The sequence below is a fragment of the Specibacter sp. RAF43 genome, from assembly GCF_052114065.1.
In the GTDB taxonomy this organism is placed as follows: domain Bacteria; phylum Actinomycetota; class Actinomycetes; order Actinomycetales; family Micrococcaceae; genus Specibacter.
This window is the reverse complement of sequence record NZ_JBFREA010000001.1, coordinates 228,517-284,228: the sequence shown is the minus strand read 5'-3', so window position 1 is coordinate 284,228 and position 55,712 is coordinate 228,517. Positions and strand designations below refer to the sequence as shown.

Genomic DNA, 55,712 nt, shown 5'->3' with positions numbered 1-55,712 from the left:
CCCTGATGTCGGTGGTGAAGAAGGCCAGGACCCCCGAACAGGCGCCGCCGATCCCCAGGAGGGCGGCACCGGCGCTCCTGCGCCGCGAGGCGGGTCCGGTGCGGGCCACCGCCTGCACCAGGCACAAGGTCGTGGCCGCCCGCCCGAGGAAATTCAGTTTCATGACCCAGCCGAACGGGCCCACGGCCAGGTTGCTCTCGGCCTCGCGGACGGGGCTGTAGTGCGGGGGCAGCGCTTGGAGCACGACGTCGACCCCGGCGTAGACGACGACGCCGGCCATGGCGGCCCCGCCGTAGCGCCGCCGGGCGCGCGGGGACGACTCCGGCCGCTTCGCATGCGGACCATGCTCGGGCATTTTCACTGGGCACCTCGTCTCGAAGCCACGGCCTGGGGAAGGCGCTCCCCGTTGCAAGACTAGCTGCCGTTACTGGGACGTTACCGGCCCGCCGCAGCCCTTGCCGCCGGCAGGGATGAGGCGCATCATAAGGGAACCTACTGGAGGAGGTCCGCCATGGTGGCCCCACGATTAATTGAAGTCCGCCAGCCCCGGGCGAATGATTTGATCGGGAAGAAATTTGTGATCGCCGGCTACGGCACCGGATTTGAGGCAGTGGTCCTCTGGCGGGTCCTGGACGGCAACGGCCATCCGCTGGGCAGCGGCAACATCCAGGGCGCCGGGTCCATGGGCATCATCAAGGACTTTGGCAACTCGGTCACGCTGGGAAACGCCACGGCCCGCGGCAGCCACGTGACCCTGCAGGTTTTCGGCGATGACCCCTCCGGCATCCACCCGCCGGGACCGGATCTGAACATCGTCCATGTCACCTTGTTCACCGCGCTGGCGGGCTTCAAACTGTATGAAGTCAAGAGCGGGGACAACCTGACCAAGATCGCCGCGCAGCAGGGGCAGAACACCACCGCCAATGACATCTTCGAGGCGAACCGGGACCGCATCGCCAACCCGAACCTGATCTTCCCCGGCCAGGTTTTCCGCATCCCGCTGCTCGCCTGAGACGGCCTACCCGGTCCCGGAGAACCCGCGCACCATCCCTGCCACGACTCGAGGAAGGCGAACACCATGAACGCTCACCAGCGCAGCACCTGCTGCAGCATTGCGCCACCGGACCTGCTGGGGCGGCTGGCGGTCACGGGGAACGCCAAGGAGCGGGAGGCCGCGGTGCGCGCCTTGGCCACCTCCGCGGCGATCCGCTCCCAGCGGGCCGTGATGGGCCGGCTCAACCGGCAGTTGAACCTGAACATCGGCCAGCTGGTGGGGTTCGCGGTCACCCCGGAACGCCGGCTGACGATCTATGACAACCAGACAAACGGCCGGACGTTTCTCCCGGGCGTCCGGGCCCGGGATTGGGGGCAGCCGGCGGTCGCGGATGACGCGGTCAACCAAGCCTACGACGGCAGCTCGGCCACCTACGAGTTTTACCGGGACGTCATGCAGCGCAATTCCCTGGACGGGGCCGGGCTGGAGCTCGTCTCCAGCGTCCACTACGGTGTCGCCTTCGACAACGCGTTCTGGGACGGTTCCCAAATGGTTTACGGGGACGGCAGCGGCCGCATTTTCCAGGTCGGCGGCCTGACCCGGTCCCTGGACGTGATCGCCCACGAGCTCACCCACGGCGTCACCGAACTCACGGCCGGGCTCGTGTACAGCAAGCAATCCGGTGCCCTGAATGAGTCGTTCTCCGATGTCTTTGGCTCGCTCGTGAAGCAGTACAGCCTCAAGCAGGGCGCGGCCGACGCCGACTGGCTCATCGGGGCCGGGATCCTGGTCCCCCAGCTCGGTACGGCCCTGCGGTCGATGAGCAAGCCGGGCACGGCCTACTCCGGGGACCGGCAACCCGGGCACATGGACGACTACGTGGACCTGCCCGACAACAATGACCCGCGCAACGACAACGGCGGCGTGCACATCAATTCCGGCATCCCCAACCGCGCGTTCTACCTCGCGGCCACCGCTCTCGGCGGTTTCGCCTGGGAGAAGGCGGGAAGGATCTGGTACACGGTGCTGACCACCCGGCTGCGCCCCAACACCCAGTTCGACGAGGCCGCCCAGGCCACGGTCGACGTCGCCGGCCGTCTTTTCTCCGCCACGGAGCAGGCCGCCGTCGAAGGCGCCTGGAAGGAGGTCGGGGTCCTTTCATGAAGTTGACCATCCGCAGGGGCGGCGGCATCGCGGGCGTGGTGGCCCGGACCGAACTCGACGCGGCCGCGCTGCCGGAGCCCGACGCGGCGGCGTTTGCCGGGGCGGTGGACCGGGCCGCGCTGCGGGAGCCGCACGAGCCCGCGGCCGCCAGCCGCTGGCCGGATTCCCAACTCTATGAAATCTCGTTGGAGGAGGCCGGGCCCCCCGTGAGCGTCCACTTCACCGACGAGACCCTGCCCGAGGACGTCCGCCGGCTCCTGGCCTGGGTTGACGGGCGCCCCGAACGGGTGGAGTCGATCGAGCCCTGACGCCCGCCGCGGGCCTCAATTCCCCAGCTCCACCCGGATCGAGTCGTCGTCGGGCAGCACCACCACGGTGCCCGAACGCAACGTCCAGCCGTTGTGCAGGAAGAAGAACTTTCCGCCGCTGACCACCAGCAGCCGCAGCCCCCGATACGTGTACAGGGGCGCCGTGCCGGTGCCCAGGCTCTTCTCCGTGACGTTGGCGGCCCCGATGGCCAACCGGGTCTTGCTGAAAAGGGTGGCCCGCGGCATCGAGCCGACCCCTTGTTCCACCTGCACGGCCAGTCCGCGGCCCACGGCCTGGGCAAAGTCCGCCGTGCCCCAGAACAGCAGCAAGGTCACCAGGGTGAACACCAGGGCCGATTCCAGGGCCCGGTACCGCCCCGGCCCCCCGGCCGCCGCGACCGGGCGCTCCGCGCCGCCGTCCCCCGGCTGCCCCTGCCGGCGAATATGGACACCCCAGACCGCAAGCTCCACGGCGGCCGCCATGAGGTAGGGCAGAAAGAGGGCCCCGCTGCCCGGGCGCAGGATGGCTGCCGCCAGGCACACACCGGCGGCCACGACCCCGGCATAGACGGCCCCCAATGCCACGCGGCGCACCCGCTCCCGGTGCGGTCCGGTGAGGGCGTGCCGGGTCAGCCACCTGTCGGCCGCGAGCCAGCCGATGGCCAGGATGGCGATCAGCACCAGCGGCAAAAACAGCGAACGGATGCTCCGGAGCACATAGTCCTGGGGCGTGTAGCCGAACAGGCTGACGTCCACGCCCATGGCCCGGGATTGCGCGTCCGAACGCGACCAGCCGAAATAGATCAGCAGGGCCGTCACCACGGCGATCGGCGGCCCAAAGGACGCGACCAGGGCCACGGCCCTGGCCACCGGTGAAGTCTCCGCCTCGGAGCTCGACTCGGCCATGGGCCCGCCTAGGGGCTGCCGGCCTCGGTGGAGGCACTGCTCGACGGCGGCTGTTCCGCCTGCGTCGTCGTGTCCGGTCCCTCGGGGGGCGCCGGCTGCTCGGAGGGGTCGTAGGTAAACGTCGCGGTGCCCGGCACGGGCGAGCCGTCCGGGCCGATGGCCTGGACCGTCACCGGGCCGGGCGTCGCCACTTGGGGCGCGGTGAAGGTGAAGTTGTTCTCCGCCTGCCGTGTGACCTCAACCCGTTGCCCGTTGAGCAGGACATGGGAAACCTCGAGCAGGCGTCCTGCGAGCCGCAATTCGGTGCCGCCGTCGACGGAAACATGCGGCTGGAGGTTGGAGGAGTCATTGGCGGCGTCGATCACGCCATGGATTTCCAGCGGACAGGCGGTGCCGGCGCCGGGGACGGTGGTGACGGCCGCCCCGGGATTGGCCCGGTGATATCCCAGCAAGGCGGTCAGGACCCGGTGGGCCGCCGTTTCGATGCAGCCCTGCGGTGCGGGCAGGGCCGCGTAGTCGACCTCGAGAAGATCCCAGGCGGCCGGATCCCCGGTGGTCACGGCCGTGCAGAGATCGCGCGCGGCGGACACCAGCGGATCGGAACCGGCCATGTTCTCACAGGTCTTCTGCTCCAGGTTCCCGTACCAGCCATCCGGCGGCGGATCGGTGGGGTCGGCCGGCCCGGGCGGCACCCAGGCCAACGGATTGGCGGCATTTCCGCCGCCGGGGTCCACGGGGCCCGGCACAATGATGGTTGGCTGGCCGTTGCCCGGATCCATGGAGGCGGAAGTGCCATCATCCGACGCCGACGACGCTGCGGCCGAGGCAGTGGCGGTTTCGGCGGTCCCGGCGGACTCGCTTCCCGGCTGCTCCCGCGGGAGACCGGAACAGGAGGTCAGCAGGAGCAGCCCCACCGTGGCACACACGATGGAGGCGGGTCTCCGCCCGCGCGCCCACAGCGGCGTTCGCTTCACCGTTGCCTCCCATCGCAACCGCGCCGCCGCCATCGCCATGCCGACGGTCAATTTCAGTATGCGCCCGCCCTCCAGGCATGGCAACGCCTTAGAATGGCCCTCATTGGTACTCTGCCCCACCGCACGCAAGGGAAGGCCTTCTGTTGACCACGTCGGAAAACGATGTCCGGATCGAACGTGGCACGCTGGTGAGTGAATCCGCCAACCCCGCGCGCCTGAAGTCCGGCACCGCCCACAAACTGGTGTTGAACATGATCAGCACCATCACCATGGTCCGGCTCGGCAAGAGCTACCAGAACTTCATGGTCGATCTGCGGGCCACCCATGCCAAGCTCCGGGCCCGCAGCGAACGCACACTGATGCGCGCCGCCGCACTGCTGGCCGAGCACCGCGGCTTCCTCCCCGCCGCTTTCGCCGGCCACTGATTCTCGACGCCGGAACCCGCCCATGCGACCCTCCCCCCAACACCTGGTCCAAGATCTGAAGGAACTCCTCGACGCCGCCGTCGCCGCCGGGACCGCGCCGTCGGCCGCCTGCGCGGTCGCCCGGGACGGCGCGGCGCTGCCCGTCGTCACGGCCGGGGCCGCCTCCACCGGAACCTACTTTGACCTGGCCTCCGTGACCAAGCTCTTCACCACCGTCACCGCCCTGTCCCTGGTCGATGACGGCGTGCTGGAGCTTGACGCGCCCATCGGCGCACACCTTCGCGCGTATCGGGAGGGGCCCAAGGCGGCCGTCACCCTGCGCCACCTGCTCACGCACACCTCGGGACTGCCGTCCGAGTGGCGGGGCTGGCGGCGGGCGCACGACCACGGGCAGCCGTTCCACCGGCCGGCGCTGATCGGGGACCTCCTCGACACCCCGCTTGAGGCGGCTCCGGGCACGCGTTTTGAGTATTCCTGCGCCGGTTTCAACACCGTGATGGCGTTGGCCGAGCACAGCACCGGGGCATCGTGGGCGGACCTGGTGCATGAGCGGGTGCTGGCACGGCTGACCACCGGGGAGATCACCGGAGCTCCGCCGCCGCAGCGGTGCGCGCCCACCGAATACCAGCCGGAGCTGGGGCGCGGCCTGGTCCGGGGCATCGTGCACGACGAGGCGGCGTGGTCGCTGGGCGGGCTGAGCGGCAACGCCGGCATGTTCGCCACCGCCGGCGGGTTGCTGGCCTTCGGCGAGGCGCTGCGGACCGGTCTGCCGGGCATCCTCTCCCCCGGCCTGGCCGCCGAGATGTGGCGCAGCCAGCTGCCCGAACTGCTGGGCGAGCATTTCAACCCGGCGGATCCCGGCTTTGGGCACGGGCTGGGGCTGCGCATCAACCAGCAGCCCTGGATGGGCGTCAAGGGCGCGGCGGCCCGCGGCCACGGCGGATTTACCGGGACGTCGCTGCTGGTGGACGCGTCCCGGTCGCTGACTCTCGTCCTGCTGACCAACCGGGTCAGCCCCAGCCGGGACGGGGATGACGCAACGGGGCTGCGCGCGGCGGTGTCCGACGTCGTCTAATCTGGAGCCGAAGGCTTCGCACCATCGGAAGGCACCATGAGCACCAATACGGCACTAATCACCGGAGACCGCGTGGTCCAGGAGCTGCCGTGGCGATGGCGCGTCCAAGGCAGGATCTTCTTGATCGGCGGGCTCGGCTTCATGTTCGACGCCTGGGATGTGACCCTCAACGGCTTCCTCATCCCGCTCTTGTCCAAGGAATGGGGCCTGGTGCCCGGGCAGGCGGCGTGGATCGGCACGGCGAACCTGATCGGCATGGCCGTGGGCGCCTTTGCGTGGGGGTCCATCGCGGACATCATCGGGCGGAAGAAGGCGTTCACGCTGACGCTGCTGATCTTCTCCATCTTCACCGTGCTGGGCGCCGTCTCCAGCGACATCGTGCTGTTTTGCGTGTTCCGCTTCATTGCCGGCTTTGGCCTGGGCGGGTGCATCCCGGTGGACTATGCGCTGGTGGGCGAGTTCACCCCGCGCAAGCACCGGGGCAAGGTGCTCACGGCGATGGACGCCTGGTGGCCGATCGGGGCGTCCCTGTGCGGTGTGGTCTCGGCGGTGCTCATGGCCAGCTTCGGCAACTGGCGGTACCTGATGCTGGTCATGGTGCTGCCGGCGCTGCTGGTGTTCTGGGTGCGCACGCAGGTCCCGGAGTCCCCGCTGTACCTGGTCCGGGCGGGCCGGACCGGGGAGGCGCGGGCCGTCATCGACGGGCTCATCCGCAGGACGGGCGCCGTCGTGGGGCCGTGGGCCCTGCCCAATCCCGCCGACGCGCCGCGTCTCTCACTGGGGAAGGTGACCGATCAGCTGGCCGGGCTGTGGCGCTTCAATTGGCGCATCACCGGCATCGCCTGGTCCTTGTTCCTGAGCATCCTGCTGGTGTACTACGGGGCGCTGACCTGGATGCCCTCCATCCTGGTCTCCACCGGCTACGGGCAAAACAAGGCCTTCATGGCCACGGCCGCCATGACCGCGATCGGCTTCCTGGGCGTTGTCGCGGCCGCGTTGCTCGTGGAGCGGGTGGGCCGGAAGTGGATCCTGGCCATCACGGGCCCCGGCGCCGCGTTGTCGCTGGTCATCTTTGCCCTGGTCCTGGATGCGCCGGCGGCCGCCCAGCTGTGGCTGCTCGTCTTTGGGTTCGTGGTCCAGGTGGCGATCCCCGTGCTCTACACCTACGTCTCGGAGCTCTATCCCACCCACCTGCGCGCCACGGGGTTCGGCTGGGCCTCCACCATGTCCCGGGTGGGTGCCGGGCTGGTGCCGTTGATCTTTGGCTCGCTGCTGTGGCCGGTGCTGGGACTGCCGCTGACCTTTGCCCTGACCGGGGCGTTGGTGCTGCTGGCCGTTGTGTGGATGGCGTTTTCCGCCCCGGAGACCAAGGGCGCCGCGCTGGACTGACCCTCCTGCGTACGACGCCGGCCGGCGGCCTTCGCTTCCCAGCCGGCATTCATTTTGGCTGGCTAGGCTGGCTCCGACCATCCAACCCGACTCGCCAGGAGTTGCCATGAGTGCCCTGCTTCCCACCCTTTTCAGCACCGCCGGTTTGATCGGCGGCTTCCAGACGGCCCGGGCCACGAAGAACCGTCCGCTCGGCGGCGCCGTGCTGGGCCTGGCCGGGTTGGCCGCGTTTGCCGGTTGGAGGAAGCGGGCCGGCACCGGCACCGCGGTGGCCCTGGCGGCCACCTACCTGGGCGCGTTTGGGGCCTCCCACCCGCTGGCCAAGAAGTTGGGCGCCTGGCCGGCTGTCTACACGGTCACCGGGGCCACCGCACTGGCCTCCCTGCTGTTGGGCCGCACCCGGAAATAACGTCCAGGGGCCTATAAATTTCGCTGTGCAAGGTCCGTCACCCAGGCGTCCGTTTCCTGGCCGAGGCGGCGGTGGACCGTGGCCCGCACGCGTGCCGCGCGCACCCGCACCCGGTCCTCCGCGGACAGCCGCCCGGTCGCCGGCACGGCGTGCGGCGCAACGCCGGCGGCGATCCCCCCGACTCGGGCGCCGCCGTCGGAATCCAGGCCCAGCGCGCGTGCGGCCGCCACCGTGATGATCCGCAACTCCTCGGGACCGGCCAGGACGCTGGTGGCCAGCACGTTCAACACGCCCAGGCCGATCTCGCGGGCCTGTGGGTCGGCCGCCAGGGAATGATCCAGCGCCCATTGTGCCCGCACCCACCATTCCTCGCGGCGTGCCGAGAGCTGCTGCGCCCGGTAGGTCACCCAGGCGACGGCGCCGGCGATCCCCGCGGCCAGCAGGACGGCCAGGGGGCCCAGAGCGGACAGCACATTCCACCAGTGCACGGTGTCGGAGACGGTGTCCATGCCTGCAGTCTAGACGCGCCGACCCGGGACCGGCAGCCGCCCGGCGGGCTCAGGCGCGGGCCAGGTCCCCCAGGACCTTGATGAGCAGTTCGCGCTCGGCGACCTTGATGCGCTCATGCAAGGTGGCCTCGGTGTCCTCGTCCAGGACCGCCACAGGGGCCTGGGCGATGATAGGTCCGGTGTCCACGCCGGCGTCGGCAAAGTGCACGGTGCAGCCGGTGACCTTGACGCCGTAGGCCAGGGCGTCACGCACACCGTGGGCGCCGGGGAAGGAGGGCAGCAGGGCGGGGTGCGTGTTGACGTAGCGGCCGGGGAAGGCGTTGATGAAATCGGCGGCGACGATGCGCATGAACCCGCTGGAGACCACATAGTCGGGCTCATAGGCGGCGACCGCGGACAGCAGGGCGGCGTCCCAGTCGGCCCGCGCGGGGAAATCCTTGAAGTCCACCACAAATGTTTCCAACCCGGCCGCGGCGGAGCGCTCGATGCCCGGCGTGCCCGGCCGGTCGGCCCCGACCGCGGCGATCTCCACGGGCAGGTCCCCCGCGGCGACGGCGTCGATGACGGCCTGCAAATTGGATCCGGTTCCGGACACTAAGACAACAATGCGCATTGTTTAATTTTACCGGCGGCGGCGGGCTTGCCCTATTCGCCGCGGCGCAGCAGCTGCGCCCGTTCGCGCTCGTGCTCCAGCCAGGGCCCGGCCAGTGAGCCAACCACGACGCCGGCGGCCACCTCCGCACCCACCCACAGCGCCGTCGTGAAGGGGTTCGGGCCGAGTTCGCTCAGCCGTCCCAGCCCCAGGGATCCCCCGGAAAGCCACGCCATGGTTGCGGTCAGGACGGCGGCCACGGCGCCGACGGCCAGGCCCAGGACCAGCGTGGAAACCGGCAGTGAGAACCAGCGCCGGCGCACCTTGAGCGACAGCCATTCGTCGAAGTGGTTTTCCCCGGCCCGCACAAACCACCAACCGGCCAGGACCCCGCCGATCACGGGGACGATCAGGGCCGCGAAGCCCCAGTCCAGCGTCCCGGTGGGAAGGGCGGCCAGCAGCGGAATGGGCGGCACCGGCGCCACGGCGGTTGTCAGCGGAGACACGGAGGATCCCACGCCCAGGGAGAATCCGGGCCCGCTGGACCAGGCGAGCGCCCAGACGGCGAGGTTGGGCATGAATCCAAGCTGGGCCAGGGTCAGCCCGGATCCGCCGACAGCGCCCGGCTTGAGGCCTTCGTACACGGCGATGATGTCCGTCCACCGGGCCGCGATGTTCACGGTGAGCAGGAGCGCCGAGAGGGACAGGGCCGCCAGGGTCGCCACGAAGCCGGAGCGGGCCGCGGCCCACACATAGGAGCCGGCCCAGCGCTGGTCCTGGCTGGTCTTGGCGATCCAGTCGGCCGCGTTGACGCCAATCAGCCGGCCCCACGATCCGGCCTCGCGGCGGGCGCCGATGACCAGGCCCAGGCCGAAGGGCAGGATCGGCAGGAGCGTGCTGGCCCACAGGGAGGCGGCGACGCCGGGGGTGCTGCAAACGAATCCGGTGGCCAGCCCCGCGGCCGCGTACACCAGGATGGCCCCCAACAGGGGCTGCCACAGCTGGTCGGTGTAGGAGGCGCGGGCCAGGCGCCGTCCGGCGCGCCAGGCCAGGAAGAAGGGGATCAGGACCAGGCCAAGGGGCAGCAGCGCCAGCGTGCCGGCCTGCACGGAGTCCGAACTGGGGCCGGTGGCCAGGGTCAGCTCCAGCGGCACGCCGTGGACCACCAGCCAGATTTGCCCGGACAAGCGGGCCATGGCCGACGGGTTTTTCTCCGTGAAGCCGCCGGCCAGCCAGACGGCGGCCACCGGCACGATGATGACCAGGGCCGAAATGACAAAGACCTGGGCAGCCTCAAAGGCTCCCTGCAGCCCCAGCGGCATGGGCAGTCCGTCTCGTTGGCCCCGGGCCGCTTGAGTAGTCATCGTCTTCCATGGTGCCATATGGAGCGGTCCGCGGCGGTGAGCAGCGCCGCCGGGCCGGCCGGTTAAGCACAAGTAGGGCCGGGAAAACCCGGCCCTACTTGTTCAAGCCCCAATGACTAAAGATCGTGCACGGTTACCCGCGCGGTGTCTTTAGAAAATTAGATAGCCTGGATGTTGACTGCCTGGGGACCCTTGGGACCCTGCTCAACATCGAAGGAAACCTTCTGGTTCTCTTCGAGGGAGCGGTAGCCGGAGGAGTTGATCGCGGAGTAGTGCGCGAAGACATCCTGGCTCTGGTCATCGGGAGAGATGAAGCCGAAGCCCTTTTCAGCGTTGAACCACTTGACGGTACCTGTTGCCATTATTTCAATTTCCTTCTGAAGTGGGAGATTCCGCCCGACCTTCGGGCCTCCTTTTTTACGGTGTAAGTCCGCTTCTCCAGAAAAGCGACGTCGTCCTCAAGAGGATGGCGCCGCTTCAACTACAAAAAACGCAACACTACAACTACGTCCAAGTATACATACCAATTCGACGAATGCCAGTGAAAAGTGAGATCTGTGTCACTCTTTTGCTGACATGAGGGCCTGCGGGGGAAGAAAACGGCTACATCTAGCGGTTTTGGGAGGATCCCGCCGTGACGGGTCACTCAGTGTGTCGCAAACGTTCACCCCCTGTTAAGGACGACGCCGGTGCGCGGGGCACGCTTGGGCCGCTTGCGGGGATCGCTTGCGGGGCTCGCTTGCGGGGGCACTGCCGCGCCGGGTCCGGCACGGTGCAAACAACACGGCCGCTTGGTGTCGCGATACCGAAAGTAAAGGGCAACATTCGCGAGACGTATATAGGGTCGGGTTTCATCCCGTGATGATTGGCGTCCCGTGCGAACAATTGGCGTCATGTCCAATGCGAAGAATTGGCGAAGATTCTCCTACCAATGGCGACACCGTCGATCATTTGAAATTTTAGGAGGGAGTGCCGCCGCACCAGCCTCATCGTCCGCGACGCCGGGTGGCCGTGGAAGTCTCCACCACCAGGCCCCGCCGGACCGCGTGCGCCATCAAGCTGGCCAGTCACACCGCGGGCAGGCGCGGCCCGCCAAGGAGCGACTGCCGGCCTCCGATGCGGTGCGCATGATACTTTGTCTGCATTATTTCAAGCCATTAAGGAATTTGAATGGAAAGCATTCCTTAGAGTTGGGTTCAGCCTGCTAGAGTCCGTCTTTATGCTGGTCGTTTTACGGAGACCATTGGAATACAAGTCGTCCGCCGGCTCAGGGAGCGGAATCGCTCGCTTCACTTAGCCTCAAAGGGTATCCATGTCTCGACCATTACTTCCTAAATCCCCCCTGTCCTTTCCAATGCGGTTCCGGGGCCGCACCGTCCAGGTGTTGGGGGTTGCCCTGCTGGTGGGGATCGCCGGCACGGGCTGCACATCGGGCGAGGACGCCGCGGCCAAGTCCTTCGCTGCCTGCTTGGACGCATCAGGAACAATCTCGCACGTGACGCTCGACCAGTCGCCGCCGGTCTGCTCGGCAGGCGCCGTGCCGGTTTCCTGGGGCGGCGACGTCAAAATCGGGGTTGCCGGGAAAACGGGTGACACCGGAGCCACCGGAACCCAGGGAGCGACGGGTGAAACCGGTAAGGTGGGGGCCGCCGGGGCGCAAGGGGAGCCCGGGGCCGCCGGGGTCAAGGGTGAGACCGGCGCAGCCGGCGATGCCGGAGCAGCAGGCGCCAAAGGCGACACCGGAGATGCAGGCATTCAGGGCGCCAAGGGCGACACCGGGTCCGCGGGCCCCCAGGGAATTCAAGGCATCAAGGGCGATACCGGGACAGCCGGCGTCAAGGGTGACACCGGGGCCGCCGGCGCAAAGGGTGACACGGGCGCCGCAGGCGCAAAGGGTGATCCCGGTGCCGCCGGCCCCCAGGGAAGTCAAGGTATCAAGGGCGATACCGGGACAGCCGGCGTCAAGGGCGATCCAGGCGCCGCAGGCGCAAAGGGTGATCCCGGTGCCGCCGGCCCCCAGGGAAGTCAAGGTATCAAGGGCGATACCGGGACAGCCGGCGTCAAGGGTGATCCCGGTGCCGCGGGCCCCCAGGGAAGTCAAGGTATCAAGGGCGATACCGGGACGGCCGGCGTCAAGGGTGATCCAGGCGCCGCAGGCGCAAAGGGTGATCCCGGTGCCGCCGGCCCCCAGGGAAGTCAAGGTATCAAGGGCGATACCGGGACAGCGGGCGTCAAGGGCGACACCGGCGATGCGGGCACCAAAGGCGATACCGGAGCCGCCGGTATTAACGGCACGAACGGCAACTCCGTCCTCCATGGTTCGGGTCTTCCGAACGACTCCATGGGCATAAATGGCGATTTCTACCTGGATCGGACCAGCTTCCAGATGTACGGGCCCAAGACGCTCGGCGCATGGCCTTCAACCGGCCAATCCTTGATCGGTCCCGAGGGTCCCATTGGGCCCCAGGGAATTCAGGGAATCCAGGGCGAGATCGGCTTGACTGGCGAGGACGGACCCACCGGTACGCAAGGCGCAACCGGCGACACCGGCGACACCGGCCCGGCCGGCGCCCAGGGCGCTGATGGTGCCATGGGTCTGCAGGGTGCCACGGGGCCGCAGGGTCCGGCCGCGGCCCCGCCGGTCTTTACGGGCGCAGTCAAGTTCATCGATGCGGCCGACGTCACAGGACATCTCCCCCTATCCGGAAGCTCGTCTGTCACGGCATTGGCCGGTGACGCGGGTGTGACAATGCCGCGGGGCGGCACCCTGAGCGGACTCACCGTGGACGTCGCCGCCGGCAATTCGGTGACCGTCTCCGTCGTAGTCAACGGCGTCGCCACCGGACTAAGTTGCCTCATTACAGCTCCGGCCAACTTCTGCGGCGACGTCGAAACCTTGGTTGACGTGATGGCCGGCCACAAAGTCGGAATCCAGGTGACCCACGGCATCGGCCAGTCGGTGAAAAACTTGCGTTTTGCCTTGGGTTTCAGTGAGGGCCAGCCGTGACCACGTGGCATGAAGTGAGTCGCCGATCGCTGCTGGCCGGCGGCGCCGGCGCGTTGACGCTGGCGGTTGTGCGCATACCCGCATCTTTTGCGACGACGCCAGACCCTTTCTCTTTCAAGGCGTGGACCCCCTTGGTGGGGAAAACCATGAAAACGGACACCGGAACCGAGTTGCGGTTGGACCGGGTCGTCGATCTGCGAAAGCCGCCAGTCAAGGGCGAGGTGGCCAGCAACGCCGACCGGTATCGGCTGCATTTTCAGGTGACGGCCGGGACGCTCGGGCCCGGATTGATCACCATCATCCATCCCGCCGCGGAACCTGTCATCCTTTTCATGACCCGCGGGCCCGGCACCGCCGTGGCCTCCATCGACCGTCGGGGCGCGAATATGCTGCCCACGAAACACTAAGGACATTCCCCACCATGTCAGAACCATTTATAGGCGAGATTCGCATGTTTGGCGGCGACTATGCGCCGGAGGGCTGGGCGTTGTGCGATGGCCAACTGCTGAGCATCCAACAGAACATGGCCCTCTACTCGGTCATCCAACTGAGGTTTGGCGGGAACGGCGTGGTGAACTTCGCCCTGCCGGACTTGCGCGGCCGCGTCCCGGTGCACGCCGGCCAAGGCCTCGGCCTGTCGTATCGGGACATAGGCGAGTATCTGGGAGAGGAGGCGGTGACTCTGACGACCAACGAGTTGCCCGCCCATCTACATGGCGGGACGACCGCTGCCGCCGTCCAGACCTCCGACCGGCCGGGAGCGGGATTGGCGCCGGCCCCGGGCGGGTCCTACGGCGTCCCCAGCAGCGGGGTAATGGCCTCGACACAGTTCAGTGGCGGCAACGTTGGGCACGAGAACATGCAGCCTAGTCTTGTGGTGAACTTCATCATTGCCCTCGATGGCATTTTCCCCTCACGCGGGTAGCAGTGGCCGCTCACATCGGCTATCGTCTGCCCGGGGCGGCCGATCAGGAAGTAGTGACACGGCTCTTCGCTGCGGCGTCCCCGGGGCGCGAATTCCTGCCGCCGGCATTGTTGGCATTCCAGGAAGGTCTGCAACGCCGCCAGTGGACCGTGCAGTGGGGTGTACACGGGGAGACCCTGGTGGAGCTTGACGGCCTGACGGCGGCAAGGATCTGGGTCGTCTGGACCGCGGAGGGAGTCCGTCTGGTGGACCTGACCATCTTGCCCGAATTCCGGCGGCGTGGTCTGGCCCGCCGGTTGGTTTCAGGACTCTGTGACGCCGCCGATGCCGCCGGCGCCCCCTTCGCACTGTCCATGCACACCGACAACCCGGTAGCCCACCGGCTCTATGAGAGTCTCGGCTTCACGCCGGGCGGCGATCCAGGACGGGGCAGTCCGGGCTATGTTGCCATGGCGCGGGCGCCGCGCGGCTATGCCCGTGCCAGTACCCCCGCGACGTCGCACGACGCCGGGAGGTTGCCGTAGTTGAAGCACCGGTCCGGCCCCAGCCGGGAGACGAGGAACGCGTCGGACACGGCCGCCGGCGCGAACCGGATCAGCAGCGACGCCTGCAAGGCCAAGGCCATCTTCTCCACCAGGGTCCGGGCCGAGCCGGCAAAGTCCAGCGGCGCCGCCCGGACCGGGGCCAGGTGTTCCTTGAGCCCGGCCACAAAGCCGTCGAACAGGGCACTGGAACCCGCGGCAATCCGCAGCTCGTCAAATAAGGCTTCCACGGACTCCGGGTCGGTGGCCATGGCCCGCAGCACGTCCAGCGCAATCACATTGCCGGCACCCTCCCAAATAGCCATGACCGGCTGTTCCCGGTACCGCATGGCCAGCGGAAAGTCCTCAATGTAGCCGTTGCCGCCGAGGCATTCCATCGCCTCATAGGCGTGGTTCGGCCCGCGCTTGCACACCCAGTACTTGGCGACCGCGGTGGCCAGGCGACGGAAGGCGGCTCCGCCGTCGTCGTCAAAGGCGCGCGCCAGGCGCAGGCCGACGGCGGTCGCGGCCTCGGCCTCCAGGGCCAGGTCCGCCACGACGTTGGTCATGGCGGGCTGGTCGATGAGCCGTGCACCAAACGCGCTGCGGTGGCGCGCATGCCAGAGCGCTTCGGCCACGGATTGGCGCATGCCGGCGGCGGTGCCCAGGACGCAGTCGAGCCGGGTTTGGGCCACCATGCCCATGATGGCGCGCACGCCGCGGCCCGGCTCCCCGATTCGCCAGCCAGCCGTATTGAGGAATTCCACCTCGCAGGAGGCGTTGGAGCGGTTCCCCAGCTTGTCCTTGAGGCGCTGGATCAGGAACGGGTTCCGCCCCGATTCAACCACCGAGGTCCCGGGGAGCACGCGCGGGACGAGGAAGCAGCCCAGCCCGGCGCCGTCCTGGGCGAGGACCAGGAAGGCGTCGGACATGGGCGCCGAGCAGAACCACTTGTGCCCGGTGAGCAGGAAATGCCCGCCCTCCTGGACGGCGACGGTGGTATTGGCCCGCACGTCGGAGCCGCCCTGCTTCTCGGTCATGGCCATGCCGATCAGGGCGCCCGGCTTGCCCGCGGCCAGCTCCGGCGCGTAGTCGCGCGAGTACAGCCGCGGCAGCCACTCCCCCGCCAGCTTGGCGTTCAGGCGGATGGACTCAACGGCCGCGTGGGACATGGAAAGGGGGCAGGCGTGGCCGGGCTCCACCTGGGCGAACAGCATGAACGCCGCGGCCCGCCGGGCATTTGCCCCCGGTCCCGGCGCCGCCCAGGCGGAGGTGTGCGCGCCCGCCGCCACCGCCTGCCCCAGGATCCGGTGGTACGACGGGTGGTATTCCACCTCGTCGATCCGCTGCCCGTACTTGCTGTGTGTATGGAGGACGGGCGGGTGCACCTGGGCCAGCCGGGCGTCCTCCTGAAACCCCGCCGAACCGACGACGGCGCCGATCGCCTCGAGCTCCGGCGCGGCGGTTTCGTCCGCCTCACCGATGCTGCGCACGTACTCCGTCAGCGGGATGTTCGCCAGGTACTCGTTGACGGCCACCCGTGCCGGCGGCTGGTTGAGCACCTGACGGGTGGCTCCGGCGTCGGTCATGAGGCGGCAAAGACGGGCGCCTCGGCTCGTTCCAGCCGGACGACGACGGACTTGGACACCGGGGTGTTACTGCCTTCGGCCGTCGCATCCAGGGCGACGAGGACGTTGGCCTCGGGGAAGTAGGCGGCGACGCAGCCGCGGGCGGTGGGGTAGCCGATGATGCGCTGCTGGCGCAGCACGCGGTCCACGCCGTCGGCGGATTCGCTGTGCACGTCGACGTAGGCGCCGTCGGCCAGGCCGAGGTCGGCAAGGTCCGCCGGATTCACAAAGAGCACGTGCCGGCCCTTCTTCACCCCGCGGTAACGGTCGTTGAGGCTGTACACGGTGGTGTTGAACTGGTCGTGGGAGCGCATGGTCTGCAGCAGCAGCCGGCCGGCCGGGACCTGGACCGTTTCCAGCTCGTTGACGGTGAGCATGGCCTTGCCGGTGGCCGTGGGAAAGGTCCTGCTGTCCCGCGGCGGGTGCGGCAGCACAAAGCCGGCGGGCCGGCGAACCTTTTCGTTGTAGTCCTCGCAGCCCTTGACGACGTGGCCGATGTGCTCGCGGATAGTGTCGTAGTTGGCCTCAAATCCGGCCCAGTTGACGGGGTGGTTTTCGCCGAGGACGGCCCGGGCCAGCCGGCTGACAATGGCCACCTCGGAGAGCACGGTCTCGGAGATCGGTTCGATCTTCCCGTGTGAGGCGTGGACCGCGCACACGGTGTCCTCGACCGTGACGAACTGTTCGCCGCCGGCCTGCCGGTCGATCTCCGTCCGGCCCATGGTCGGCAGGATCAGCGCCTGGTCCCCCACAAACGCATGGGACCTGTTCAGTTTGGTGGAGACCTGCACGGACAGCGTCACCTTTTGCATGGCCGCCTCCGCGACGGCCGTGTCGGAGATGGCGCCCACCAGGTTTCCGCCGACGGCGAAGAGCACCTTGACCTGGCCGTCCCGCATGGCGCGGATGCTCTGGACGGCGTCGATCCCCGGTTCCCGCGGCGGGTTGAAGCCAAACTCCTTTTCCAGGGCGTCCAGGAAGGCCGGCGGCATCTGCTCCCAGATGCCCATGGTCCGGTCGCCCTGGACGTTGCTGTGGCCGCGGATGGGCGAGGGGCCGGCGCCGGGCTTGCCGATGTTCCCGCGCAGCAGGAGCAGGTTGATGATTTCCTTGATGGTGGGCACGGCCTTCTTGTGTTGGGTCAGCCCCATGGCCCAGGTGATGATGACCTTGTCCGCCTTGAGGTAGCGGTCCGCAAGCTCGTCGATCTCCGCGGCACGCAGCCCGGTGGCGGCCAGGACTTCCGTTTCATCCAGATTCTCCATGTGGGCTTGGAATTCCGCCAAGCCCTGGCAGTGCTCCCGGAGAAAGGTGTGGTCCAGCACGGCGCCCGGCGCCTTGGCCTCCGCGGCGAAGACCCGCTGGGAGACGGCCTGCATCAGGGCCATGTCGCCGGCCAGCCGGATTTGCAGGAATTGATCGGCCAGGTCGGTGCCCTTGCCCACCAGTCCGCGCGGCCGCTGCGGGTTTTTGAAGTTGATCAGGCCGGCCTCGGGCAGCGGGTTGATGGCCACGATGGACGCCCCGGCGTCCTTGGCCTCTTCCAGGGCGGTGAGCATGCGGGGGTGGCACGTGCCGGGGTTCTGGCCCATGATGATGATCAGGTCCGACTTGGCAAAGTCGGTGTAGGAGATGGCGCTCTTGCCGACACCGATGGTCTCGCCCATGGCCAGGCCGGTGGACTCGTGGCACATGTTGGAGCAGTCCGGCAGGTTGTTGGTGCCAAAGGCGCGGGCGAAGAGCTGGTACTCAAAGGCGGCCTCGTTGCTGGTGCGCCCGCTGGTGTAGAACGTGGCCTGGTTCGGGGAGTCCAGGGCATTCAGTTCCCGGGCCACGATGCCGAAGGCGTTGTCCCAGCTGATCGGCTGGTAGTGGTCCGCCCCGGCCGGCTTGTACATGGGCTCCACCAGCCGGCCCTGCTGGCCGAGCCAGTATTCACTGCGCTCGCGCAGGGAGGACACCGTGTTTTGTGCCCAAAATTCGCGCGGGACCTTCAGCAGGCCGGCCTCCCAGGCCACGGCCTTGGCGCCGTTCTCGCAAAATTCCGCCGTCTTGCGATCCGGCGGGTCCGGCCAGGCACAGCTCATGCAGTCAAAGCCGTCCTTCTGGTTCATGGCCAGCAGGGTTTTCAGGGTGCGCCCCACCCCCATGGCGGCAACGGCCTGGGGAATTGATTCCTGCAGGCCCGGCAGCCCGGCCGCCCACTTCTTTGGTTTGCTGACGCGTAAGTCAACGTCCGAATCATTCGTCACCGGCGGTTTGCTGCTCATGGCGCCTCTTCCCAATGTGGTCTCCGGGGAGAAGGGTCGCTGCCGGTCAGTCCGGAACCAATCGCCACTTCCAAATGAATTCCGCGGCTGGTCCGACGAGTGGCGCGCGGGACGGGCGGGTTCCTCCTGTATAGCAGCGACGGTTTGGAAAGGCAACGAAATCCACAGTGACGTGGGTAACACCGCCCGGGCGTGATGCCCCGCCCGTCACGCGCCTGTCACCCGCCGATGTAGGACATTTCAATCTTCTTCCGGGGCGGGGTGCTCGCGCTGCGCAGCTCCGAGTACCGGTCCGTGCGCGCACCCCACAGGGCGGCGAGGGCGTCGGCGAGCTCGGCGTCCGTGGCACCGCCGCGCAGCAGGGCCCGCAGGTCCTGGCCCGTGGTGGCGAAGAGGCAGGTGAAGAGTTTTCCGTCGGCGGAGAGGCGGGCGCGGGTGCAGCCGCTGCAGAACGCGCGGGTGACGCTGGAGATCACCCCGATCTCCCCGGAGCCGTCGGCATACTTCCAGCGCTGGGAGGTTTCGCCCCGATAGTTTGGCTCCAGCGGCTCCACGGGGAACACGTCGTTGATGCGCGAGAGGACCTCTTCCGAGGGCACCACCTGGTCCATCTTCCACCCGTTCGAGGAGCCCACGTCCATGAATTCAATGAACCGCAAGATGAAGGGGGTGCCGCGGAAATGCCGGGCCATGGCGAGGATGTCGTGGTCGTTGAGCCCGCGCTTGACCACCATGTTAACCTTGACCGGCCCCAGTCCGGCCTCCTCGGCGGCGTCGAGGGCGTGCAGGACCTTGGCCACGGGGTAGGCAACGTCGTTCATGGCCTGGAAGATGGTGTCATCGAGGGAGTCCAGCGAGACCGTCACCCGGTCAAGGCCGGCCGCCTTGAGGGCCCGGGCCTTTTGCGCGAGCACGGTGCCGTTGGTGGTCAGGGCCAAATCCGGCCGCTCCCCCTCCGGGGTGCGCAGGGCGGCAAGCATCTGGATCAGGGACTCGATGTCCTTGCGCAGGAGCGGCTCCCCGCCGGTGAGCCTGATCTTCCGCACCCCGTGGGCCATGGCAATCGAGGCCAGCCGGGTGATTTCCTCAAACGTGAGCAGCTGGTCTTTGGGCATAAACACGAAGTCGCGGCCAAAAACTTCCTTCGGCATGCAATACACGCAACGGAAGTTGCACCGATCGGTGACCGAGATCCGCAGGTCGCGCAGCGGGCGCCCGAGGGTGTCGGTTACAGGATAGGCCGCCATCATCGTTCCTTCCGACACGAGCCCGGGGCGGACTCTTGCTTTCCACCATAGGCCGCTGCGACGGCGGCGTCGAGGGTCGGGCGGTCGGGGCCTTTTGTCCGGGTCACCGTGCGGGTCCACGCCAAGCACGGGCCCGTTTGGTCCACTCCGCGCGCCTTGGTCAGGACGCGAATGGTTTTGCGTAGGACACGGCTTGTCTCGTACGCATAAGGAAAAGTTTCTTCGCTTGTGCGTGGGACTCGGGTGGAGTCGTACGCAAAAGGAAGAACTCCTTCCCTTGTGCGGAGGACCGGCCGCCAGTTTGGCGCCACTGGGCAACAGGCGCAAAACCTGGCCCGAGTCCAGCGCATGAAGGAAGGAATCGGGTCTGTTGCTGGCGGCGCGTGGGGTCCGCACACCGTGGTGCGGCCGATATGGACATTCGCCCCTGAAATATCACCGGCGAATGTCCATTTCGCTCTGCCGGCCAGCGCGGCGTCAGCGAAGCCGGTAGCTTGGAGCCATGCTGATCGAGAAGCTGCACGCGGACGAGGTGGACATCGACACGGACCAGGTGGCCCAAATGATCGCGGACCAGTTCCCGCGCTGGTCGGGCCTGCCACTTGCGCCCGTCGATCCGGCCGGCACGGACAACGTGATGCTGAAGTTGGGTGGCAGCCTTGTGATCAGGCTGCCCCGGACGCCGTCCGCCACCAAGTCGCTGGAGAAGGAGCTCATCCACCCGCCGACGCTGCGGGCCTTTCTGCCCACGGCCATCCCCTGCGTCATCGAAACCGGCGCACCCACGGCGGGCTACCCGTTCAAGTGGTCGGTGTCGCGGTGGCTGAAGGGCCGGAATCCGCGACCCGGCCGAGCGTCAAACGACCTGGCGGTTGACTTGGCGCGATTCGTCACGGCCCTGCATGGCATCGTTGCGCCGGTGGCCTCCCGGGATCTGCTCTCCTATCGCGGCGGTCCGCTGGCGGCCCGTGATCCGGAGACCCGAGCCGCGATCGCCCGCTGCGAGGGCCACTTTGACACAAACGCGCTGTCCCGTGCGTGGGACATCGCCCTGGGTGCGCCGGTGGGCAATGACCCACACACTTGGATCCATACGGACCTGCAACCCGGCAACCTCCTCATTGAGCGGGAGGCGCTTTCCGGTGTCCTTGACTGGGGCGGCCTGGCCATTGGCGATCCGGCCGTGGATCTGATTGTTGCGTGGAACTTGCTCGATCCGGACTCGCGGCAACAGTTCCGCCAGTCACTGACCGTCAGTGATGCCATGTGGCAGCGCGGCCGCGCCTGGGCCCTGACCATTGGTTTGGTGGCATACCCGTACTACATCGACTCAAATCCTGCGCTGGCGGCGGTCTCGAAGTACCAGATCCAGCAGGTGCTTCAAGAGCTCACCTCCGGCGCATGGTGACCGTGAACACGACCGCTGCCAAGGCGCTTGACCGCTGTTGCCCAGCGGCGTTCATGCGGGGCAGCAGCGTTTGCGGCGGGAGTTTCCCGCAACATCAAGAAACCTCGCTCACAGGCCGATGAGGAATCGGCGAAAGTCCCCCTGAACTAACAGTCGATGAGACCCCGGGCAGGAAAATGGCGGGCCGGTCCCCCAGTCGTCGTCGTCATTACGGTGTTTCGGTCCGGGAGCTTGGGTTTGACCACAACTGCCTGGTCATCTTGGCCGCGGCCTTGCGTATTCTCGCTCGCCCTCGGCTGGCTCCTCCTGGGGCAGGTTCCGACGGCGGCCTCCGTCATCGGCGGCTGCATCGCCGTCGGCGGAGTGCTCCTGCTGAGCCGGGCCCAAAACGTCCCCCACCACCCAGACAAGGAAGAAGAAGTCATGACCACTCCGCCCGTCACTGAAGACGTCATCGCGCTATACATCCAGCAGGACCAGGCGGACGCCCTCCGCCAGGCTGTCGAGGACGCCGTGGACCAGATTGGCGCCCGGTTGGCCACGATCTCGCTCTGGCGACCCGCCACCGGTGACCTGGTCCGGGTGTTCTCGACGCTGCCGGATATCTATCGCACGGGCGGCATTTCAGCCGAGCTAGGAAATGAATGGACCCAGCAGTGCGTGGTCCGTCTGGAGTCCTTCATCGCCGAGTCCCCTGCCGATCTTCAAACGGACGCCTTCGAGCACTACGAAACCCTTGCCGCGTTGCGCCTGGGCGCGGGGATCAACGCCGTCATCCAGCTCAATGGCCGCTTCCTTGGCTGCCTGAATTTGATGGACTCCCCCGGAAGCTACACCCACGACCATCTGCTGGCCGCCCAAGCGGTTGCCGACGGACTGGGATCGGTCCTCGATGCCATTGCCTCAGAGCTGGGCTTTGTCAACACCTAAGACTCCCGCGACGCGTTTGAAACGTTCCCTACTCCCGCAGCACATCCTTCGTGGCGTGGTCGTAGTGGAACGTGACCGGCCCGCCGTCGTGCGTGAACTCGTGGTTGGCGCCGTCCAGCACTCCGAAGGCGCCGTAATTCTCATCCCAGCTGCCGTTCACCACGGCCTTGTAGCTGTACCGGCCGGCCGGCAGATCGACGGTAAGCTTCCACGTGCCCGACGCGGCGTCCAGGCGCATCTGCACGCCGTCGTGGCCGGGGTCCCAGTTCACGAGGGCGCCAAGAATCGTGCCGAAGTCTCCCGCCAGCGCCACGGACTTGGGCTGATCCCCGAGTACGACGGCGGCTTCCCCGGCAGGTGCCTCGGCGGCGGGCTGCGTTGAGGTTTCCGTTGCGGACGCCGTGGTGGCTTTTGTTACGGTCCTAGCTGTCGGCTTCTTGGCGGGCTTGCGCTTGGCCGACGGCTTGCTGGGCAGCGGGGTGTCTGCCGGCACGGGCGTTCCGTTGGCCAGCGCGTCAACAAATGACGCCACGTCCTTGAACGCAACCGTCGCCTTCAAGCCGTCCTCGGTGATTTCCCACCCGCTGCGGCCCTTGGTCATCCAGCCGGCCCTGACAAGTTCGGCCGTGGCCTTGGTCAGGTTCTTGTGACCGCGGGGAATGCCGCCGCTAAGCAGCTCGGATTCTTCGCTGGTGAACGGGATGCGGGCAACGGCCTCGGCCAGGACTTCGCCGCCGTTGGGCTTCTCCTCCGCCCATTGTCCGGCCGCCATGATGTCCAGGACTTCCTTGAGGCGGCGGTTGGTGGTGTCTCGAACGCTCACAGTGTTCCTCCTAGAAAAAGCGGATACGCAACCACTGTGACAGGCATGCAGCCTACTGCCTAGTATGTGACTTTGAAGTGTTGGCACGATTGCAACCTGGATGCCTGACCAGGGGCATCGCACGGATCTCCTGTTTATTAGTGCGGAGAATGACCCCCCTCTGTGGCGGCCCTGCCATCACCCGGCCCCATATCGGGCACATTAATGGCTCGCAAGGTTTCGTATCCCTCATCAAAGTTTTGGCTATTGAGCGACAGCGGCAGCATTTGCGAAAACGTCGGCCGGCATGGGCCGCTGCAGCTTCCACGTGATCGCGATCGGCTTCTCACCCCGGTGCTGGACATAGTCAAGCTGACCCAGGCAGGTGTACGGCATTGTCAAACCGGTTTCGTCGTCTGCCGTGTCGCGAGTGAAAAGGAGGATTTGCGAACCGTGGGCTTTACGGTTGAGATACCGTCGGCCAGCAGAACTCGTCGGCGAGGTGTTATTCTGCGATTCCCAATGGAATAGCTCCGGACTGAGCGCATAGTCCTTGTACATCGTGGTTTCAGAGTGGTTCGCTTCGTCCTTGTTCAGCGTCACGAAAAACGCATCCGTCATCGTTGGCGGACACCAAGCAACACCCTCGCGATGCTTAACGTTCTTTCCAAGTTCCAGGGATCCATATTCCAAGGCGGCCAGAATCTCTTCACGACGGTAAGTGGCATGCGAGAACAAGGGGATACCGGCAAACTCCATCCCAAGGCTCTTGCCCGCCCGCTTGGACGAAGCCGCGCCCAGTCTGACGATCTGCCGAATCTCGCTGCACACGTGTGGGTGACTACGCAGGTGTTCAAAGCCCGCGTCATATGAAGCGAAGCCACCGGCGTCGTCCCACAGCGTGAAGAACAGCATCCGGGCAAGAACTTGTTCACGCGGCCCCAAATCCCCATACTTTGGCGCATCAGTGGAAACCAACATCGAATACGCGTCGGCACGTTCCTGATCGTCAACATGAATCAGCGCGGCCATACGGCCCAACAGTTTCTTTTCCGCTGCGAAGAACAACTGTTCAAGCTCGCCTTTCACGAGTGCCTCGGCCGGGGACAACGTCTCAATCAGACCAGCTTGGCACAAAAACCATGTCCAGGAATCCCGTGTCGTCTTATAAATAGTTTTCACGTCATTCCCAGATTTTTCCAGGTAGGCCGCCAAGAATATCTCTCCATAGGACTTGACGTCTGCGACGAGTTTCGGACGATTTAGATTCAGTTGGGCCCTCAAGTTTGTCAGCACGACGTCTTTGGCAACACGGTCCAATATGATCTGCGAACCCGAGGGCAGGAATGGGAACTCATCCTCAACAGCCCTCTGAAGCTGCTTCCGCCCGTAGCCCGTCATCGCGCGGAAACGAACGTCGAACCGGAACTCGCGGTGCTGCTGACCAATGAAGTCGAGCACCGTAAGAACAGCCTTATCGGGAGCCCGCCGGAGTCCGCGTCCTAACTGCTGAATGAAGATCGTGGCACTTTGGGTTGGCCGCAGTAGCAGAATCGTGTCTACCTGTGGCAGGTCGAGGCCCTCGTTAAAGAGGTCTACGGCGAAAATACAGTTGATTTCCCTCTTACTCAATTTTCTAATGGCCTCAGCTCGTTCCCCGTCGTCGGTCTGGCCGGACACCGCAACCGACGCAATGCCAGCCCGGTTGAACACCTGCGCCATGTACTCCGCGTGCTGCACCGAAACGCAGAAGCCGATTGCATGCATCGCCAGCGTGCTCGTGACCTTGTCCTGCAACTCCCTGATCACCTTCGCGGCGCGTGCGTCGTTGCCCGTGTACAGCGCGCTTAGCTGCTGGAGATCGTAGGAGCCGCGCTTCCACTCAAGGTGACTCAGGTCGACGTCGTCCGAAACCCCGAAATAGTGGAACGGGACTAGGAGATCAGCGTCCAGTGCGTCCCAGAGCCTGAGCTCACTGGCAGTACGGCCCTCAAAAAATAGATCCGCAACGTGAATACCGTCGCCCCGCTCGGGCGTGGCCGTCAAACCAAGAAGCTCCAGCGGCCGCAAATGCTCAATGAGCTTGAAGTATGTGGGAGCGGCGGAGTGGTGAAACTCGTCAATTACGACGACGTCGAACCGGTCCGCCGGCAGCTCACGGATGTGTTTTGCCGAGAGCGACTGGATGCTGGCAAAGACGTGCTTCCACTGCTCCGGTTTGTGGTCTCCGACGAACAGTTCACCAAATGCCCCATCCTGCAAGATATTGCGATATGTGGTCAGCGACTGCTGCAGGATTTCCTTGCGATGCGCGACGAACAGAAGCGTCAGATCACGGCCGGCTGCTTCGCAAAGTTGCTTGTAGTCGAGCGCGGCGATGACCGTCTTGCCGGTCCCCGTGGCTGCGACGATAAGGTTCCGGTGGATTCCCTTGCTGCGTTCGGCGTCAAGGTCTTCCAGTATTTCCACTTGGTGCAGATAGGGTTCGACCTCCAGCCCGGTGTAGCCCGTGGGCGCAGATGTTAGTTTGCCGCCGTTGCGCTTCAATGCGGCATCGAGTTTTTCTCGATCGACGGCGGGGTCGTAACTTTGGAAGGCCCGCTGCTCCCAGTAGCTGTCAAAAGTGATGGCGAATTTCTGCAGGAGTGCCGGAGTTCCGATGTTGGATAGCCGGACGTTCCATTCCAAACCGTCCAACATGGCCGCCTGACTTAGATTGGAGCTGCCCACGTAGGCAGTGCTGAAACCTGTCCTGCGGTGCAAAAGCCAGGCCTTCGCGTGGAGCCTGGTCGACTGGGTTTCATAGCTGATCTTGACCTCGGCGCCATACCTATTAACGAGGTGGTCAATGGCGCGGCGCTCGGTGGCGCCCATGTACGTGGTGGTGATGACGCGAAGTTTGCCGCCGCGTTCCTGGAGGCGTTCCAGGGCCGGCTCAAGGAGACGGATACCGGTCCATCGGATGAAGGCACAGAGTAAGTCCACTGAATCGGCGGACTCGATCTCGGCGCGGATCTCAGCAGCGAGGTTCGGATCGTCCTTCCCGTTAGTGAGGAGCGCGCTGTCACTGAGGTTCGTGGTGGGGCGGCGAAGTTGGCGGCGCTTCAGCGCATCAGGGCGGTGAAGGGACCGAAGCTGCGTGGGACCCGGAGTGACCTGATTCCCAGGGTTGATGATGGTCAGGAGTTGGTTGGTCTTTGCAACCCGATCCTCTTCCTTGGTATTCGTGAGCATGCGTTTGACCGCATCGGCGACATGGCGGGCCAGGACCTCAGGCGAAGCAGCCTTGCCTAGATCGTCAATCTTGGCTTCCAGGTCCGGAACAGCTGCGAGGCGTTTGCTCAATTCTTGAGTATGTAGGAGCTCATAGAGACCTTCGGCCAACAGTTCCGGTAGTTCGTCCCCATCAAAAGAGTTCACTTGGCCAGGTTATGTGGTGTGTGCGACAAAGACGAAAAGCCCTGGAGAACGTTCTCTCATTGAGAGATTACTTACGACAACTAAACTTGAGCACCCTGCTTCGTGCTTGACCTAAGTGCGCCCGTATGGTGATTTGAGGCGGTGTTTAGGAGAATCTGTTTCATGTCGAGTCGTCGCTTTCGCCAACCACATGGCGGCCAGAACCACCGTGATGGAGTACATCTAGTCCTGGTACAACCGGCGCCGGCCCCACGCCAACAACCAGGGACTGCCACCAGGACAGGCCCTGGCCGAGTACCAGAAAACAATCACAACTAGCAGCAGCGTAAGAAGAAAAATCAATCAAACCGTCTCAGAAACTTGACGGGCGCACAGCGCGAACACTTCGGCACAGTGGAAACCGACACCCACCCAGCGACAGCAGGCCCACCAAACATGACCGAAACAGGAAGACCGGCCCAACAGGGAATTAAGCCCCTGCCGCACCAACAACCGGAGCGTCATGCAAAATTCGAGTTAAAGCCCAGGGATGGGTCCATTGTGGTTGCCGTGTTGGACGGGGAATTGATCATCAAGGCTTGCGGATCATGGCCGGGAGAGTAGTGCTCCAGCAGGTTCTCGCCTCTTACCTCACGGCACGCCGTTCACAACCTCCAGAAGAGTTACACCTGCATCCGATCATGCGGAGGAGCGCTTCAAGTCTGTCAGGATCAATTCCGTCCGAATCGTCGTTGATACCGGTCGATACGAGCACGTGATCCGCAAAATCCGCTACGCCGGCGATGTAGTCGGCAGTGACGCCACTGGCAAGTGCCAGAGGATGGTCTCCGAGCCCAGCGCGCAGTGAGATGAGTTGTCCACTGCCGGCTCTCCCGGTTCCCGCCCCAGAAGTAGTTGGGACGTCGACTTATTCGGCGGCCAGCTCGGCGAGACGCACCCGATCTTCAGCGGCCACGGGCGCTTGGTACTTGAAGGCGATGCCACCATAGTGGGCGCCGAACCAACCGGTTCGTATTCTCGCATCTTGAACCGACGTTGCCGCCACCTGTTGCCCGTCGAGGGTGATGTCGGCGTTGTCGGTCCAGAGGGCGTCGAGTGGAATCTCGAAGACAAACGCACGCTCTGCGTCCGTATCGTCGAAATTCTCGGCTGCCCGATGGCAGAGCGTACCCTCCAGCAGGATGCCGTGCGGTACGTTTCGACGAGGTCGTCGATCGAAATATCGCGAACATGGGCACCGCGATTAAGCTGGGATTCTAGAACGCCGATCGTCGTCAACTGACAAATCGTCTCGGGATGGGCATCATGCTCATCCCGAGGCTGTAGGACAACTCCTGCAGCCGCAGCGGGGATCCTGCCGGATACGTCCCGTCGATGATGGCGGTGTACGCGTGTTCAGGCATGGCGTACGGTTTGCTTCTGCACTCCTACCGAGGTCATCAGTATCTCCCGTTTAGCAATTCTCCTGCATTAGGCACGTACCGCCTGATTCCGAGTTCCTTCAGCATCTGATATGTGGTGGCAACTGCTGCGGAGACGACTGGTTTTCCGATGCGGTCTTGAACGTGCTGGATGGCAGCAAGCGAAGGCATCTGCACACACGCGGATAGAACCACCACATCGGCGTCACTGTGGTCGAGTTGGTCGACGATGTCGTCTAATGCCATTGGATTGCGTGCGCCGACCTCAAGGTTGTCCGGAATCTCAAGTGCTATGTAATCCGTGACCTCGATTCCTTCACCTCGGATGTACTCCACGACCTGCTCCGTCAGCGGCCGCATATACGGGGCGATGAGTGCAACTTTTTTCGCGCCGAGCACTCGCAGTCCGTCGACGAGTGCTCCGGCGCTGGTCACGACGGGAGCGGGCGCACCGTTGTCGATAGTGATCTGATGCAGACGGTCCTGTGACACTTTGTGGTAACCGGCGCCCCGGGTCATGATGGCAACTAGGCAGGCGTATCCGAGGACGTCGACTTCGGCGTCAGAGAGCTCGTAGGCGCACCGGTCGGAATCGTCGTCCATCGATTCCAGCTGCTCTTTGGTCACCTGCTTCATCCGCATCCGCGCCGAATGAAACGTGAAACGTTCCGGTTCGACGGCTTCGCGCGCTCGAAGCATGGCGGGGATCTCGGTTTCCATCGTGATGTTCGAACTCGGCACAATCTGGCCGACCCGGAAAGTCTTCTCGATATGGGTGGGGGTCATCGGTCAGACCGCCTTAACCGGGTTGCTCAGGGTGCCGATGCCCTCAATCGTAGCAGCGACGACGTCGCCGGGAACCAGGTACGTCGGCGGGGTCATCGCAGCCCCGACACCCTGTGGTGAGCCAGTGGCGATGACGTCGCCGGGCTCCAGCGTGACCCCGGAACTGATGTCGGCGATGAGCTTCGGGATGCGGAACAGCATGTTACTGCTGTTTCCGTGCTGGCGCTGTTCCCCGTTGACGGTTAGTGAGAGGTCAAGTGAGTGTGGGTCGGTCAATTCGTCGGCACTGACGACTATCGGACCGAAAGGGGCAAAGGTATCCTGGCCTTTGGAAAAGAACCACTGGCCGGATCGGCGCTGATCACGGGCGCTGATGTCGTTGACGATGCTGTATCCAAACACATGGTTGATCGCGTCGAATTCGGCGACCGATTTGGCTGTAGTGCCGATTACGACCGCGAGCTCACATTCCCAGTCGAGCTCGGCGGTTAGCGCGCTATTGTGCAAAATCGGCTCATCTGGTCCGACGACGGCGGTACCTGGCTTGCTGAACAGCACCGGCCGTGTCGGTGCATCCTTATCGGTGTCCAGCGAGCGGCTGGATTCCTCAACGTGCTCGACGTAGTTCAGGCCGACGCCGATGATCTTTCCGGGACGGAACGGTGCGTGCAGAATAACAGCGGTGAGTGGGTAGGTCAGGGCCTGGGGCCATGAAGTTGTCGCCTGGACGACAGCCACGACTTGAGCGTGTAGCTCCGGTCCTGCTTCGATATAGCTGCGCAGATCGTTGGGAACCGTGATCGTGTCGATTAGTGCTGCGGGCAGATCGACCAGCGTATGCTCGTCGATCAGCGCACCGAACCGAGGTGGACTGTCCGTGTTTTGACTGAATGTGGCAAAGCGCATAATTGCTCCTGTGTTCGGAATCGTAGGGATCGGGGAGAGTGTAGAACAGGTCAGGCCGCGTTAGGATCGATGGATTCGTCGACTGTGTCCGAGCGCCGCCGAATGCCGGGGCGTGACTGCTGGTTGACGGTCAGCTGGAAGATGTCAAAGCGGTTGTAGTGGCCGATGATGTCATGCATCTGCTTGGGCTGGATGCTCTTTCGGAGATCAATGTCGGCATAGACAATGCCTTCCTTGTCGATCAGCGGTTCGGTGAGTAGCCGCCCGTCCGGACCGAATATGCCGCTGAAGGCGCAGTGCGGTCGCTCGAGGAGCGCGCGAGAGGAGTCGTTGTGCGCCACCATATCGACAATTTCCGGCGTGATGGCCGCGCATGCTACAACGGAAAATACCTTTCCCTCGAAGGAGTGGGCTGCCGAGCGCAGTTCGATGGCTTTGACCATGTCGTAGTCGGCAGGAGCGACAGGCAATGCGATGTAGTTCGCTACGTGCACCTGCTCGCCCTGTGCCAGCAGGCTGAACCGGGCCAGGGTGTTGGTGTTCTCACCGCAGGCCAAACCGCCGAGCTTGCCGATTGATGTGTCGTACACCTTTAGCGAACTCCCGTCGCCGCCTCCCCAGGTGAGTTTCTCGGCCCAGGTCGGCACCAATTTACGATGTACTCCAAGCAGTTGGCCCTCGGCGCTGATGAATAACACCGAGTTGTAGAGAGTCCCCATCGAGAACGGGTCACGCTCGTTGACACCGATCACAACGTTGGCGCCCGCGGCGGCAGCCGCGTTGCACAGCGTGTCGACCTCGGGGCCGGGGATGGCTATGGCGGACAGAAACAGCCGCTCGAACCATGCGCTTCCTTCGATCGGTGTCATCGTCCAGTTCCAGTAGGGATAGCCCGAGATAAATACTTCGGGGAACGCGATGAGTTCGGCTCCGTTCGCCGCACATTCGGCGATGAGCCGGCAAGCCTTCTCAACTGTCGCCGCTGTATTCAGGTATTCAGGTGCAGCCTGGACGGCCGCCGCGCGGAACGGTCGGTACTCAGTCATGGTCGAACCCTCCGGAGTTTTCGGTGATGTCATGTGTCGGCTTCGCTAAATCATCTGATCAAATTCTGCATATTTACATATTTATGGGACACGTCCCAGCCCCCGCCATCCGCCGCCGTCGGGAATGTGTCCGAGGTTCTAGGCGTGAATGTGGATCAGTTCCCCGACCCGGTCCCATTCATAACGGCGCCGGTGGCACGGCGGCGCGGATCGGATCCTCGGTGACCGGGCCGCACCAGGTCGGCAAGGGCTCCTTGTGGCGGTGCAGGATCCGTTTCACGGTCCGCTCTGCTGCACCCGTTGCCTGACTGATCCGGGTCAGTCCGCACCGCAACTTGTGGCGGGCAACCAGCACGGACTCCTCGATGGCAGCACTGGCCCGCGTTGGACTGGTGTGCGAGCGGCTGGAGCGATCCGGCAAACCGGCAAACCCCTCGGCCACATATCGGTGTACCCACCGCGATGCACACTGGCGTGAGACTTCGCGTTCCTGGACGACGTGTGAGACGGGCCGTCGGTCAGCGAGAACTCGCCGGACCAACAGGGTCCTTCATGAATCGTCAACCTGGCATTAGCGTGAGACATGGGAACCTCCGGACCGTGAAGTAATTGACAACTCCACTAAGCCCGGAGGCTCTCCCTTTTTATCAAGACCCCAATGTCATCCGCCTCATGGTCGGGTACAACTAGCCGGCCCCGCGTAGTTACTTCACTACGGTGTCGGATAGCTCCAGTTCGGGGGTCGGGTACGCGTTCTGGTGCACAGGCGTGCACCAGTGCCGGTACTTCGGGTTTTTGCCATGCACGATCCCGGCGTAGAGCTCCTGGAGCCTGCGCGTGATCGTCCCGATGGTTCCGTCCGCGATCTGCCGCCCGTCAATGCGACCGATGCTGGCGATCTCGGCCCCGGTGCCGCACAAGAACGCCTCCTGGACGCTATACAGCTCGCTGCGGTCGATGACCCGTTCGCGTACGGTGAGGCCCAACTCCTCCCGGGCGATCTCCATGATCGTGCCGCGCGTAATCCCGACGAGGATGTCCTCCGTGGATGGGGGCGTCACGAGCTCACCGCCCACCACTACGAAGAGGTTCGACGTAGTGCCTTCCGCCACCGTCCCTTCGCTGGTCAGCATGAGCGAGTCGTCGAAGCCCTGCAGCAGCCCGTCGGTCTTCGCCAGGGCAGGGTTGACGTACGTACCGCCGATCTTGGCTCGAGCGGGTGCCGCGTTGTCCTGGATGCGCACCCAGGAGGAGACCCCTACGTGCAGCGTGCGCTCAGTGGGGAGGTAACGTCCCTGCGGAAAGCAGTAGGCGAGGAACTCGTCCGTAGCATCGAGAAGATTGACGCCGAGCTTGATTGGCAACCCCTTGTAGGCAATCGGCCGGAGATAGGAGTCCTCCCGCAGGCCATTGCGCTCCAAGAGCCCCCGGCACCGCTCGACGAGGTCCATCGTCGTTCCTGGAAGCTCCATGTGGAGAATCGCCGCGGAATTGCGGAGCCTTTCGAGGTGCTCGGGGAGGCGAAAGACGAAGAGCTGCTCTTCCGCGTCATTCCAGTAAGCCCGGATTCCCTCGAATACGCTCCAACCGGAGTTGAAGCCCATCGTCCTCACACCGATGGTTGCCTCGCTCGACGGGACGTACTTGTCTCCCATCAGAACTACTTCGTTCATTTTGCTACACTCATTTCTCTGGATGCGTGGTCTATCTGAAGGTCATGGAGCATTAGTTTGCCGCTGCGCATGACGGACCACGGAAAATCAAGCAGGATCGGATTCTGGGCGAAGTGTGGGTCGACAAGGATGAGATCGGCAAGCTTTCCCTTCTCGATCGAGCCGATCTCGTCGGCGAGCCCGAGGCAACGCGCCGAGTTCAACGTCGCAAATTTCACCGCCGTGTTAATCGACACTCCAGCCTCGACCATCAGCCGAATTTCCAGGCCGACGCCGCCGTGCGGATTCTCCGGCGTGCCGGCGTCCGTACCGCAGACGACGTTCACGCCAGCTGCCACCGACCGACGGAAACTTTGTGTGTTGGACTCCGATGCGCCGATCGCCTTGCGGATGATTGACGGGGACACTCCGTTCTTGGCCCCCCCTGCAACCAAGGTGTGGTAAGCGGACAGCGTCGGGGCATGCGAGACGTTGCGCGTGCACATCAGCTCGCATGCCTCGTCGTCCAGGTAGCTGCCGTGCTCGATTGAACCGACTCCCGCACGGACCGCGTTCTTGATGCCTTCGCTACCGATCGCGTGAGCAGCCACAGGGACGCCGAGCCGGTTTGCCTCGGCAACTCCTGCTGCCAACTCCTCCTCTGTGTACGAGGCGCCACCCGGTTCGGTCCCCGGTGTGAGCACGCCGCCGGTGGCGATTAGTTTGATGGACCGCGCGCCTCGCTTCACTTGACCCCGCACGGCGGCGCGGACGGCCTCGACTCCGTCGGCCTCAACGCCCGCCCAATTGCCGTGGCCACCGGTCATGGTGATGAACGACCCACTCGCAATGACGCGAGGGCCCGCCACCAGGCCATTGTCGACCGCCTCGGCTAGCGCAATCACTGCGGCCGTCCGAGCGCCGCAGTCACGCACGGTCGTGACGCCCTGCGCCAGCGATCGGACTGCGCCTGCAACCACGATCAGTGTCTCCTGGGCCTCGGAGTTCGCCGCATAGCTCTGGATCTCCGGTCGACCGTCGAAGCTCAGGTGCACGTGGGTATTGATGAGGCCGGGCAGGAGTGCACGACCTTGCGCATCCACGATCGAGTCATCTGCTGCTAGGGTCTCCGGCAGATCCGCCAGCGGCCCGACCCACGCGATCCGCTCGCCGTCGATACTGACGGCAGCGTCGTGAAGGGGTTCATCCCCCACACCGTCATAGATGACGACATTCTTAATTAGCACAGGTTCGCCTTTCCATAAGTGGCACGGCTGGCACGCTGTCCTTTTCTAAACGCGCCAGTACTTCCCAGCCGAGCCGTACATCGATACTTGCTTTCCCGCTTGGTAGGGCCACCGTTGGTCCGGATACCAGTGGCCTGCTGTTTTCTTCCATGACCGAGGAAACCTCTTCCCAGTCCTGCCACGCTATTCGGTCGGGTCGTTCGGCATACTGACCGGCAAGAAATTCGCGGTGATCAGTGACGAATCGGCCGGCTGTTTCGAAGATGGCCTCGTCCCAGACGTACAGCCCGTCGATCGGGACGGCCACCGCGTCGTCTGCCAACCACTCACTGCGCAGGATCGGTGTCGGATGCGGCGTGGTAGAAGAGATCACCAGTCCGGAGCCGCGCAGAGCCTTGCCGGGATCGTCCATGGGCACCAGGTCGCATGACACCTCCGCTTGCATCTCTTCGCAGAAGCGATTCCGTGTCGTGGGGGTACGGGATAGCACACGCACTGTCTCGATGTCCGGAAAGGTCTCGGTCAGTGCCCGCAGTGTCCACCGCGCCAAAGTGCCGGCACCAATGAACGTCACGATCGCCGGGGGTTGCTTCACCGTGAACTTAGCCAGCACGGCCGCACAGGCGGCCGTTCGCAGATTGGTGATGTGCGAGCCCTCGACGACTGCTAGGGGCAGCCCTGTGTCCCAGTCGTCGAGAATGATGACGCTGTGCGAGTCCGGAACGCCCCACCGGCTGTTTCCTGGATAGAACGCCGCCCACTTCATGCCGGACTGGCGCCATCCGGGAATCGATGCGGGCATGGCCAGCTTGAAGGCCCCCTCTCGCCCTGTGTGCATTTCGATTTTGACCGGGACGACACTACCTGATGTGGCTTCCATCCGGTACGTGTCCTCGACGATCCGCAAAGCATCAGCCATGCAGAGTCCCGTCGCGTCGACGTCCTCCAGTGAGACCACAGTGAGTGAGTGCACCATCGCTACTTGACCCATACCTGCTGTTCGAGATTCACCAGTGGCTCGGCACCGTCGGCGGTGACCAGCGCGGTTTCACTGATCGCCATCATCGTGACGTCGTCGCTGAGCGCCGGCACCACATGCAGCACCATCCCTTCCTTAATGAGGGTGTCATCGTGCGGGCGCAGGCTCATGCCTTCGATCCAGGTCCGGAACCCAAGGCCGATCGAATAGCCGCTCCGGTGGTTGAAGTAGTCGCCGAGACCGTGTTGGTCCACGGCGGCCCGGGCTGCGGCGTCGACCTCCCCGGACGTCGCTCCCGGCTTCAAGACAGCGAGGGCGGCGTTCAGTCCGTCGCGGCTGGCCGCTTCAAGGCGCTTGCGGTTGTCGTCCATGCGCCCAAGCGCCACGGTCCGCATCGCTCCGGCGTGGTACCTGTGCATCGCGCCGCCGCACTCGATGAAGATGAGATCACCGTCCTCGAGCCTGGTGCGTTCCCAGGAGGCGTGGCCGAATGGTGCACGGAAGCCACTGCCGACGAGCGGCCCAAGGGAGACGTGCTCGCTCCCGGCAGAGATCATGGCATTGAGGCAGGCCGCCGCGACGTCGTTCTCGGTGTTGCCGACCATGCACGCCTCGATGGCCGCGTGCATGCCGATCCTCGTGAAATCGGCGGCCTCACGGATTGCGGCGACCTCGAGCTCGCTCTTGACCAGCCGCAGGTTGGGGACGAGCGTCGTCGAGTCGTGCCATGTAGCACCGGTCAGCTCGCGGGCCAGTCGAGCAACGTCGTTGGCGGAGATGCTCAGGCCACTGCTCGGGATGCCGATCCGGCCCGTGTGGGCACGGAGGTCCCGCAAAAGGTCGACAACGGTCGTCACGGGATCCTGGTGGTCGTCGTATGCGAGGTACTTATCGGCCCAGGAGTTGTTGAGATAGATCCTTCGCTCGAGGTCTCGCGACAACATGACCGGAGTTCCTTCGGTCTGGACGATGAGCGCCTGCCACGCGAAGAATCCCATGGAGCGGTAGCCGGTGAGGTAGTAGAGGTCCTCGGGCCCCATGACGACGAGCGTGTCGATTCCCTGCTCGGCCATGGCCGCGCGCGTGCGGGCCATGCGAACGGCGTACTCCTCGCGGGGGAACACCAGGCTCTTCTCGAGTCCCAGCTCAGGTGCGAGCGTGTTCTTGGGTGCAGTTGTCACAATATCACTCCGAAATCTCTTGGTGGCCGTCATTGTCACGCATGATTTCCTCGCGCCAGAAGTCTAGCGACCGCATCACGGGGAAATCGTTGAAGGAGAACAAGAAGGCCTCCTGGCTGGGGTCGATGTTGACGTGCTCGTGCCAGGCCCAGCTCGGCACGCAGAAGATGTCGCCTTGCGTCCAGTCGTACCGCTTACCCGCGATCACGGTGTACCCCGCGCCCTGTGCGACGTTGTAGATCACCGAACCGGTGTGGCGGTGTGCCTTGGTGGCCTGGCCCGGCAGCAGCATCTGCATGTGCGCACTTAGCGTCGGCATCACCGACCCACCCGTGATTGGGTTGCTGTATTCCAAGATGTACCCGTCGCACTCCGAGCCCGGCGAGGTCTTGGCCACGTTTTGCAGCGCGTCGTGAACCTGCTCCCAGGGGTAGGCGAACAGCGGCGAGTACCGCTTCGGCCACGAGTCCTCGAACCCGTAAGGCCGTAGCTGGCCAACCCCGTACTTGAGGTAGGAGTGGTTCGGCACCGGGTCCACGTCCTGGTACAGGTTTGGGTGCACCTCGTAGAAGCCGGCGTCGAGGGCATTCACCAGCGGGATGTCCAACCCGTCCTGCCAGATGACGTTCGTGTCGGAGGACTCATTGCCGTGCTCGTGGAACGCGCCGCTTGGCGTAATCGCGAAATCGCGCGGTCCCACCGTCAGCTTCTGGCCGTCGACAACCGTCCACGCACCCTTGCCCTCTACAACGAACCGCAGCGCCGCCGCCATGTGCCGGTGGGCCGTCATCGACTCACCCGGACCCATGATCTGCAGTCCTGTGTACAGGTTCCCCACTGCCGCGGAGGCGTCCACCCGTCCTGGGTTGACCAGCATGATCACCCGTCGCCCTGCGTCATCGGCATTGACCAACCCCAGGGCCTCCTCAACCAGGGGGCGCATGTCCCGGTACTTCCACAGCATCGGCGCCGACTTCGGCTGTGGATACCAGGGTTCGATGTCGTTCGCGACGGTCCACAGCGCCCCCGCGTCGGCTTTTTTCAAGACCTGGTAGTACTCGTCCAGCGCGGTGTCGCTCGCCACCCGTGCTCGACCTAGAACATCATCTGAATATGTCATGCCTCTGCTCTCCTCATTCTCACGTAAGTATTTGATTACCAGGGAACTATTTGATTATTAGGGACTTGATGTCGACCGGTTTATCGAGGTAGCCGGCGTCGACCATGAGGTTCGCATTAACGGCGATCTTGTCGATGTCAATATCCGCCGGGAAATCCGGGAGCGTCACCTGGTTCATCACTTCATCCGAAAGCTTGGTGTGTACCTGGATGAGGTCCCGCGCTTCATCCGGAGACGACTTAACGAATTTCGCGGCCTCCGCAAGCCCGGCCTGAATACTCGCGATCGTTGTGGGGTTCGCCTTGGCGAACTTCTTGGTCGTGTAGAAGCCAGCGATAGCAAGCCCGTCGGTGGGGCCGCTGTACGCGTCGACAACTTGGTTGACCTTGTAGTTCTGCTTCAGGAGCGTAATGAAGGGTTCGGTCAGCCATGCCGCGTCGAAGTCGCCTCTCGCTAGACCCGCGCCCATTTCCGGATACGGCATCTCCACGCGGTTGATCTTGTCATAGTCGACATCGAGGTCTTTCAGCACTGCTTGCGCAGCGAGGTCGGGAATGGTCCGTACCTGCGCCAAAGCGAGTTTTTTGCCGGTCAGGTCCGCGGGCTTGACAACGTCGGAGTCGGCCAGCGAATAGATGCCCGCCAGGCCCTTAGACGCGCGTGCCGCCTCAGCGATGATTGCCACATCCAGGATGCCCTTATTGTGGGCTTGGAGAATCGTGACATAGGCGCCGAAGCCAACGTCGATGTCACCGGCGGCCATCGCGGTGGCGTTCGTGGCCCCGCCAACACCGGATTTCAACTTAACGTTGAGCCCGCGATCCTTGAAGTAGCCCTTCTCCAGGGCAATGAACACAAGACCGGGATCTAGTACGGGTATGAGGCCGATTGTGACGTCGGTCTGCTCGACGGCAGCGTCCGCAGAACCGCCACACGCTGAGAGCGCCAGCGTCGACGCGACGATTGCTGCCATTGCGACAGAACGCCATTGTTTGTTTTTCATGGTTCTCCTCTGTTGGGTTTTCATGGTTCTATTCAAGATTCTTGGGTTGTAGTTACGGCCGGAGACTTGTCGAATCCGTCGATATGGCGTTTCGAGGGGCCTCCTTCGCGGCACGGATCAGTCGGGCGAGATGGGAACGCAACTCGGTGAACTCGGGTAGCTCCCTCGTGTGGATCTGGTGCCGCGGACGGGCGATGGGGATTTCCACGTCCGCGATGACACACGTCGGCGAGGATCCGAGGACGACGACGCGGTCGGACTGGTACACACTCTCGTCGATGTCGTGGGTAACGAACAGCACGGTCATCCCGAACTTGGCCCAGACATTGAGGAGGAGGTCTTCCAGCTCGGCTCGTGTCTGGGCGTCGACAGAGGCGAACGGCTCGTCCAGCAGCAGGATCTTGGGCCGGTACGCTAGCGCCCGGGCGATGGCAACACGCTGCTGCATACCGCCGGACAGTTGCCAGGGATACTGCCCTGGGATGTCACCGAGGCCCACCGCGTGCAAACTCTCGTCGATGCGTGCGTTGACCTCCGCTTTGGAGAGCTTCAGTCCGCTGAGCGCAAATCTAACGTTCCCGGCGACCGTGAGCCAGGGAAATAGTGAACGGCTGTAGTCCTGGAACACCAGCGCCAGCTCCCGGGGGACGCCGGAATACACCGCGCCGTCAAGAGCGACCGAGCCTGCGGTGGGCTTCATCAGACCGGAGATGCAGCGCAGCAGGGTGCTCTTCCCGCACCCCGAGGGGCCCACGATGGAGACGAACTCTCCGGCGCCGACGGTGAACGAGAGGTTCTCCAGCACCCGCCGGGTGGTGTCGGGGGCGCCGTATTCGTGCATAATGTCATCGGCGACCAAGACGCCGGTGGACGGGCGTGCCGCACTGCGGTCGCCGGTTGAAGACGTTTCGTTCGAAAGGGTTGAATCAGTCATCACACTCTCCTCATCTTTGAGCCTCTGTGCCACCGAAGTAGGCGGGATTCCGCGTACCTGAGGCCCACACTGAGGGCATAGCCAATAAGTCCCAGCAGGATGATCCCTGCCCAAACGTTCAGGATGTCGAAGGACCGCTGTGCCACGAGGATCCCGTGTCCGACACCGTTCACACCCGCAACCATTTCCGAAATCACCATGAGGATGAGTCCCAGCGAAAGGCCGATTCGCATGCCGGTAAAGATGTACGGTGTGGCGGACGGCAGAACAATCTGAATGAGTCTCTGCCTGGCGCTGAGGCGGAAAACGGTCCCCGCTTGGAGCTGTGTGGGCTCTACCGCCTGAACTCCCGTGATCGTGTTTAGCAGGATCGGCCACATCACGGCGAAGACGACGAAAGAGATCCGCATGTACTCGGTGGCGCCGAACAGAATCAGAAACAATGGAATGAGAGCCGGCGGTGGGATGGCTCGCATGAATTCGAGTACCGGCATGACGTAGGGGCCGAGTCCGCGGACCATTCCGAGCAGGACGCCCAGCATGATGGCGATCAGCGACGCGAGGGCCCATCCGCCGACAGCACGGAGGAGGCTTGGTAGCACGTCGTCGGCGACCGCTTGAGTGAGGAAAAGATGGGACGCCGGACCGGACAACCAGTTCTGCCGAGCCTGGCTCAGCACGTCCAGCAACGGTGGGAAGAACGGCGAGTCGTTGACGATGGCAACGATCTGCCACACAATTCCGGCTGCCAGAAGCACAGCAACGCTCAGCGTCCTCCGCAGACCGTGGATGCCTCGGCGTACGATGTTCCGAATCATGACTTACGCTCCGAGTTCTTCCAGAACAGCATTCGCTGCTCGACGTACACCAGTGCGCTGTTGATGCCCAGCCCGAGCACGCCGGTGAGAACCGTCGCCGCGTAGACGGTGTCGGCGTGGGCGCCCGTGATACTGGCTTGGTAGATCAAAGTGCCGATGCCGGCATCCCCCCCGGCGAGGATCTCCGCGCTGATGGCCACGACAAGGACGACGGCCGAGGCGATGCGGATGCCGGTGTAGATGTGTGGCGCCGCACTGGGGAGTGTGACGCGCGTCAGGACACCCCAGCGGGAGTAGTTGAAGCTGGCGGCAGTGTCCTTCGCCGTCGGATCGACATCGTGTACGCCGGAGATGGTGTTGAAGAAGATCGGCCAGAAGGCGGCATAGACGGTCAGGGCGATCTTCATCTCGATTCCCGTCCCCAAGATCAGCATGGCGATCGGGATCAGAGCCACCGAAGGGATGGGACGCAGGAATTCGACGAGCGCGCTCGACGCACGGTAAACGAGCCCCGATGTCCCAGCGAGGATCCCGATCGCGATGGCGAGCAGCATGGCCAGAGCGAGTCCCGCCCCCCAGGCCACGAGCGTGGCGGCGGCGTGAGCGAGGAACTCCCCATCGAGGAGCAGCTCGCCCGCGCGCACAATGATGATCGAGGACGGCGGGAGGTAGCTCGGGGGAACGATTCCGCTCCGGCCGACAACCTCCCCCGCCGCGATCAGGACGAGGAAACCAACCACGCCATGCAGCCGTAGCTGAAACTTCCTCCGTGGGCGGCGCCCTTCAACGGAAGTGCTGCGCCGATGCTCGAGTGCTGTGGTGCCCATGGCTCAGTGCCCGAACGCTTCGACGAGCCACCAGGCGGCAAGATCTCGTCTCGTTTTGGCATCGATGACCAGCGGACGGTCCCGTGGGCCAGCCAACCAGGTGTCGACGACGTCGAGGTCTCCCGGCTCGCGCACCGTGGCCGCCATACAACCCAACGAACGGGCAAGAGCTGCGATGTCGACGTCCGGAAAGCGCACCGTGTCGAGGTCGTGGCCGTCGGGGCCGAAGTGGTGGACCTCTGCGCCGTAGCCGGCGTCGTTGTATACCACGATGACCATCGGCAGCTGGAGCCGTACCACGGTCTCCAGCTCCGACACCCCCATAAGAAAGCCGCCATCCCCACACGCGACCACCGGGAGGCGCTGGGGCTGGGCGATCGCGGCGCCAATTCCGGTCGCGAGGCCGAGGCCGATGCTCTGGAATGCCTGGGTGAAGCAGAACGCATCCTCGTCGGGCACCCGCAGGTAGGCCGCCGGGTAGCCCATGAAGTTGCCCGAGTCAACGGCGACGACGCGCTCGTCCGGGAGGGCAGTGTCAAGGGCCTTGCTCAGAACCCGTGGATCGATTCGATCACCAGTGAACTCATCGTCGACCGGCACATCTGTCCAGTGGGCGCCCGTTACGATACGCGTTGCGACCTCCGCGGTGCGATACCCCTCCCGAGGGCTCTCGCCGCGGACAGTGAGGTGCGCGCTAACAGAGGCAGCGGTGGACACCACGTCACCGACCACACCGAGCCCGATGTCTCTGTGCGCGCCCAACGCCTCAGGCTCGAGGTCGACCTGAACGAGGATGGCATCGTCAGAGATGAGCTTGCCGCCGCGCATGGTCCACATGTTGAGACTGCACCCCCACCCGACGATCAGATCGGCTCCCTGGACGAGGGCAGCCGTCTCCGGTGTGGAGAAGCCCCCCACGATCCCCAGGCTCCATCGGTTCCCCGCGAACAGCCCGTTCGCGACGGCGGAGGTCCCGACCAACGCGCCGACATGTGCCGCCAACTCCGTCAGCACCGAGGCGCCCTGCTTGCCACGAGCGCCGCGGCCAGCGACGAACACCGGTTTGCGGGCGGCCAAGAGAAGGCCGGCCAGGGTCTGCACTGCGTCCATGTCGGGCTCCACCACGGAGATGCCACTCACGGGCTGGGACGAATACTCACCGTTGCCGCTGATCTCCTCGGCGAGGATGTCGATGGGCATGTTGAGCAGCACCGTGCGCCGCTGTGCGACTGCTTCGTGGAGCGCAGCAAGCGCTTCCGCGACCGCGGTTTCGGCGCTCGTGACGGAGCGCGCAACCGCGCCTACCGCTGTTGCCAGCTGTGTCTGCTGAATCCAGAAGTTCGAATTCTGCAGCACTGCCTGCGGCGCCAGCACCAGCATCGGCGTGCGACTCTTGGCCGCCTCGGCGATCCCGGTGACGGCATTTGTTAGACCGCACCCTTGGTGCACCGACAGGACGCCGACCTCTCCGGACATCCGTGCGAAGGCATCGGCCATGGTGGCGGCACCGCCCTCGTGTCGCGCCGCGACGAAGCGGGCGCCGGACTGTTTGAGGGTGTTCGTCACATGGAAGTTCCCACTTCCCACCACTCCGAACACATGACTGACACCAGCTGCTGCTAGGTGCTGGCCGATGGCTTGATCTACGCGCATAGCTCCCCACACGTCATTTTGAATCGGGCGCCGATGCCTCGCACTGTAAGAGTGGGCCTCGGCTTGTGTGACAGACCTTACACAGAAGGTTGATCAAATGCTAGTATGTTATTTGATCAAAGGAGGCGATGTGGACTTTCCACGATTCAAAACCGGCGCAATCCAGGCGGCCCTTGTTTTCCTGGACGCTCATCACACCATCGACAAGGCGCCGCAGGGACCCATTCTCTCCGCTGCGACTGCCACCACGCACCAGACCTTGCGCTCACTCAGCCTTGAGACTGTGGTGCCGGGCGCAGCAACGCTATTGTCAGGGCGGTACTGATGGCACTCAATATCAACACGCCTGATCGTGTTACGACATCGTCCCAGGCGTTCAACGCCGTACTAACCGCGATCCTGGACGGCTCCCTCAAATCTGGTCAGTCGCTCAACCTCAAGGAGCTGTCCGAAAGTCTGGGTATGAGCGCCATGCCCATCCGCGAGGCGCTTCGCCAACTTGAGGGCATAGGGATGGTCGAAATCATTCCACACCGAGGTGCGCGAGTGCGGGCACTTTCTCTGGAAGACCTGATCGACACCTTTGACGCCAGGATCCCGCTGGAGAGTGCCCTGATCCGACGGGCCGCTGTCCGTATCGACCACACCAGCTTAGCCAGGGCGCAAGAGGCGCTTGAGCGTCAGGCCGACGCGCTCGATCTCGGAAATTTCGCGGCTGCACGCTCTGCACATGAGGACTTTCACCTGACCCTCTATCGCGCCGCCGAATCGCCATGGCTGTACAGGCTGTGCAAACAAGTGTGGTTGAACAGCGAGCGTTACTACGCGCTGTCAACGACGGAATACGCACACGTGCACGAGAGGCGGCTTGAGCATGAGGCAATCCTCAATGCGTGCCGGACTCATCAACCTGACGAGGCAGAAAAAGCTCTTGAGCGCCACCTCACGCGCGCAGTGACGCTTCTGAGTGACTCCATGACAAACGAGCACAACCAGGTCCGGCCAGACGCTTTGACGGGTCGTGTGCCGTGAGCCGCATACGCCGCACGGACGAAACGGGTTATCGCCACATCCCCGCGTATATCCGGTGATCCGGCCGCCAGGATAGGGCATATCAAGAAGTAAATACTTGATGTCGGTGGCACCCGGGACTTTACCGCCACCGTGCCGGGAACGAAGATGGTCGGCAACAACACCTACCTGCACACGCACTCGGGCTGGCTGTACCTGGCCACCGTGATCGACCTGGCGACCCGGATGGTGGTGGAACAAGTCCATGGCCGTCCACATGCGCACCTCACTGATCATCGACGCGCTCACCATGGCCCGCGACTATGGCCGGCTCCCCACGCCGGCGGGACCGTGTTACACAGCGATCGGGCCGCCTTCCTGGGCTGCTGCGCGGCGAACAGCGTCACGAAGTCCATGGGAGAGGTCGGGGTCTGCTGGCACTGCGGTCGCCGAATCGTTCTTCTCGCACCTAAAGACCGAGATGTACCACCACCACGATTTCGCCAACCACATGGCCGCCGGCGAAAAGTTCACACCGCGCGGGAGCACGGGGCTGCCCGTTCGGCGAGTTGAATGCTCCACTGGCGACGTCCTGGACGTCGCCGGCGACTGCGTGGATGTGCTCATCGACGACGGGTGGTCGAATAACCAGATTGCGCTGTTGACGACGAACCGGCGACACCCGGTCCACTAAGACTATTTCGAAAAGGGCAACGTTGACGGGTACTGGCGCGAATTCCATGCCGACGAGGGCGAGTTCTATGGCCACGTTTTGGGATTCAAGGGCCTGGAGCGGTCGGTAGTAATTCTCTGTGTGAACGGGTTCAAGGAAATGTCACGCGCCGCCGAACTACTCTATGTGGGGCTTTCTCGGGCGAGATGCCTGCTGGTGGTTGTCGGAGACTCTGAGTTGCTGCGAGAAGCGGGTGGGAATCAGCTGGAGCTGGCGCTGGGGAGAGCCCAGCAGTGGAGTCCGGCTCTCTAACATTTCCGCCTTGAATATACTGACATCGTGCCCGAGGAGAGACCCTTGACATCGCAACCCATCTGACTGACTGCAATGAACAAGTCTCGGCCAGCTTCGCGTGCGATTCGTTTGGCTCTCTTTTGCAGTTACGAAGGAGATCAGTTTCGTCGTTCATTCGGCCAGTAATCTTCGCGATTTCCCATGGAACCATCGGGCGTGATCCTTATTTCGACACGTGGAATATGGTCAACGTATCCCTGTACGACATGACTCTCAACGGCTTCTGGGTCCTGATGGGACAGCCATTCCTGATGTTCCCGCTGACTTTTTTCACGGGCCATTCTTGCTGCTTCGCACTGGCTCTCTTTGGCCGATTCTCGCTCTAATCGCTTCCGCTTTACCAAGTCTTCCCGATAAACAACCTGCAACCGTGTAAAGGCTTTGCCTGCCTGTCGAACGCGATCCCACCTGATACTTAAGGTCACACGTCGTTCGATTTTCGCGCTGGCCAATGTGTCGTCATATAGGCGGAGCCAATGCTCCCGAGATACCCACATTTCGTCTTCCGAGAGCCAGCTGGGGCACTCGAGCCATCTGGCCCATTGGTCCAAGACCTCGACTATCGCATTAGGGGAACGTTTCATGTCGGGACCAAATGCATTATTGAGAGCTTCCAGAAATGCAAGACACCGAGCGAGGTCGTTTGCGATCCTCTGCCCACTGATGCCTGCGAGCAAGCGTAGCTTCCATGCCATGTCAGGCGGTACTTCGATTGAACCCGTTCGTGCTTGTTTCAAATGGTGGATGAATTCGTCGTGAAGGGAGATTAGTTGACCCCTCACGTCCCAGTCGATTGCCCGGGAAAAGGTTGAAGACTCACGCGGGCGCTTGGGCATCGTATGGCGGTAAAATCCGCCACGATAGTTACTGCGACTCATGAAAACCAGCCCCACTCATACCTCGGGAGGAGATGCACTCCAACTCCATCAATTTACTCCGCGATTCAATAAAGAGTAAGAGTACGTTTTCTCGGGCTTGCAGTCTCGCCATATCCGGGGTGGATCAGAGTTGATCGCCGCTTTTCCAGGGACTTCCAGAACCGCTGGAACGCATTGGCCACGTGTTGCCGAGCAAAGCACCAGCCTAAGCAACCCCTGGCTCTGCTCGCCATATCCGGCCCTTTCCATCCACCAAGAATGGCCGAGAATGTTAAATGTCGGCGAGTGCCTGTAGCGTCAAATCAGCTTCAATCTGGAGCCGCAGTACGTCAAAAAGGAGGACCCTTGAAAGTCACCGCTTACCATTCATCAAATCCGTCAGATCCGGACGTTCACCACAACCAGGACAATTGCCCCACCGGCAAGCAGATCCCCCAGCGGAACAAAGTGCCAGGCACGGGCGGGTTCCGACTTTGCAAGGCTTGTTCAGCTTTGGGCTAATTATGCTGAATGGTGTCGACCGGCCTAATTAGGCTGGTCGACACTTGGACTCTTTTTGCTTTCGGCGGACACACCGGTGTCCTCGACCGTCCTGGCTAGTCGCCGTCGTCCCTACGAAGTCTCGGTGTATTCGTTCCCCGTGGCCACCGGTTCAACAATGGGCAGGTAGTGCTCGGGCCGGCGGTGCTGGGCAAAGTTGAACACATCGCGCCGGTACCGGCTCGCCATGTCCAGGTCAATCTCTGCCGTCACCAGCTCATCGCCTCGCGTCGTGGCCGTGGCAATGATTTCTCCGGACGGGGCAATGATCGCGCTACCGCCGATCTGGGCCACGCCTTCCTCCACGCCGGCCTTGGCCGCGCCCACAACCCACATCGAGTTTTGGTAGGCGCCGGCCTGCATGGACAAGTGGTTCTGAAAGTCCGCGAGGCGGTCCGATTCAGCCAAGTGCGGGGTGGTGGCGGGCGTGTTGTACCCGAGGCAGACCAGTTTGGCCCCGCGGAGTGCCAGCACTCGGTAGGTCTCGGCCCACCGGCGGTCGTTACAGATGGCCAGCCCCACCGTGGTATTCCGCCAAGGCTGCACCCCGAAACCCAAATCTCCCACTTCAAAGTAGCGCTTCTCGAGATTTTGAAACGGGGTTCCCGGGGTGACGTCCCTGAAACCAGGCAGGTGGATCTTCCGATAGCGGTGGACCACCTCCCCGCCCTCATCCACCAACACTGCCGTATTGAAGCGGCGGTCGCCGGCGGTCCGCTCGGCATAACCCAGCACGAACGCAAGCCGCAGCTCGCGGGCCGCGTCAAAGAGCTCCTGCGTGTTGGGTCCTGGCAGTTCCGATTCGTAGTAACCGTTTAGCTCGGCTGCGTCTTCCACCAGCCAATGGGGGAAGAATGGCGTCAAGGCAGCTTCGGGGAACACCACCAGCTCGGAGCCGGCTACGGCCGCCTCCTCCAACAGCTTGATGAGGCGAGCCAGCGTTTCAGCACGGCTGGCGGCCAGCGGAACCGGTCCCAGCTGTGCGGCCGAAACGGTGATCCGGCGAGCGCCCGTCACTAGCCTGCCTCCGGGCCCCGGGCAGCGAGCCGGCCACGGACCGACGCCGCGTGGTCAGCAGTCACCAAGGGATCGGGCTGGGGCACCCACTCCCCCAGATCGTCCACAATCGGATATCCGTTGCGGCACCAGTACTCAAAACCGCCGAGAAGCTCCTGGACCAGGATGCCGCGTTCGGCCAACACCAGCGCGGTTTGCGTGGCACCGTTGCAGCCCGGGCCCCAGCCGTAGACCGCCAGCCGCTTGCCCGCCGGCAGCCCAAGGTCCTCCCCGGACTGCAGCTTGGCGTTGGGCAGATGCAGAGCCCCGGCAATGTGCCCGTGCAGCCAAGACGCTTCGCGCCTGGTGTCGATCAGCACCAGCTCGCCCGAGGCTTGGAGGGCCGCTGCTGCCGTAACGTCGATTTCGAAGCTAAGCCGCGAGCGAAGGTATCCGGCCAACATGGCCGGGTCCCCTGCATTCATTGCTTCATGATCTTGGCCAGTTCCGGAAGCTGTGCCGGGTCCCCCAGCGCCGAGCCAACCGCCACAACGCTGACACCGGATTCCAGGAACTGTGAGGCATTGGTCGAGTCCATGCCGCCCGTGGCAACAAACCGGGCCTGCGGGAACGGCCCGGCCATGGCCTTGAACCAGCCGGCACCCAGCAGGGAAGCGGGAAACGCCTTCATCCAGGTCAGCCCGGCCGACAGGGCCAACTGCACTTCCGACGCCGTGGCAACGCCGGGCAGGGTGGGCATGCCGGCATCGGTGGAGGCCGCCACCACGGCCAGGTCCAGGCCGGGGCTGACGGTAAACGCCGCGCCCGCCGCCAAGGCCTGCTCAACGTGGCCCAGGGACACCACGGTTCCGGCCCCCACCAGCAGTCCGCGGGACTTGCCCGTTGCCGCAACGGCACGCAGGGCCCGGAGGTCCTCCTCCGTCTGGATGGGGATCTCCACCAGCCCAATGCCCAGGTTCCAGGCCTGCTCCGCGACGGCCAGGCTCTTCGCTTCCCCCATTCCGCGCAGGATGGCCATGAGGGGACGGCCCTTGAAGAGTTCGGTGAATTCGTTATTGGTGGGCATGTGAAGTCCTTTCGATGGAAGGTGGGAATGGGGTATGGCGCGGGACGTCGCTGGTGGATTGGAGCACCAGGACTGCCTGTTGATGGCCCGCCCGAAGCTTTTGGGCGGACCCCAGCCCCCGCACATGTGCCGACAGGTAGCCGGCGGCAAAGGCGTCCCCCGCCCCAACCGCTTCCACCACCCTGGTGGGAATGGCCGGAACAAAGCAGCATTGGCCGGCGTGAAATTCGGTGGCGCCAACATCGCCGTCCTTGACCACCAACACCTCCGGTTCGGGAAGAAAATCCCTCACGTCCTGGGGCGTCAGGGTCCCCCACAATGCCTGGGCCTCGTCCAGGCCCACAAAGACGATGTCCGACCGGGCCGCAAGCTCCCGGAGTTCGGCCCCGGCATCCCGGCCGCCCCAAAGTCCGGCGCGGTGGTTGATGTCAAAGCTGAGGATTGCCGGCGACGCCCGGACCCGTTCCACCACGCTGTGGACCAGCGCGTTGCAGCTCGCGGACAGTGCGGGGGTGATCCCGGAAACATGCACGACGGCGGCCCGCTCCAGCGCGATTCCCTCCAGTATTTCCGGTCCCATGTGGGAGGCGGCCGACCCTGTCCTAAAGTATTGGACGCCGCGCCCGGGGTCCTTGAAATAGACCCCCGTGGGCGCTGAGGGGTGAATCCAGGTCCACCGCGTGTCTACGCCGCCGTCGCTGATTTGGCCACTGACGCGCCGCCCCAGGGCGTCATCGCCCAACTGGCTGACCCAGGAGGCGGTATGACCCAGGGCGACAAAGTGAAGTGCCACATTTGATTCGGCCCCGCCGGTCGCCAGATGAAAGTCCGCGGCAGTTTCAAGCGGCACGGCTTCGGTCGGTGTGACGAGGACCATCGATTCGCCGATGGCTATGAGCTCTGGGATTGCGTTGCTTCGCATGCCACCACTATCAAACAGATGTGCATAGAATGCAACATGGTTGCATATGTCGCACACCTGGATTTTTCTACCGTGAAGGCCACACACATGTCACAGAGCGTTAGGCGTGCCGCTCGCATCATCGACTCCGTTGCCGAGGAACCCAAGACAGTCAGGGAACTGGCCGAGGCGTTCTCGATTCACCGGTCCACCATGTTTCGCGAATTGCAAGCGCTGGAAGATGTCGGCTACGTGCGCCGGCGCAAGAACGGGACCTACGCCCTGGGGCTGCACCTGATCTCCCTCTCGCGCAATGCCTTCGACAACCTGGACCTGCGCGAGGCGGCCCACGAGCACATCCGCAGGCTCCACCGGCAGGTGGGCAACACCATCCATCTGGCAGCCCTGATGGAACACAGCATTGTCTATGTAGACAAGGTGGAGGACGCCAGCGGTGTTCGCATGTATTCGCGGATTGGCGCTGCCGTCCGGCCGCACTGCAGCGGAGTGGGAAAAGCCATCCTCGCCAACGTTGACGCGGCGGAACGCGACGCGATCCTGGGCGACACCGCCTGGGAGAAATACACCGACAAGACGATCTTGACCCGCGATGCGCTCGACGCCGAGCTGGCCACAATCAGCAAGCAGGGATGGGCGGCGGACGACGGGGAATTTGAAGATTTTGTCAACTGCGTGGCCGTGCCGATCCATAGCTCCGCCGGAGTGGTGGGAGCGATGTCATTGACCGCCATTCGCATGGTCGCGAACCTGGACCAGCTCAAGGCCCAGATTCCGCTCATGCAGCAAACCGCCGCGCTCATCTCGCGCGAGCTCGGCTGAAAAGCCCCTGTTGACCAGCAAGGTCCCGATGCATGGCCCTGTTTCTACCCGGCGTACCGCGCTACGGTGGGGGTATGAGCAAGCACCCAGATCGTGACGACGCGGACCTCATCCGCAACCCCGCCGCCCCGGACCCGTTGGCGGAGATCTACCGGGAAATGGTTACGCCCGACGTCGAAGAAATGAATGAGCACGCGGACCGGTTGGCCGAAGAAAGCCGCACCGAACCGGACAATCTGTAGCGCCTCGGAGTGGGCAATCTATACGAGGGCGCCGGCAACGCCGAGGGTTCCGCGCGCCCGGTGATCCGCGTAGGGTGAAATGGTGGGCACCGATTCAGGCAGAGAATCAGGGCCGGGCCGCGGTTCCCATACCGCGTCCCCTGGACCCGGTGGCCCCAGTCGCCAAGGAAGGACGCGAAACCATGAACGACACCTCGAAGTCATCGATTCCCGATCCCGGCCAGCCGACCCCGGGCCAGCCGCCTCCCGGCCAGCCGCCCGTACCGCCCGATCCCACGCAGCCCGGTGACCCCAACCGGCCGGATCCCACGGAGCCCACGGCACCGCCGATTCCGCCGGACCCGCTGGATCCGCCGCATCCGGATGCACCCCCGCCGCCGAAGCCGCCGGACTCCCCGTTCGGCACGCCCGGTCGCGTCATCTAGGTCAGGGTCCGGCCCGGTCTCGCCGACGGGCCGGCCACCGGCTAGGCCTTCACCCTGGCCGGGCGGGCGCCAACGCCCACGGAATCCGCGGACAGGCGCTGGGCCAGCCAGATCGGCACGATCGAGATCATGATGAGCACCACGGCCACGACGTTGACCACGGGAGCCTGGTTGGGCCGGAAAAGGTTCTGCAGGATCCAGATGGGAAGCGTCGTGTCGCCGGCGCCGATGGTGAAGGTGGTGACGATGATTTCGTCGAAGCTCAGCGCGAACGCCAGCAGCCCGCCGGCCAGCAGCGCCGAGCGCAGCTGCGGGAACGTGACGAGCACGAACGTGGTGAACACGCCGGCGCCAAGGTCCGCGGAGGCCTCCTCGAGTCCGCCGTTCATGCGCCGCAACCGGGCAATGACGTTGTTGAAGACGGTCACCATGCAGAAGGTGGCGTGGGCGATGACCACGGTCCACATGCTCAGCGGCACGCCCAAAATGGTGGTGAACATGTTGTTCAGCGCGATGCCGGTGACGATTCCCGGCAGGGCGATGGGCAAGATGACCAGCAGGTTCATCACCTCCCGGCCAAAGAACGTGTAGCGCTGCAGGGCCAGGGCGAGCAGCGTGCCCAGGACCAGCGAGATGACGGTGGACACGACGGCCACCCACAGCGAGGTCACCAGGGCCTCCCGGACGCCGCTGGAGTCAAAGGCCCGGGCCCACCACTGAAGTGTGAAGCCCTTGGGCGGCCAGCCGAAGGTGCGGTCGGCGTTGAAGGAGTTCACCACTACTAACAGCAGTGGCGCGTAGATGAACAGCAGGATCAGCCCGGTGATCACGCCCAGGACGGACTTGGCGCTTTTCGAGAGTTTCACGGCATCCGCCTAGAGGTTTTTCAGGGCGCCGGTGCGGCGGACCACAAAGAGATAGATCATGATGATCACGATCGGGATCAAGGACACGGCCGAGGCAAACGGCAGGTTGTTGGCCGCCCCCACGTTCGCGTAGACCACGGTGCCGAGCATCTGCGTGGCACCGCCGACGATCTGCGCCGTGATGTAGTCTCCCAGCGACAGGGAGAACGTGAAGATGGTCCCGGCAATGATGGAGGGAACCAGGATGGGGAGCATGACCAGGCGCATGGTGGCCAGCGGCCTGGCGCCCAGGTCGCTGGAGGCTTCCAGCAGCGAATCCGGCACCCTTTCAAAGCCGGCATGGATGGGCAGGATCATGTACGGCAACCAAATGTAGGCCAGCGTGAGGATCACGGCCGTCTCCGAATACCCCGGACTGGATAGCCCGATCGGCGCGCCCAGCCATTCCAGCAGCCCGCCGTCGGCCAGCACGTTCCGCCAGGCGTACGCCTTCACCAGGTAGCTGGCCCAGAGCGGCATCAGCACCGCCACGACCAGGATCTTTTGCCAGTTGGCGGTGGCCACCTTGGCGATGAAGAACGCGATCGGCAGGGCGAGCAGCATGTCGATGACCGTCACGGCCAGGGCGATCCACAGGGTGCGCAGGGTGATGATTTGGTACACCGGGTCCGTGACCACCTGGATGACGTTCCTGGTCGTCCAGGTGGTGGAGACCTTGCCGGTGAACGTGTCCACCGTCCACAGGGCCGTGATGAGCAGGGCCGCGAGCGCGGCGATGTAAACCAGAATCAGCCAGCCGGCCGGTGCCGTGAGGAGCCCGGCCAGGCGGAGTCGCGGTGTCCTGTGCAGCAGGGCGGAGACGGTGTTGGCCCGGGCCCGGGGCATCCCCGTTTCCCCTGGCGGGTCGCCACGGGGGCCGCCCCGGCCGGCCGGCTGGTCTGTTTGTACTGCCATGTCCCTCTTACCTTTGTTCTCGGGGTGAAACCGCTATCCCTTGATTTCCGTCCAGGCCTTCGTCCATTCCGAGTAGTCCGTGCACTTGGCGTCGCTGCGGCCGTCCAGGCACTTCTCCACGGGGGTGGTCCAGTACCAGATCTGCTTGGCGTAGGCGGCGTCGCCCGAGTGGTAGGTGGTGCAGTGGTCCTTGTCCGCGGTCAGCGCGCAGGCCTTGGCGTTGGCCGGGGACTCGCCAAAGTACTCGGCCACGGCGGCGTTGGCCTTGGGGCTGGCAATGTAGTCCAGCCACTTGTACGCGCAGTTGGAGTTCTTTGTCTTGGCCCCGACCATCCAGGTGTCGGACCAGCCGGTGGCGCCTTCCTTGGGCAGTAGGGTCTCGACCTTGGCGCCGTCGGCCTTGGCGATGTTGGCCCCGACCTGCCAGGTGGTGCCGATGACGGTGGTCCCGGAGGCAAAGGACTGCACCTCCTTCACCACATCGCTCCAGTACTCCCCGACGTGCTTGCGCTGGTCCTTCAACAGCGTGACGGCCGCCGCCAGCTGGTGCTCATCGAGCGAGTACGGGTTCTTGATGTTCAGCCCGGGCTGGTGCTTCATCAGGTACAGCGCGGCGTCGGCAATGTAGATCGGGGAATCGTAGGCCGTGACCTTGCCGGTGTGTTCGGCGGCGTCACCAAACACGGAGCCCCACGAGGTGGGTGCCGGGGACACCTTGTCGGTGCGATACATCAGCAAGTTGGCGCCCCAGCCGTGCGGCATGCCGTAGTTCTTGCCGTCCACGGTGTTCCAGGCCTGGTCTTTCAGGAACGGGTACACGTCCGGGTAGTTCTTCAGCAGGCCCATGTTCACCGGTTGCACGTCCCCGCCGGCGATGAGGCGCAAGGAGGCGTCGCCGGAGGCGGAAACGACGTCGTACTGGCCGGTGCGCATCAGGGTCACGGCTTCATCGGAGGTGCCGAACGGCTTGTAGCTGACCTTGCAGCCGGTCTCGGCGGTAAAGGGCGTCACCCAGTCCACCTTGGGATCGTTGCTGCCGTCCTCCACATAGCCGGGCCAGGCCAGGATGGAGACCTGCCCCTCCCCCGCGCCGATCGATTCCTTGAGCGTGCCGGCGGCGGGACCGGTGCCGGTGGTGGTTCCGCAGGCGGCCAGCGTCAAGGCCGCCACGGCCAAGGTCCCGAGGACCTTGAACGAGTTCTTCAGTGCCACGATTGTTCCTTTCGAGTGATGCGCTTGGAGGAAAAGTTCTTAGGCCGCATCGGGGAGCCAGACGACGTCGGCGTCCGTCCAGCTGACGGCCACGCGGCTGCCCACCAGGCTGCCGTCGACCGGCAGGTCGCTGCCCACCAGGACCACGACGGCGGGGCCTCCTTCCAGCGCCACCCGGACCTGGGTGGCGTGCCCCACGTAAACCAGGGAGGTGACGGTCCCGGGCAGGGAGGTCACGCCGTCGCGCACGGCCGGGGACCCCGCCCAGTCAACGCTGAGCCGCTCGGGCCGGACGACGAACTGGCCGCCCCGGTGGTACAGCCCGGCGGCGACCTCGGCTGTGAACAGGTTGGAGGTGCCGACGAAGTTGGCGACGAAGGCCCCGAGGGGGCGCTGGTAGATTTCGTGCGCCGTGCCGATCTGGGCCAGCCGGCCGTTGTTGAACACGCCGATGCGGTCGCTCATGGTGAGGGCCTCCTCCTGGTCGTGCGTGACGAAGATGAAGGTGATGCCCAGCGAGCGCTGCAGTTCCTTGAGCTCGAGCTGCATCTGCTGGCGCAGCTTGAGGTCAAGCGCGCCCAGGGGTTCGTCCAGGAGCAGGACCTTGGGCTCGACGACGAGCGCCCGGGCCAGGGCGACACGCTGGCGCTGCCCGCCGGAGAGCTGGGACGGGCGGCGGTGCATGAACTTGCCGAGCTGGACGCGTTCGAGTTCCTCCACGGCCCGTTCGCGGCGCTCGCCCTTCGCCATGCCGCGCACGCGCAGCCCGTACGCCACGTTGTCCACCAGGGACATGTGCGGGAAGAGGGCRTAGTCCTGGAAGACGGTGTTGACGTCGCGTTCGAACGGGGCCTTGCCGCTGACGTCGCGTCCCTCCAGCTCGATGGTGCCGGCGGTGGGTAGCTCGAAGCCGGCGATCAGGCGCAGCACCGTGGTTTTGCCGGAGCCGGACGGGCCCAGCATGGAGAAGAACTCGCCCTGGCGGATGTCCAGGTCCACCCCGTCTACGGCCGTTGTCTCGCCCAGGCCCTTGGTCCCGAACGTCTTGGTCAGCTTGCGCAGCCGGATCGCGGGCACCTCGGCGGCGGATTCCGGCACGCTCGGTGCGGTCTGGCTCATGGGCGCCTTTCACGTTGGTTTCCTGCCGGGTGACTGCTGTGACGCGGACCACTTTGCGGCGCCGTCACTAAACACTATTACATAAGAGGTTTTATGTATATACCGGTCCGCGGGTCTCCGGTTACGATGGGACGACCGCCCGACGTGGGCGGGCCAACCCAGCTGGCGGAAGGACGGGCGGCATGTCGCTTTCCCCGCTGGGCGCCTCGCGCAGCCTCGCCGCGGTCTTTACGCCCATCAAGTCCGGCGGGCTGGTGGACGAGGTCTGCCGGCGCATCGAGCTGGCCGTGGAAACCGGCCTGCTGGGCAGCGGGCAGCGGCTGCCCAATGAGATCGAGCTGGCCGGCGCCCTCGGCGTCTCGGCCGTGACGGCCCGCGAGGCCCTCTCCCAGCTGCGCGGCCAGGGCCTGATCAGGACCACGCGGGGACGCAGCGGCGGCAGCTTTGTCACCGAGAATTCCTTCCCGTCCCCGGAGCGCGCCCGGGAACAGCTGTTGGGTCTGACCCGCCTGCAGCTCACCGACCTGGGGCTGCACTTTCAGGCGATCGCGGTCACCTGTGCCGGGGTGGCGGCCAAGCGCTCAAGCAGCGACGACGTTCAGGCCCTGGAGCAGTTCATCTCGCCGCCTGCGGCACCGGGCGAGCCGGCCACCGCGTTTTCCTGGCGCCTGACGGCCGCGGAGTTCATGCTGGAGGTGGCCGCCGTCGCCCGCTCGGCCCGCCTGGCCCGGGAACTGCTGCACCTGCAGGCGGACATGGGCACCCTGACACTGCTGCCGTTTGAGGACCCCCGGTTTTGCCAGACGACGGCCACGCTTCACGGCGCCATCATCGACGCGATCGCCACCCACGACACCGACGCCGCCGAGGCCCGAACGAAGGAGCTGATCACCGCAAAAACCCGCTGGCTGCTGGCCGAACACGCCGCCGGCCAGCAGTAGCCACCCTTCACCGCAACCAGCAAAGGCAAGCACATGACCGGCAAGGACGCCGCACGGATGACCACGGGAGTCACGGAACTCACGGCCCTTCTCGCGGGCATCGAACAACGGATCGACCACTGGGCGGCGGCCACCACCGCCTGGCTGAACGTGGCCGGCGGCGGTGGCGGGGGCAAGGTCACCGGGTCCGCCATTGACAAGTTCATCCGCCCCACCGTCAAGGAGATGCTCCACGAGCCGGGGTCGGTCGTGGCGGGGGCCGGGTTTGTGGCCGGGGCCGGGCTGCTGGGCCCGGACCGCAGCTACATCGCCTGGTGGCAGGGCGAGGACCTGGAGCGCGTGGACGCGCTGGCGAACTTCAGCCCGCAGTCCATGAGCCGGTACGTGAAGACGGAATGGTTCAAGGTCCCCCTGGAAACGGGGCTCCCGCACGTGACGGGCCCGTACATCGACCTGCTGTGCACGGATGAATACGTGCTCACCTTCACGAACCCGGTGCGCCGCTTGGGCGACATCGTCGGCGTGGTGGGCATGGACATCACGGCGCAGACGCTCGAGCGCACCAGCCTGGCCGCGCTGCGGCACATCGGCCCGGGCGCGGCCCTGGTCAACGCCGGCGGCCGCAGCATCGTCTGCGCCAGCCCGGCCGTGGACGCCGGCGACGTCGTCTCACCGGCCCCCGAGGCGGCCGTCTACGCCGTCGGGCGCCAGTTCCGCATCTTCTCCGCCACGGCCTAGCCGCACCTGGCCGCACCACCCGGGAACTGACCCGCAAACGATGTCGAAAAAACGCGATTTCGGCGGAAATTTCGACATCTTTTGCGGGTCACTTC

The 55,712-nt window shown here is 64.5% G+C and carries 57 protein-coding genes (1 of these 57 running past the window's edge); 21 read left to right on the top strand and 36 right to left on the bottom strand.

Going from position 1 to position 55,712, the window contains the following annotated elements; genetic code table 11:
• Nucleotides 1-355, bottom strand: partial view of a DUF998 domain-containing protein gene (locus AB4Y80_RS01300; RefSeq protein ID WP_442211477.1) — the 5' portion only. It extends 323 nt beyond the left edge of the window; the window shows 355 of its 678 coding nt (coding positions 1-355); the start codon lies at nt 353-355; its stop codon lies off the left edge, out of view.
• 156 nt (nt 356-511) lie between these two features.
• Between AB4Y80_RS01300 and AB4Y80_RS01295 the strand changes: the two genes are divergently transcribed.
• From AB4Y80_RS01295 to AB4Y80_RS01285, 3 genes are all read left to right on the top strand, one after another.
• Nucleotides 512-1,012, top strand: a complete 501-nt coding sequence (locus tag AB4Y80_RS01295; RefSeq protein ID WP_442211475.1) for a Gmad2 immunoglobulin-like domain-containing protein — start codon at nt 512-514, stop codon at nt 1,010-1,012.
• 66 nt (nt 1,013-1,078) lie between these two features.
• Complete coding sequence (locus tag AB4Y80_RS01290; protein WP_442211474.1) at nt 1,079-2,158, top strand: M4 family metallopeptidase; 1,080 nt, start codon at nt 1,079-1,081, stop codon at nt 2,156-2,158.
• Nucleotides 2,155-2,466, top strand: coding sequence for a protealysin inhibitor emfourin (locus AB4Y80_RS01285; RefSeq protein WP_442211473.1), 312 nt, complete (start codon nt 2,155-2,157; stop codon nt 2,464-2,466). The genes AB4Y80_RS01290 and AB4Y80_RS01285 overlap by 4 nt, the downstream gene beginning before the upstream one ends.
• 15 nt (nt 2,467-2,481) lie before the next feature.
• Here AB4Y80_RS01285 and AB4Y80_RS01280 read toward each other — a convergent pair whose 3' ends face one another.
• The gene (locus AB4Y80_RS01280; protein WP_442211472.1) at nt 2,482-3,372 is read right to left on the bottom strand and encodes a hypothetical protein; all 891 of its coding nucleotides are present in this window, start codon (nt 3,370-3,372) and stop codon (nt 2,482-2,484) included.
• A gap of 8 nt (nt 3,373-3,380) precedes the next feature.
• On the bottom strand, nt 3,381-4,385 hold the full coding sequence (locus AB4Y80_RS01275; protein ID WP_442211471.1) for a hypothetical protein: 1,005 nt from the start codon (nt 4,383-4,385) through the stop codon (nt 3,381-3,383).
• 104 nt (nt 4,386-4,489) lie between these two features.
• Here AB4Y80_RS01275 and AB4Y80_RS01270 point away from each other — a divergent pair, with 104 nt between their 5' ends.
• The 4 genes from AB4Y80_RS01270 to AB4Y80_RS01255 all read left to right on the top strand — a co-directional run bounded on the left by AB4Y80_RS01270 (nt 4,490) and on the right by AB4Y80_RS01255 (nt 7,644).
• Nucleotides 4,490-4,771 carry a hypothetical protein gene (locus tag AB4Y80_RS01270; protein ID WP_442211470.1) on the top strand — a complete coding sequence of 94 codons (282 nt, stop codon included), beginning with the start codon at nt 4,490-4,492 and terminating at the stop codon, nt 4,769-4,771.
• Between the two features lie 22 nt (nt 4,772-4,793).
• The gene (locus tag AB4Y80_RS01265; RefSeq protein ID WP_442211469.1) at nt 4,794-5,846 is read left to right on the top strand and encodes a serine hydrolase domain-containing protein; all 1,053 of its coding nucleotides are present in this window, start codon (nt 4,794-4,796) and stop codon (nt 5,844-5,846) included.
• A gap of 36 nt (nt 5,847-5,882) precedes the next feature.
• Nucleotides 5,883-7,235: an MFS transporter gene (locus AB4Y80_RS01260; protein WP_442211468.1), complete on the top strand. Its 1,353-nt coding sequence runs from the start codon at nt 5,883-5,885 to the stop codon at nt 7,233-7,235.
• Between the two features lie 106 nt (nt 7,236-7,341).
• Nucleotides 7,342-7,644: a hypothetical protein gene (locus AB4Y80_RS01255; protein WP_442211467.1), complete on the top strand. Its 303-nt coding sequence runs from the start codon at nt 7,342-7,344 to the stop codon at nt 7,642-7,644.
• Nucleotides 7,645-7,655: 11 nt separating this feature from the next.
• On the opposite strand, the gene AB4Y80_RS01250 is transcribed toward AB4Y80_RS01255, so the two are convergent.
• From AB4Y80_RS01250 to AB4Y80_RS01235, 4 genes are all read right to left on the bottom strand, one after another.
• Nucleotides 7,656-8,153 carry a hypothetical protein gene (locus tag AB4Y80_RS01250; protein ID WP_442211466.1) on the bottom strand — a complete coding sequence of 166 codons (498 nt, stop codon included), beginning with the start codon at nt 8,151-8,153 and terminating at the stop codon, nt 7,656-7,658.
• Between the two features lie 49 nt (nt 8,154-8,202).
• Nucleotides 8,203-8,766, bottom strand: a complete 564-nt coding sequence (gene purN / locus AB4Y80_RS01245) for a phosphoribosylglycinamide formyltransferase (RefSeq protein ID WP_442211465.1) — start codon at nt 8,764-8,766, stop codon at nt 8,203-8,205.
• A 32-nt stretch (nt 8,767-8,798) separates the two neighbouring features.
• A complete protein-coding gene (locus AB4Y80_RS01240; RefSeq protein ID WP_442211464.1) occupies nt 8,799-10,109 on the bottom strand; it encodes a cell division protein PerM in 1,311 nt (436 codons plus the stop codon).
• Between the two features lie 158 nt (nt 10,110-10,267).
• Entirely contained in the window at nt 10,268-10,471 is a 204-nt protein-coding gene (locus tag AB4Y80_RS01235) for a cold-shock protein (protein WP_038467205.1), read from the bottom strand.
• 950 nt (nt 10,472-11,421) lie between these two features.
• Between AB4Y80_RS01235 and AB4Y80_RS01230 the strand changes: the two genes are divergently transcribed.
• Genes AB4Y80_RS01230 through AB4Y80_RS01215 form a run of 4 tightly spaced genes read left to right on the top strand, consistent with a single transcriptional unit; the run spans nt 11,422 to nt 14,565 of the window.
• Nucleotides 11,422-13,116: a hypothetical protein gene (locus tag AB4Y80_RS01230; protein WP_442211463.1), complete on the top strand. Its 1,695-nt coding sequence runs from the start codon at nt 11,422-11,424 to the stop codon at nt 13,114-13,116.
• Nucleotides 13,113-13,523 (top strand): hypothetical protein, encoded by a 411-nt coding sequence (locus AB4Y80_RS01225; RefSeq protein ID WP_442211462.1) that lies wholly within the window; start codon nt 13,113-13,115, stop codon nt 13,521-13,523. The genes AB4Y80_RS01230 and AB4Y80_RS01225 overlap by 4 nt, the downstream gene beginning before the upstream one ends.
• 14 nt (nt 13,524-13,537) lie before the next feature.
• Nucleotides 13,538-14,041 (top strand): phage tail protein, encoded by a 504-nt coding sequence (locus tag AB4Y80_RS01220; protein ID WP_442211461.1) that lies wholly within the window; start codon nt 13,538-13,540, stop codon nt 14,039-14,041.
• A 53-nt stretch (nt 14,042-14,094) separates the two neighbouring features.
• The gene (locus AB4Y80_RS01215) at nt 14,095-14,565 is read left to right on the top strand and encodes a GNAT family N-acetyltransferase (RefSeq protein WP_442211460.1); all 471 of its coding nucleotides are present in this window, start codon (nt 14,095-14,097) and stop codon (nt 14,563-14,565) included.
• Here AB4Y80_RS01215 and AB4Y80_RS01210 read toward each other — a convergent pair.
• The 3 genes from AB4Y80_RS01210 to moaA all read right to left on the bottom strand — a co-directional run bounded on the left by AB4Y80_RS01210 (nt 14,511) and on the right by moaA (nt 19,707).
• Nucleotides 14,511-16,151 (bottom strand): acyl-CoA dehydrogenase family protein, encoded by a 1,641-nt coding sequence (locus AB4Y80_RS01210; RefSeq protein WP_442211459.1) that lies wholly within the window; start codon nt 16,149-16,151, stop codon nt 14,511-14,513. The two genes, AB4Y80_RS01215 and AB4Y80_RS01210, sit on opposite strands and share 55 nt — an antisense overlap.
• A complete protein-coding gene (locus tag AB4Y80_RS01205; RefSeq protein WP_442211458.1) occupies nt 16,148-18,460 on the bottom strand; it encodes an FdhF/YdeP family oxidoreductase in 2,313 nt (770 codons plus the stop codon). Before AB4Y80_RS01205 ends, AB4Y80_RS01210 begins: the two co-directional genes overlap by 4 nt.
• Before the next feature lie 218 nt (nt 18,461-18,678).
• A complete protein-coding gene (gene moaA / locus AB4Y80_RS01200; protein ID WP_442211457.1) occupies nt 18,679-19,707 on the bottom strand; it encodes a GTP 3',8-cyclase MoaA in 1,029 nt (342 codons plus the stop codon).
• Nucleotides 19,708-20,209: 502 nt separating this feature from the next.
• Here moaA and AB4Y80_RS01195 point away from each other — a divergent pair.
• Nucleotides 20,210-21,115 carry an aminoglycoside phosphotransferase family protein gene (locus tag AB4Y80_RS01195; protein WP_442211456.1) on the top strand — a complete coding sequence of 302 codons (906 nt, stop codon included), beginning with the start codon at nt 20,210-20,212 and terminating at the stop codon, nt 21,113-21,115.
• Nucleotides 21,116-21,352: 237 nt separating this feature from the next.
• Nucleotides 21,353-22,045, top strand: a complete 693-nt coding sequence (locus AB4Y80_RS01190; protein WP_442211455.1) for a hypothetical protein — start codon at nt 21,353-21,355, stop codon at nt 22,043-22,045.
• A 28-nt stretch (nt 22,046-22,073) separates the two neighbouring features.
• On the opposite strand, the gene AB4Y80_RS01185 is transcribed toward AB4Y80_RS01190, so the two are convergent.
• The 17 genes from AB4Y80_RS01185 to AB4Y80_RS01105 all read right to left on the bottom strand — a co-directional run bounded on the left by AB4Y80_RS01185 (nt 22,074) and on the right by AB4Y80_RS01105 (nt 41,840).
• Nucleotides 22,074-22,868: a pullulanase X25 domain-containing protein gene (locus AB4Y80_RS01185; protein WP_442211454.1), complete on the bottom strand. Its 795-nt coding sequence runs from the start codon at nt 22,866-22,868 to the stop codon at nt 22,074-22,076.
• A 243-nt stretch (nt 22,869-23,111) separates the two neighbouring features.
• Nucleotides 23,112-26,231, bottom strand: coding sequence for a DUF3427 domain-containing protein (locus AB4Y80_RS01180; RefSeq protein ID WP_442211544.1), 3,120 nt, complete (start codon nt 26,229-26,231; stop codon nt 23,112-23,114).
• 1,310 nt (nt 26,232-27,541) lie between these two features.
• Complete coding sequence (locus AB4Y80_RS01175; RefSeq protein WP_442211453.1) at nt 27,542-27,670, bottom strand: hypothetical protein; 129 nt, start codon at nt 27,668-27,670, stop codon at nt 27,542-27,544.
• Between the two features lie 36 nt (nt 27,671-27,706).
• The gene (locus tag AB4Y80_RS01170; protein ID WP_442211452.1) at nt 27,707-28,474 is read right to left on the bottom strand and encodes a maleate cis-trans isomerase family protein; all 768 of its coding nucleotides are present in this window, start codon (nt 28,472-28,474) and stop codon (nt 27,707-27,709) included.
• Nucleotides 28,475-28,477: 3 nt separating this feature from the next.
• The gene (locus AB4Y80_RS01165) at nt 28,478-29,380 is read right to left on the bottom strand and encodes a fumarylacetoacetate hydrolase family protein (RefSeq protein ID WP_442211451.1); all 903 of its coding nucleotides are present in this window, start codon (nt 29,378-29,380) and stop codon (nt 28,478-28,480) included.
• A gap of 50 nt (nt 29,381-29,430) precedes the next feature.
• Nucleotides 29,431-30,426 carry a carbon-nitrogen hydrolase family protein gene (locus AB4Y80_RS01160; protein WP_442211450.1) on the bottom strand — a complete coding sequence of 332 codons (996 nt, stop codon included), beginning with the start codon at nt 30,424-30,426 and terminating at the stop codon, nt 29,431-29,433.
• A 178-nt stretch (nt 30,427-30,604) separates the two neighbouring features.
• On the bottom strand, nt 30,605-30,967 hold the full coding sequence (locus AB4Y80_RS01155) for a helix-turn-helix domain-containing protein (RefSeq protein ID WP_442211448.1): 363 nt from the start codon (nt 30,965-30,967) through the stop codon (nt 30,605-30,607).
• A 163-nt stretch (nt 30,968-31,130) separates the two neighbouring features.
• On the bottom strand, nt 31,131-32,099 hold the full coding sequence (locus AB4Y80_RS01150; protein WP_442211447.1) for a branched-chain amino acid transaminase: 969 nt from the start codon (nt 32,097-32,099) through the stop codon (nt 31,131-31,133).
• Entirely contained in the window at nt 32,096-33,325 is a 1,230-nt protein-coding gene (locus AB4Y80_RS01145) for an amidohydrolase family protein (protein ID WP_442211446.1), read from the bottom strand. Before AB4Y80_RS01145 ends, AB4Y80_RS01150 begins: the two co-directional genes overlap by 4 nt.
• Nucleotides 33,315-34,301, bottom strand: coding sequence for a hypothetical protein (locus AB4Y80_RS01140; RefSeq protein ID WP_442211445.1), 987 nt, complete (start codon nt 34,299-34,301; stop codon nt 33,315-33,317). The genes AB4Y80_RS01145 and AB4Y80_RS01140 overlap by 11 nt, the downstream gene beginning before the upstream one ends.
• Before the next feature lie 2 nt (nt 34,302-34,303).
• Nucleotides 34,304-35,485 (bottom strand): M24 family metallopeptidase, encoded by a 1,182-nt coding sequence (locus AB4Y80_RS01135; RefSeq protein WP_442211444.1) that lies wholly within the window; start codon nt 35,483-35,485, stop codon nt 34,304-34,306.
• Nucleotides 35,486-35,489: 4 nt separating this feature from the next.
• Nucleotides 35,490-36,605 carry a cupin domain-containing protein gene (locus AB4Y80_RS01130; RefSeq protein WP_442211443.1) on the bottom strand — a complete coding sequence of 372 codons (1,116 nt, stop codon included), beginning with the start codon at nt 36,603-36,605 and terminating at the stop codon, nt 35,490-35,492.
• 46 nt (nt 36,606-36,651) lie between these two features.
• On the bottom strand, nt 36,652-37,608 hold the full coding sequence (locus AB4Y80_RS01125; RefSeq protein WP_442211442.1) for an ABC transporter substrate-binding protein: 957 nt from the start codon (nt 37,606-37,608) through the stop codon (nt 36,652-36,654).
• Between the two features lie 52 nt (nt 37,609-37,660).
• Nucleotides 37,661-38,542: an ABC transporter ATP-binding protein gene (locus AB4Y80_RS01120; RefSeq protein WP_442211441.1), complete on the bottom strand. Its 882-nt coding sequence runs from the start codon at nt 38,540-38,542 to the stop codon at nt 37,661-37,663.
• On the bottom strand, nt 38,542-39,300 hold the full coding sequence (locus AB4Y80_RS01115; protein WP_442211440.1) for an ABC transporter permease: 759 nt from the start codon (nt 39,298-39,300) through the stop codon (nt 38,542-38,544). Before AB4Y80_RS01115 ends, AB4Y80_RS01120 begins: the two co-directional genes overlap by 1 nt.
• 56 nt (nt 39,301-39,356) lie before the next feature.
• Nucleotides 39,357-40,187 carry an ABC transporter permease gene (locus tag AB4Y80_RS01110; RefSeq protein ID WP_442211439.1) on the bottom strand — a complete coding sequence of 277 codons (831 nt, stop codon included), beginning with the start codon at nt 40,185-40,187 and terminating at the stop codon, nt 39,357-39,359.
• A gap of 3 nt (nt 40,188-40,190) precedes the next feature.
• The gene (locus tag AB4Y80_RS01105) at nt 40,191-41,840 is read right to left on the bottom strand and encodes a thiamine pyrophosphate-binding protein (RefSeq protein WP_442211438.1); all 1,650 of its coding nucleotides are present in this window, start codon (nt 41,838-41,840) and stop codon (nt 40,191-40,193) included.
• Nucleotides 41,841-42,164: 324 nt separating this feature from the next.
• Here AB4Y80_RS01105 and AB4Y80_RS01100 point away from each other — a divergent pair, with 324 nt between their 5' ends.
• From AB4Y80_RS01100 to AB4Y80_RS01090, 3 genes are all read left to right on the top strand, one after another.
• Nucleotides 42,165-42,872, top strand: coding sequence for a GntR family transcriptional regulator (locus tag AB4Y80_RS01100; RefSeq protein WP_442211437.1), 708 nt, complete (start codon nt 42,165-42,167; stop codon nt 42,870-42,872).
• A gap of 256 nt (nt 42,873-43,128) precedes the next feature.
• The gene (locus AB4Y80_RS01095; RefSeq protein WP_442211436.1) at nt 43,129-43,545 is read left to right on the top strand and encodes a hypothetical protein; all 417 of its coding nucleotides are present in this window, start codon (nt 43,129-43,131) and stop codon (nt 43,543-43,545) included.
• A 78-nt stretch (nt 43,546-43,623) separates the two neighbouring features.
• Nucleotides 43,624-43,836, top strand: a complete 213-nt coding sequence (locus AB4Y80_RS01090; RefSeq protein WP_442211435.1) for an ATP-binding domain-containing protein — start codon at nt 43,624-43,626, stop codon at nt 43,834-43,836.
• Nucleotides 43,837-43,976: 140 nt separating this feature from the next.
• Here AB4Y80_RS01090 and AB4Y80_RS01085 read toward each other — a convergent pair whose 3' ends face one another.
• From AB4Y80_RS01085 to AB4Y80_RS01065, 5 genes are all read right to left on the bottom strand, one after another.
• Nucleotides 43,977-44,756, bottom strand: coding sequence for a hypothetical protein (locus AB4Y80_RS01085; protein WP_442211434.1), 780 nt, complete (start codon nt 44,754-44,756; stop codon nt 43,977-43,979).
• A gap of 612 nt (nt 44,757-45,368) precedes the next feature.
• Nucleotides 45,369-46,313 carry a nitrilase-related carbon-nitrogen hydrolase gene (locus tag AB4Y80_RS01080; protein WP_442211433.1) on the bottom strand — a complete coding sequence of 315 codons (945 nt, stop codon included), beginning with the start codon at nt 46,311-46,313 and terminating at the stop codon, nt 45,369-45,371.
• Nucleotides 46,313-46,777 carry a rhodanese-like domain-containing protein gene (locus AB4Y80_RS01075; protein WP_442211432.1) on the bottom strand — a complete coding sequence of 155 codons (465 nt, stop codon included), beginning with the start codon at nt 46,775-46,777 and terminating at the stop codon, nt 46,313-46,315. The genes AB4Y80_RS01080 and AB4Y80_RS01075 overlap by 1 nt, the downstream gene beginning before the upstream one ends.
• A complete protein-coding gene (locus AB4Y80_RS01070; RefSeq protein WP_442211431.1) occupies nt 46,774-47,379 on the bottom strand; it encodes a bifunctional 4-hydroxy-2-oxoglutarate aldolase/2-dehydro-3-deoxy-phosphogluconate aldolase in 606 nt (201 codons plus the stop codon). The genes AB4Y80_RS01075 and AB4Y80_RS01070 overlap by 4 nt, the downstream gene beginning before the upstream one ends.
• Entirely contained in the window at nt 47,366-48,301 is a 936-nt protein-coding gene (locus tag AB4Y80_RS01065; RefSeq protein WP_442211430.1) for a sugar kinase, read from the bottom strand. Before AB4Y80_RS01065 ends, AB4Y80_RS01070 begins: the two co-directional genes overlap by 14 nt.
• Nucleotides 48,302-48,388: 87 nt before the next feature.
• Between AB4Y80_RS01065 and AB4Y80_RS01060 the strand changes: the two genes are divergently transcribed.
• The 3 genes from AB4Y80_RS01060 (at nt 48,389) to AB4Y80_RS01050 (ending at nt 49,787) form a co-directional block, all read left to right on the top strand.
• The gene (locus AB4Y80_RS01060; RefSeq protein WP_442211429.1) at nt 48,389-49,120 is read left to right on the top strand and encodes an IclR family transcriptional regulator; all 732 of its coding nucleotides are present in this window, start codon (nt 48,389-48,391) and stop codon (nt 49,118-49,120) included.
• Between the two features lie 74 nt (nt 49,121-49,194).
• On the top strand, nt 49,195-49,362 hold the full coding sequence (locus AB4Y80_RS01055) for a hypothetical protein (protein WP_442211428.1): 168 nt from the start codon (nt 49,195-49,197) through the stop codon (nt 49,360-49,362).
• A gap of 182 nt (nt 49,363-49,544) precedes the next feature.
• A complete protein-coding gene (locus tag AB4Y80_RS01050; RefSeq protein ID WP_442211426.1) occupies nt 49,545-49,787 on the top strand; it encodes a hypothetical protein in 243 nt (80 codons plus the stop codon).
• Nucleotides 49,788-49,828: 41 nt separating this feature from the next.
• Here AB4Y80_RS01050 and AB4Y80_RS01045 read toward each other — a convergent pair whose 3' ends face one another.
• From AB4Y80_RS01045 to AB4Y80_RS01030, 4 genes are read right to left on the bottom strand one after another with little or no spacing between them, the layout of a single operon-like run.
• A complete protein-coding gene (locus AB4Y80_RS01045; protein WP_442211424.1) occupies nt 49,829-50,653 on the bottom strand; it encodes an ABC transporter permease in 825 nt (274 codons plus the stop codon).
• Nucleotides 50,654-50,662: 9 nt separating this feature from the next.
• Nucleotides 50,663-51,607, bottom strand: coding sequence for an ABC transporter permease (locus AB4Y80_RS01040; RefSeq protein ID WP_442211421.1), 945 nt, complete (start codon nt 51,605-51,607; stop codon nt 50,663-50,665).
• Between the two features lie 33 nt (nt 51,608-51,640).
• A complete protein-coding gene (locus AB4Y80_RS01035) occupies nt 51,641-52,819 on the bottom strand; it encodes an ABC transporter substrate-binding protein (protein WP_442211419.1) in 1,179 nt (392 codons plus the stop codon).
• A gap of 39 nt (nt 52,820-52,858) precedes the next feature.
• Nucleotides 52,859-53,938: an ABC transporter ATP-binding protein gene (locus AB4Y80_RS01030; RefSeq protein ID WP_442211416.1), complete on the bottom strand. Its 1,080-nt coding sequence runs from the start codon at nt 53,936-53,938 to the stop codon at nt 52,859-52,861.
• 182 nt (nt 53,939-54,120) lie between these two features.
• Between AB4Y80_RS01030 and AB4Y80_RS01025 the strand changes: the two genes are divergently transcribed.
• Entirely contained in the window at nt 54,121-54,879 is a 759-nt protein-coding gene (locus AB4Y80_RS01025; RefSeq protein WP_442211414.1) for a FadR/GntR family transcriptional regulator, read from the top strand.
• Between the two features lie 33 nt (nt 54,880-54,912).
• Nucleotides 54,913-55,617 (top strand): cache domain-containing protein, encoded by a 705-nt coding sequence (locus AB4Y80_RS01020; protein ID WP_442211413.1) that lies wholly within the window; start codon nt 54,913-54,915, stop codon nt 55,615-55,617.
• Nucleotides 55,618-55,712 lie beyond the last annotated feature (95 nt).

What these genes read in the sequence shown, in the direction of transcription:
- AB4Y80_RS01165 (WP_442211451.1), bottom strand. Translation starts at nt 29,380, where the DNA reads ATGCGCTTTGCCACATTCAGTCAAAACACGGACAGTCCACCTCGGTTC.
- AB4Y80_RS01160 (WP_442211450.1), bottom strand. Translation starts at nt 30,426, where the DNA reads ATGACTGAGTACCGACCGTTCCGCGCGGCGGCCGTCCAGGCTGCACCT.
- moaA (WP_442211457.1), bottom strand. Translation starts at nt 19,707, where the DNA reads ATGGCGGCCTATCCTGTAACCGACACCCTCGGGCGCCCGCTGCGCGAC.
- purN (WP_442211465.1), bottom strand. Translation starts at nt 8,766, where the DNA reads ATGCGCATTGTTGTCTTAGTGTCCGGAACCGGATCCAATTTGCAGGCC.
- AB4Y80_RS01255 (WP_442211467.1), top strand. Translation starts at nt 7,342, where the DNA reads ATGAGTGCCCTGCTTCCCACCCTTTTCAGCACCGCCGGTTTGATCGGC.
- AB4Y80_RS01195 (WP_442211456.1), top strand. Translation starts at nt 20,210, where the DNA reads ATGCTGATCGAGAAGCTGCACGCGGACGAGGTGGACATCGACACGGAC.
- AB4Y80_RS01285 (WP_442211473.1), top strand. Translation starts at nt 2,155, where the DNA reads ATGAAGTTGACCATCCGCAGGGGCGGCGGCATCGCGGGCGTGGTGGCC.
- AB4Y80_RS01110 (WP_442211439.1), bottom strand. Translation starts at nt 40,187, where the DNA reads ATGGGCACCACAGCACTCGAGCATCGGCGCAGCACTTCCGTTGAAGGG.
- AB4Y80_RS01120 (WP_442211441.1), bottom strand. Translation starts at nt 38,542, where the DNA reads ATGACTGATTCAACCCTTTCGAACGAAACGTCTTCAACCGGCGACCGC.
- AB4Y80_RS01295 (WP_442211475.1), top strand. Translation starts at nt 512, where the DNA reads ATGGTGGCCCCACGATTAATTGAAGTCCGCCAGCCCCGGGCGAATGAT.
- AB4Y80_RS01220 (WP_442211461.1), top strand. Translation starts at nt 13,538, where the DNA reads ATGTCAGAACCATTTATAGGCGAGATTCGCATGTTTGGCGGCGACTAT.
- AB4Y80_RS01050 (WP_442211426.1), top strand. Translation starts at nt 49,545, where the DNA reads ATGAACGACACCTCGAAGTCATCGATTCCCGATCCCGGCCAGCCGACC.
- AB4Y80_RS01130 (WP_442211443.1), bottom strand. Translation starts at nt 36,605, where the DNA reads ATGACATATTCAGATGATGTTCTAGGTCGAGCACGGGTGGCGAGCGAC.
- AB4Y80_RS01265 (WP_442211469.1), top strand. Translation starts at nt 4,794, where the DNA reads ATGCGACCCTCCCCCCAACACCTGGTCCAAGATCTGAAGGAACTCCTC.
- AB4Y80_RS01040 (WP_442211421.1), bottom strand. Translation starts at nt 51,607, where the DNA reads ATGGCAGTACAAACAGACCAGCCGGCCGGCCGGGGCGGCCCCCGTGGC.
- AB4Y80_RS01105 (WP_442211438.1), bottom strand. Translation starts at nt 41,840, where the DNA reads ATGCGCGTAGATCAAGCCATCGGCCAGCACCTAGCAGCAGCTGGTGTC.
- AB4Y80_RS01065 (WP_442211430.1), bottom strand. Translation starts at nt 48,301, where the DNA reads ATGCGAAGCAACGCAATCCCAGAGCTCATAGCCATCGGCGAATCGATG.
- AB4Y80_RS01095 (WP_442211436.1), top strand. Translation starts at nt 43,129, where the DNA reads ATGCGCACCTCACTGATCATCGACGCGCTCACCATGGCCCGCGACTAT.
- AB4Y80_RS01260 (WP_442211468.1), top strand. Translation starts at nt 5,883, where the DNA reads ATGAGCACCAATACGGCACTAATCACCGGAGACCGCGTGGTCCAGGAG.
- AB4Y80_RS01210 (WP_442211459.1), bottom strand. Translation starts at nt 16,151, where the DNA reads ATGACCGACGCCGGAGCCACCCGTCAGGTGCTCAACCAGCCGCCGGCA.
- AB4Y80_RS01240 (WP_442211464.1), bottom strand. Translation starts at nt 10,109, where the DNA reads ATGACTACTCAAGCGGCCCGGGGCCAACGAGACGGACTGCCCATGCCG.
- AB4Y80_RS01070 (WP_442211431.1), bottom strand. Translation starts at nt 47,379, where the DNA reads ATGCCCACCAATAACGAATTCACCGAACTCTTCAAGGGCCGTCCCCTC.
- AB4Y80_RS01020 (WP_442211413.1), top strand. Translation starts at nt 54,913, where the DNA reads ATGACCGGCAAGGACGCCGCACGGATGACCACGGGAGTCACGGAACTC.
- AB4Y80_RS01290 (WP_442211474.1), top strand. Translation starts at nt 1,079, where the DNA reads ATGAACGCTCACCAGCGCAGCACCTGCTGCAGCATTGCGCCACCGGAC.
- AB4Y80_RS01100 (WP_442211437.1), top strand. Translation starts at nt 42,165, where the DNA reads ATGGCACTCAATATCAACACGCCTGATCGTGTTACGACATCGTCCCAG.
- AB4Y80_RS01235 (WP_038467205.1), bottom strand. Translation starts at nt 10,471, where the DNA reads ATGGCAACAGGTACCGTCAAGTGGTTCAACGCTGAAAAGGGCTTCGGC.
- AB4Y80_RS01175 (WP_442211453.1), bottom strand. Translation starts at nt 27,670, where the DNA reads ATGCCTGAACACGCGTACACCGCCATCATCGACGGGACGTATCCGGCA.
- AB4Y80_RS01025 (WP_442211414.1), top strand. Translation starts at nt 54,121, where the DNA reads ATGTCGCTTTCCCCGCTGGGCGCCTCGCGCAGCCTCGCCGCGGTCTTT.
- AB4Y80_RS01125 (WP_442211442.1), bottom strand. Translation starts at nt 37,608, where the DNA reads ATGAAAAACAAACAATGGCGTTCTGTCGCAATGGCAGCAATCGTCGCG.
- AB4Y80_RS01250 (WP_442211466.1), bottom strand. Translation starts at nt 8,153, where the DNA reads ATGGACACCGTCTCCGACACCGTGCACTGGTGGAATGTGCTGTCCGCT.
- AB4Y80_RS01280 (WP_442211472.1), bottom strand. Translation starts at nt 3,372, where the DNA reads ATGGCCGAGTCGAGCTCCGAGGCGGAGACTTCACCGGTGGCCAGGGCC.
- AB4Y80_RS01275 (WP_442211471.1), bottom strand. Translation starts at nt 4,385, where the DNA reads ATGGCGATGGCGGCGGCGCGGTTGCGATGGGAGGCAACGGTGAAGCGA.
- AB4Y80_RS01140 (WP_442211445.1), bottom strand. Translation starts at nt 34,301, where the DNA reads ATGGTGCACTCACTCACTGTGGTCTCACTGGAGGACGTCGACGCGACG.
- AB4Y80_RS01150 (WP_442211447.1), bottom strand. Translation starts at nt 32,099, where the DNA reads ATGAACGAAGTAGTTCTGATGGGAGACAAGTACGTCCCGTCGAGCGAG.
- AB4Y80_RS01085 (WP_442211434.1), bottom strand. Translation starts at nt 44,756, where the DNA reads ATGAGTCGCAGTAACTATCGTGGCGGATTTTACCGCCATACGATGCCC.
- AB4Y80_RS01205 (WP_442211458.1), bottom strand. Translation starts at nt 18,460, where the DNA reads ATGAGCAGCAAACCGCCGGTGACGAATGATTCGGACGTTGACTTACGC.
- AB4Y80_RS01060 (WP_442211429.1), top strand. Translation starts at nt 48,389, where the DNA reads ATGTCACAGAGCGTTAGGCGTGCCGCTCGCATCATCGACTCCGTTGCC.
- AB4Y80_RS01230 (WP_442211463.1), top strand. Translation starts at nt 11,422, where the DNA reads ATGTCTCGACCATTACTTCCTAAATCCCCCCTGTCCTTTCCAATGCGG.
- AB4Y80_RS01055 (WP_442211428.1), top strand. Translation starts at nt 49,195, where the DNA reads ATGAGCAAGCACCCAGATCGTGACGACGCGGACCTCATCCGCAACCCC.
- AB4Y80_RS01075 (WP_442211432.1), bottom strand. Translation starts at nt 46,777, where the DNA reads ATGAATGCAGGGGACCCGGCCATGTTGGCCGGATACCTTCGCTCGCGG.
- AB4Y80_RS01170 (WP_442211452.1), bottom strand. Translation starts at nt 28,474, where the DNA reads ATGACCCCCACCCATATCGAGAAGACTTTCCGGGTCGGCCAGATTGTG.